The following is a 56,169-nucleotide window of genomic DNA, read 5'->3' as shown; positions in this document are numbered from 1 at the left end:
CTGCCTGATCCAGCTTGTAGTACGAAGCCTTGGCGACTTCTTCCGACACGAGTTCGGGAACGCGCTTCACGTCCACTTCGGCGCCGGCCGATTTCGCGCCTTCGGCCACCGCATAGGCCATCGTTTCGACGTGTCCGTATGCCGAATAATAGAGAACAAGAACCTTGGCCATAAAATGCTCCTTTGGATTCAAGCGATCGCACTTGATCACCGCTGCCGGGAAGATTTATCAAAATGCGGTCGCTTGCCAGGAGCTGTCCGGGAAACAGACTGTTCTCGCCCGTCGAACAATAAACAATCACTGTTAAATGATTGGCTTATATAAATAGGAATTACCGATGAGCACAAAAATCGTCACTGCCGCGATGGTCGCTATCGGCGACGAACTTCTGTCGGGTCGCACCAAGGACAAGAACATCGGCCATCTCGCCGACATGATGACCATGGTGGGGATTGATCTGCGCGAAGTGCGGATCGTCGCCGATGACGAAGCCGCCATCGTCGAAGCGATCAACGCCGTACGCAGCCGCTACGATTACGTCTTCACGTCAGGCGGCATCGGCCCGACCCATGATGACATCACAGCCGATGCCATATCTCGCGCCTTCGGCGTCGAGTGCGACTACGAGCCCGAGGCGATGGCCCTGCTCGGCGCGATGTACGAACGCCGCGGCATGGAGTTCACCGACGCGCGCAAGCGCATGGCGCGCATGCCGCTTGGCGCACGCCACATCCCGAACCCCGTCTCCACCGCGCCGGGCTTTGCGATCGGCAATGTGCATGTCATGGCCGGTGTGCCGCAGGTGTTTCAGGCGATGCTCGACGCCTTGCTGCCCGGCCTTCAGGTCGGATCGCCCCTCCTCTCGCGCACCGTGCGCTCGCCATTCGGCGAAGGCGATATCGGCAGTCCGCTGACGGAGGTGCAGAAGAACCATCCGGAGACGAGCATCGGCTCCTACCCAAAGTTCGACGGCAAGAACTTCTCGACCGATATTGTCGTGCGTGCCCGCGATCCGCAGGCGCTGGCTGCAGCCGAAGCCGATGTGCAGGCGATGATCCAGGCAATCACCGAAGCACGCGCAAAAGCGTGATTACCCCGCAGAGCACCCTTAGCGCATCTTAAAGGACGCGCGGCGCTGTAGAGCCTTGCACTTTGACCGCTATTGCCGTTATTGCATGTCGGCAAATCAGGATGACGCGTTCCCGCCTGCCCGATCTGCCGGACGCTTCGTCTTTATCTCGTACAGACAAGCCGGAGCCCACTGATGTCGCTGCCCGATAAAGCCTTTCCCGTCTCCTGGGACCAGTTCCACCGTGACGCGCGCGCGCTTGCGTGGCGCCTCGCCGACAACGGCCAGGAATGGCGCGCCATGGTCTGCATCACACGCGGCGGCCTGGTTCCTGCGGCGATCATCTGCCGCGAGCTCAATATCCGCATGATCGAGACCGTCTGCATCGCGTCCTACCACGACTATGACACGCAGGGTCAGATGAAGGTGCTGAAGGGTATCGCACCTGAGATCATCAAGGACGGCGGCGAAGGCGTGCTGATCGTCGATGACCTGACCGATACCGGCAAGACCGCTGCCGAAGTGCGCGCGATGCTGCCGAAAGCACATTTCGCCGCCGTCTACGCCAAGCCGAAGGGCCGGCCGCTGGTCGATACCTTCGTCACCGAGGTCAGCCAGGACACCTGGATCTATTTCCCCTGGGATTTGGGCTTCACCTACCAGGAGCCGATTGCCAAGGGCACGCGCGGTTAAGAGCCGGGCAAACAGGCAAAAGCGCCTCGAGCGGTCCCTTCCATGAAGTCCGGCTGCTCGAGGCGTTGCATTTCCGGCCTCACGCCATTGGCGGTATGACGCCAATCAATGTCTCGGCGGTGAGCCCCCGCCCCGCTTGGCTGCCGGCCGCGCCATGTCGCCACACGGCGGCCGCCGCTGCCTCGAAGGCCGGCATCCCTTGAGCAAGATGTGCGCCGGTGATGCCGGCGAGAACGTCTCCCGAACCGGCCGTTGCCAGCCATGCTGGCGCATTGTTATTGACCACGGCCCGACCGTCCGGTGCCGCGATCACCGTGTCTGCTCCCTTGTAGACGATGACCGCATGGCTCTCGCGAGCCGCCTTCTGCGCCCTTTCGATCTTGGAGAGTGCGCCGTCGCCGGCAATTTGGGGAAAGAGGCGGGCGAATTCGCCCTCGTGCGGCGTCATGACCATCTGGCCCCCGCCTCTTGCAAGCGCGGCGAAGAGTTCCTCGCGGTTCGCCTGAAACGACGTGATCCCGTCTGCGTCGAGCACCAGCGACCGATCGCACAAAGCAAGCGCAAAGTCCCTCGCCTTCTTGCCGACACCGAAGCCGGGCCCGAGGACGAAGCTGCCCAAGCGACGATCCTGCAGCCATTTCGTCAGGTCTCGCTTACCTTCCACTTCGTTGACCATCACAGCGGTCAATTGCGACGCATTGATGCCGAGCGCAGCCTTTCCCGTTGCCACCGTGACCAGTCCGGCGCCGGCCGCGAGCCCTGCCGTGGCCGCCAGGCGCGCGGCCCCCGTTGCTTGCCGGTCGCCTGAAAAGACGACGAGGTGACCACGCCTGAACTTGTGCGTTGACGGCGCGAGATCTCCACCCCAGCCGGACCAGACCGTCGGCGAATTCAGACGCAGCGGGCCGGCCTCGGCCAGCACGATGCGCGGCGGGATTCCGATATCGAACACGTCGAGCGTTCCGCACAGGGATCGACCGGGCAAAAGCCAGTGGCCCGGCTTCGGCGCCATGAAGGTTACCGTGTGGCGGGCTGCGAAGGCGGCGCCACGGACTTCACCAGTCCGCCCATCGATGCCGCTCGGCAGATCGACCGCGATGACCGGGAGCCCGCTCGCGTTGATCCGTTCAATGGGCTGAACGACGTCCCCCGAGACATCGCGCGAGAGCCCGGCCCCGAACAGCGCGTCGATGACGACATCGCCGGCCCGGAGTTCGATTGCGTCAAGCGACGCCACCGGTCCCTTCCATTCCGACCGTGCGCGTGCGGCGTCGCCTTGAAGTGCCGCGGGATTGCCGAGTGTAAAAACCGCGACATCCGCCCCACTTTCCGCAAGACCGCATGCCGCGACATAACCATCGCCGCCATTGTTGCCCGGCCCGCAGAGCACGAGGAAACGGAGGGCATCCGGGAAGTGTCGCAAGGCCGCCGCGGTCACGGCCAGGCCGGCATTGCGCATCAGCGTGAAGCTTTCGATGCCGGATTGGGCGGCCGCCTGATCGATCGCCGTCATTTCCGAGGGCGTGATCAACAAGTGCTGAAGTTCGGAGCGCATGTCGCAGACTTATCCACGCCCGGCGGCATGACGCAAGGCCTCACACCCAGCGCGCCATTTGCCTCATAATTATGCATTTGCACATATTTGTTGCTCAAATAACGTGCTTCACCCTGTTGATGACCGAAAGCATCGACCGATGCCGGGCAACTTTCGATCGATAATCATAAAAATTAGGCAGATCCCAGCCAGGAAATGGCATGGAAACCCCGCAATCCGCGTCGCGGCAGTAGATTTTTTGTCGTTCTGACAGATTTTCGCAGAAAAACTGGCATGCAACGTGCATATTCAGGGCGAGCGGGCATGATCCTGCTTTAAAGGGAGAAGCGGAGAGACATTTTCTCATGAAAAAGATCGAAGCGATCATTAAGCCCTTCAAGCTCGACGAAGTGAAGGAAGCCCTTCAGGAAGTCGGCCTGCAGGGCATCACCGTCACGGAAGCCAAGGGCTTCGGGCGGCAGAAGGGTCACACGGAGCTGTATCGCGGCGCCGAATACGTGGTGGACTTTCTGCCGAAGGTTAAGGTCGAAGTCGTGCTGGCGGACGAAAACGCGGAGGCCGTCATCGAGGCGATCCGCAATGCCGCGCAAACCGGCCGCATTGGTGACGGAAAGATTTTCGTTTCCAATGTGGAAGAAGTCATCCGAATTCGCACGGGCGAAACCGGCCTCGACGCCATCTGATATCACGGGCCGTCCGGCCCGGTTCTTTTCAAACCTCGTCATCTCACACAGGGAATAACGGCAAATGACGACTGCAAGCGATATTCTGAAGCAAATCAAGGACAACGACGTCAAGTTCGTCGACCTGCGCTTTACCGATCCCAAGGGCAAGCTGCAGCACGTAACGATGGATGTGGTCTGCGTCGACGAAGACATGTTCGCCGATGGCGTCATGTTCGACGGCTCCTCGATTGGCGGCTGGAAGGCCATCAACGAGTCCGACATGGTGCTGATGCCCGATCCGGAAACAGCGCATATGGACCCGTTCTTCGCGCAGTCGACGATGGTCATCATCTGCGACATTCTCGATCCGGTTTCGGGCGAATCCTATAACCGCGACCCGCGCGGCACGGCCAAGAAGGCGGAAGCCTACCTCAAGGCATCGGGTATCGGCGACACCGTCTTCGTCGGCCCGGAAGCCGAATTCTTCGTCTTCGACGACGTCAAGTACAAGGCCGATCCGTACAACACCGGCTTCAAGCTCGACTCCTCGGAACTGCCGTCGAACGACGACACCGACTATGAGACCGGCAACCTCGGCCACCGCCCGCGCGTCAAGGGTGGCTATTTCCCGGTTCCGCCGATCGACAGCTGCCAGGACATGCGCTCGGAAATGCTGACGGTTCTGTCCGAAATGGGCGTAACGGTCGAAAAGCACCACCACGAAGTGGCGGCCGCCCAGCACGAGCTCGGCGTCAAGTTCGACGCGCTGGTGCGCAACGCCGACAAGATGCAGATCTACAAGTACGTCGTGCACCAGGTCGCCAATGCCTATGGCAAGACGGCAACCTTCATGCCGAAGCCGATCTTCGGCGACAACGGTTCGGGCATGCACGTGCACCTGTCGATCTGGAAGGACGGCAAGCCGACTTTCGCCGGCGACGAATATGCCGGCCTGTCGGAAACCTGCCTCTACTTCATCGGCGGCATCATCAAGCACGCCAAGTCGCTGAATGCCTTCACCAACCCGTCGACGAACTCCTACAAGCGTCTCGTCCCGGGCTACGAAGCACCGGTTCTGCTCGCCTATTCGGCACGCAACCGCTCGGCTTCCTGCCGCATTCCGTTCGGCACCAACCCGAAGGCCAAGCGCGTTGAAGTCCGCTTCCCGGACCCGACGGCGAACCCCTACCTCGCTTTCGCTGCCATGCTGATGGCCGGCCTCGACGGCATCAAGAACAAGCTGCATCCGGGCAAGGCCATGGACAAGGACCTCTACGACCTGCCGCCGAAGGAACTGAAGAAGATTCCGACGGTTTGCGGCTCGCTGCGCGAAGCGCTCGAAAGCCTCGACAAGGACCGCAAGTACCTGACCGCCGGCGGCGTGTTCGACGACGACCAGATCGATTCCTTCATCGAACTGAAGATGCAGGAAGTGATGCGCTTCGAAATGACGCCGCATCCGGTCGAGTACGACATGTACTACTCGGTCTAAGACCATGCAGGCCGGCAGCAACATCGCGTCCGGCCAAGCACTCCAGGTAGAGGGCCGGCGCCTCGCTCGAGGTCGCCGGCCTTTCTTTTTCGACTGATGCTCGCGCTCGTGGAAACGCCGCACCTTTGCGGTGGGCGGCACGCTTTGCCGAATTGTGTGATATTATGTTGACGGCAACTTGTGCGCGTCTATCCGCAAAGCTAGCGCGATTGTCCAACGCGGGGCGGAAGGGAGATCCCTATTGATGTTTTGGGTTCGCCAACCCAGATAATCTCCTGAAAGGATGTGTTGCGTCATGAAACAAAGAAACGCCAAATTCGAGATCGGACAGGTGGTTCGCCATCGGATTTTCCCGTTCCGAGGCGTCATTTTCGACGTCGATCCGGAATACGCCAACACCGAAGAATGGTGGAACGCCATTCCGCAGGAGATCCGCCCGAGCAAGGATCAACCCTTCTACCATCTGTTCGCCGAAAACGACGACAGCGAGTATGTCGCCTACGTTTCCGAGCAGAACCTGGAGTTCGACGACAGCGACCGGCCGATGCGCCACGCACAAGTCGATGCCCTGTTCGACAAGGACGGCGTCGGCCACTACAGGCCCAAGGCGGCTTTCCGTCACTAGGGCTTTTCGCCCCGGACAAATAAAAACGCCCGGACGCTAGGTCCGGGCGTTTCTTTAGGGATAGCGAGAGATCGCTTAGTTCTTCTTGGCAGCCTTCTGGGCTTCTTCGAGCTTCTTGCGGGCGTCTTCCGCCTTCTTCTGCATTTCTTCCTGCAGAAGGCGCTGACGCTCTTCGAGCTGCGACTGCTCGATCGGCTCGCCGTCGAAGATACCGGTGAAGCCCGTGAGGGCCATCTTGATCGGGTTCGGAGCGCGCTGGAAGTTGACCGAGGTGAAGACCACCTCGTTGCCCTTCTTCAGGCTGGCGATCAGCTGGTCGGACAGCGGCGCTTCGGCGACGCACTTGTCCGGCATGCAGATTGCGTAGTCGAGCTTCACCGGCTTGCCGCCGTCGATCTGCATCTGGACGCCCGTCGGGATGAGGCGTGCGGACGGTACGGAAACCTGCAGGACCTTACGGTTGACCTTGCCGCTTACGGTGATGAGGCCGACAGCAGTCACGAGCTGGCCGTTGTTGGCGGTCAGGAGGTTCTGAACTATGCAGACGTCATTGTCTTCCTGCTTGGTGCAGATCTTGAACCAGCCCTGCGGCGGCTTGCCACCCGCCTGCTGGGCGGATGCAACACTCGGTACGCCCGCAGCAGCTACAGAGAGCGCCAGCGCTGCCATACCCGAGCGTTTGGTAAAATTCGACTTGAAGATCATTGTGATTCCGTCTCCTGAAATCCGGTAACGGAACAGTTCGTTCCGCAGGTGAGTATCGTCAGCCGCCGTTGTCCTGTTGGCCAAATAAGGCAAATGCATGACCCCGTTTCCGGAAACACCTGTTACATTGGCTCGCTTCGATTATCCAGTGTTTCCTGTCATTTTTTGACTTACTACTGGGCGGAATTTGGGCGGCTGATCGGTTGGATTCATCAGTCTCCATTGGTAACGTTCAGGGAATCGGCCTGTTGATACCCCTTCACGGGAGGTGACTTTGCGTGCATTTCTTTCCGGTCTGGCTTTGCTCATGACCGCCACTTCGTTCAGCAATGGTGCGGCAGCCGCGCCCGTGCATGCCATTGCCATGCACGGCGAGCCGGCGCTGCCGGCCGATTTCAAGAACTTCCCCTACGTCAATCCGAACGTGAAAAAGGGCGGGAAGATCGCCTACGGCGTCGTCGGCAGCTTCGACAGCCTCAATCCCTTCATTCTGAAAAGCATGCGCACGACAGCGCGCGGCATGTGGGACCCGGAATACGGCAACCTCGTCTACGAATCGCTGATGCAGCGCTCGCGCGACGAAGCCTTCACCATGTACGGCCTGCTCGCCGAATCGGTTGAATGGGATGACGATCGGACCTTCATCCAGTTCAACCTCAACCCCAATGCCCGCTGGGCCGATGGGCAGCCGGTCACCGCTGAAGACGTGATCTTCAGCTTCGAACTGATGCGCGACAAGGGACGTGTCCCCTTCAGCAACCGCCTGGCCAAGGTGGCGAAGATGGAGAAGGTCGGTGACCGCAGCGTACGCTTCACCTTCACCGAAGAAGCCGACCGCGAGCTTCCGTTGCTGCTCGGCCTCTCGCCGGTCCTGCCGAAACACGCCATCGACGTTGCAAGCTTCGACCAGACGAGCTTGAAACCGCCGCTCGGCTCCGGCCCCTATCGTGTCACTGAAGTGAAGCCCGGCGAACGCATCGTCTACAAGAGAAACCCGAACTACTGGGCGAAGGACCTGCCGTCGAAGGTCGGCCAGGATAATTACGACGAAATCTCGGTCGAATACTTCCTCCAGGAAAATTCGCTGTTCGAGGCGTTCAAGAAGGGCGAGATCGACATCTATCCGGAAGGCAGCGCCACCAAGTGGGCACGCGGCTACGATTTCCCGGCGGTCCGCTCCGGCGACGTCGTCAAGGAGACCTTCAAACCGAAAACGCCCTCGGGCATGCTCGGCATCGTGTTCAATACCCGCAAGCCGATGTTCGACAATCTCAAGCTCCGCCAGGGTCTGGCGCTGGTGTTCGACTTCGAGTGGGTCAACAAGAACCTCTTCGATGGTGCCTACACGCGCACCCAGAGTTATTGGCAGAACTCGACGCTGAGTTTCCTCGGCGCACCGGCAGACGACCGCGAACTCGGCCTCATCGGCGATGCGCGCGATCGCATCAATCCGGCAATCCTCGATGGCACCTACCGGCTGCCGGTGACCGACGCCTCCGGGCGTGATCGCAACGTGCTGCGCGTCGCCGTCTCGCTTATGCGAGAGGCGGGCTTCCAGATCAAGGACGGCAAGATGGTAGACGCCAAGGGCGCGCCGCTCGCCTTCGAGATCATGAGCCAGAACGCGGGCCAGGAAAAGATCGCCCTCGCCTACCAGCGCTTCCTCGCGCCGCTGGGCATCCAGGTGTCGGTGCGCACTGTCGACGATTCGCAATACCAGCAGCGCAGCCAGTCCTTCGACTATGACGTGATTATCAAGTCCTTCCCGTCGACGTTGTCACCCGGTATCGAACAGGCCGGGCGCTGGTCCTCCCAGGCCAGGGATCGGCAGGGCAGCGACAACTTTGCCGGCGTTGCCGACAAGGATGTCGACCGCATGATCAACAACATTCTCCAGGCCCGCACGACCGAGGATTTCACGGCTGCCGTGCGCGCCCACGACCGGCTGCTGATCAACAATTCCTACCTGGTTCCGCTCTATCATCTGGACGCGCAGTGGGTTGCCCGACGCAAGCACATCGGCCGTCCCGATGTGTTGCCGCTTTATGGCTATCAGCTTCCGGCCTGGTGGGATCAAAACGCGCAATAGAGGGTTGGTTCCCTTTTGGTAACGCATTGAAAGCCGGATAAAATCGGCTTATCTCGCCGACATACCAAAACAAGGAAAGGCACCCGCACCATGCAAACCGTCAGCATCGATATCGTCTCGGACGTCGTCTGCCCCTGGTGCTATCTCGGCAAGGCAAGGCTGGATCAGGCGATCGCCAATGTCCCGGACGTGCTCGTCACCGTCAACTGGCGTCCCTATCAGCTCAATCCCGACCTGCCGCCGGAAGGCGTCGACCACAAGCAGCACCTGGCGGCAAAGCTCGGCGGCCAGGCGGCCGTCGATCGCGCCCATGATATGCTGCGCGAACTCGGAAACGCCGAGGGCATCGCCTTCGACTTTGACGCCGTGAAGATCAGCCCGAACACGCTCGACGCGCATCGGCTCGTCCGCTGGGCTGCGACCAACGGCGAGGCAGCGCAGACGGCCGTCGTCGGCATGCTGTTCAAGGCGAACTTCGAGGAGGGCCGCAATGTCGGCGATCACGCCGTGCTGCTGGATATCGCCGAGAAGGCCGGTCTCGACCGTCCCGTCATCGCTGCGCTGCTGACCTCCGACGCCGATAAGGACGCGGTCAAGGAAGAGGTCGGCATGGCCCGCGAGATGGGCGTGACCGGTGTCCCCTGCTTCATCCTCGAAGGGCAATATGCCGTGATGGGAGCGCAATCCGTCGACGTGTTGACGAATGCGCTGCGCGAAATCGCAGAGATGAAGGCAAGCGGCAAGCCGAACTGATCCGCTGCTGGCGCTGCCGCATCACGCGGCAGCGCTCGATGCCTGGCATAGGCTATTTCGCCAACCCGGCGAGCTGCGTCATCACCATCGCAGCGCCCGAAAGACGCTTCTCCGGCGTTGCCAGTTCCCTTTGGAAGAAGATGCTGTGGTCCGGCCGGATCTTCGCAAGCGTACCCTGCTTGGCGATGTAACCGACGAGTGCGGCCGGGTTCGGGAACTCCTTGTTGCGGAACTGCACGACGACACCCTTCGGCCCGGCATCGAGCTTCTCGACATTCGCCGTACGGCAGAGCGACTTGATGTAGACGATCTTGAGGAGGTGCTGGACCTCGATCGGCAGCGGACCGAAGCGGTCAATCATCTCGGCGCCGAAGCCGTCGATCTCCTTGAGATCCGTCAGTTCGCCGAGGCGGCGATAGAGACCGAGCCTCAGGTGCAGATCCGGCACATAGTGTTCCGGGATCATGACCGGGGTTCCGACCGAGATCTGCGGCGACCAACCGGTATCGTGGATTTCTTCTTCACCCTTGAGCTCGGCGACCGCCTCTTCCAGCATCTGCTGGTAAAGCTCGAAGCCGACCTCCTTGATATGGCCCGACTGTTCCTCGCCGAGCAGGTTGCCGGCGCCGCGGATATCGAGGTCGTGGCTCGCCAGCTGGAAGCCGGCACCGAGCGTGTCGAGCGACTGCAGCACCTTCAGCCGTCGTTCGGCGGTTCCCGTCAGCGTCTTGTTGACCGGCAGGGTGAACAGCGCGAAGGCGCGCACCTTCGAGCGACCGACGCGGCCGCGCAGCTGGTAGAGCTGGGCAAGTCCGAACATGTCGGCGCGGTGCACGATCAGCGTATTGGCCGTCGGGACGTCGAGACCGGATTCGACGATCGTCGTCGACAGCAGCACGTCGTAACGCCCGTCGTAGAAGGCGTTCATGATGTCTTCGAGCTCGGTTGCCGGCATCTGGCCGTGAGCAACCGCCACCTTCAGCTCCGGAACGTCGGATTTCAGGAAGTCGTGGATCTCCGAGAGGTCACTCAGGCGCGGGCAGACGTAGAAGCTCTGGCCGCCGCGATAGTGCTCACGCATCAGCGTTTCGCGGATCACCAGCGCATCGAAGGGAGAAATGAAGGTGCGAACTGCCATGCGGTCGACCGGCGGCGTGGTGATCAGCGACAGTTCGCGCACGCCGGTTAGCGCCAGTTGCAGCGTGCGCGGGATCGGCGTTGCCGAAAGGGTCAGCACGTGGACATCCGACTTCAGCTCCTTCAGCCGCTCCTTGTGCTTGACGCCAAAGTGTTGCTCTTCGTCGATGATCAGAAGGCCGAGATTGGCGAAATTGACCGACGTGCCAAGCAGCGCGTGGGTGCCGACGACGACGTCGGTCTTTCCGTCCGCCACCTCCTTCTTGGTCAACGCCAATTCCTTCGATCCAACGAGGCGGGATGCCTGCTGGATGCGGATCGGCAGACCGCGGAAACGCTCGGAGAAGGTCTTGAAATGCTGGCGCGCCAGCAGCGTCGTCGGCACGACGACGGCGACCTGTACGCCGTTCATCGCCGCGATAAAGGCGGCACGCAGTGCAACTTCCGTCTTGCCGAAGCCGACGTCGCCGCAGACGAGGCGGTCCATCGGACGGCCGCTGCCGAGATCGTCGCGCACCGCCTCGATCGAGTTCAGCTGGTCCTCGGTCTCGTCATAGGGGAAGCGCGCGGCGAATTCGTCATAGACGCCATCCTGCGCGGCAAGAACCGGCGCCCGACGCGTGTGGCGTTCGGCGGCGATGCGGATGAGACCGCCTGCCATGTCCAGCAGGCGCTTCTTGAGCTTGGCCTTGCGTGCCTGCCAGGCAACGCCACCAAGCTTGTCGAGGATCGCATCGGTCCCTTCTGCTCCATAGCGCGACAGAAGCTCGATGTTTTCGACCGGCAGGAACAGCTTGGCATTGTCGGCATAGACGAGCTCGAGGCAATCATGCGGTGCGCCGACGGCTTCGATGGTGCGCAAGCCGACAAACCGGCCAATGCCGTGTTCGGCATGCACGACGTAACTGCCCTCGTCGAGGCCCGCGACTTCGGCGATGAAGTCGGCCCCGCGCTTGCGGCGCCTCGAACGACGTACCATGCGGTCGCCCAGGATATCCTGTTCGCCTATGATCACGAGATCACCTGTCTCGAAACCGGCCTCGATGCTGAGGACGGTCGATCCCGCCTCGCCCGGCTTCAGGCTCTTGACCTCGGCCAGCGCCTTGATCGGCTTGATGTTGCCGAGTCCGTGCTCGGCAAGCACCTGCAACAGGCGGTCCAGCGATCCCTCGCTCCAGCCCGAAATGACCACCTTGGCGCCCTTCGAGCGCCGCTCGGCAATGTACTTGACCGCCTGGTCGAAGACGTTGACGCGTTCGCTGTCCGTCTCGCCCTCGCCGGCCGACTTGGCCCAGCGCATGCCCTGGCGCGCGTCGACCGATATCACCTGCCGGGCCTCGCCTTCATGCTCGTTGAACGGCGACAGACGAATGGCGTCGCGCGAGGTCAGTGCAGCATTGAAGCCCTGCGAATTCAGATAGAGCAGTTCCGGCGGAACCGGCTTATAGGGCGTGCCCTGGGTCGTCTGCGACTTGCCGGGAGAGGCCGATGCCAGACGGGCATCGTAATAGTCGAGAATGAGCTTCGAGCGTTCGGCCGCAGCTTCGCGCGCCAGATGATCCGTGACGATGCGGAAACCATGGAGATAGTCGAAGACCGTCTCCAGCCCGTCATAAAAGAGCGGCAGCCAATGCTCCATGCCGGCGTAGCGCCGCCCTTCGGATACGGCCTGGTAGAGCGCATCGTCGCGGGTCGTCGCGCCGAAAAGCGACAGATACTGCTTGCGGAAATGGCTGATCGTCTCCGGCGTCAGCGATACCTCGCTCATCGGGTTGAGATCGAGGGAGCGGACCTGGCCGGTCGTGCGCTGGCTTGCGGGATCGAAGGAGCGGATGGTCTCCAGAGTATCGCCGAAGAAGTCGAGGCGCAGCGGCTCGCCGCTGCCGGGCACGAAGACATCGAGGATGCCGCCACGCACGGCATATTCACCGACTTCGCGCACCGTCGCGACCCGCTCGAAACCATTGCGCTCGAGCCGCATCGCGATGTCATCCATGCGCACCTGGTTGCCCGGGCGGGCCGAAAACGCCAGACTCTCGATCACATTCTGCGGCGAGATCTTCTGCAGGGCAGCGTTGACCGTCACCAGCACGATCGCTGCATGCGGTTTCTTCTTGTGCGCGATGAGCGCACTGAGCGCCGCGAGACGCCGCGCTGACGTGTCGGCGCTTGGCGACACGCGGTCATAGGGAAGGCAGTCCCAGCCCGGTAGTGTCAGCACCGGAATATCCGGCGCCACGAAGCCGAGAACCTGCTCAAGATCCGCGATCCGTTGACCATCCGAGAGAATATAGGCGACCGGCTGGCCCGCCCGCGCGAGCTCCGCGAGAACCAGTGCCTCGGCGCCGGCGGGAACCGGGCCGATCGTGATCTCTCGTTGTGCTTCGACAATCTTCTTCGGATCAAGGCCAACCAGCATCATCGCTCTATTTCATCCCTTCGGGAAGCTTGTCGAAATCCGGACGATAGGCGGCAATGCGCTCGAACATCGGCGTCTGATAGTGAGCGGGCACCGGCTGTTCACCGGTGATCCACCTGACGAGATCATTGTCCTCTTCGCGCATGATTGTCTCGAGTTCATCGAGATCCACTTCGGAAAGCGCCGAAAGCTCGGCCTCGGCAAACTGCCCGAGGATCAGGTCCATCTCGCGGATGCCGCGATGCCAGGCGCGGAACAGGATCCGCCGTCGCCGCGGATCGAGATCGGCGCTGGTGCGTGAGATGCCAGTCATGGAATTTCCTTCCTGCCGCCCGCTACCGCGCCGCGCGTCTTCCAAGGCGCACGAAAGTCGCTGTAGCACTTTAGATTGCTGCATGTTTTTGCCCCTAAACCGGATTGGATTTAGGGAGAAAGGAAACATGCAGGAGAGCGCCGCGCATTCGGACGAACACGCGAGGGACGCTCCAGCGCTTTGATTCCAGAGCACCTTGTCGCCTTCAGTGATACCACTTGAAAGCGGGACGCTCTAGGCTACGGTTTGTCGTCAATGGGCTCTATAAACTCTGAATTGGTGATTGTCAGCCTTGCCAAAGCCCGATTTATCATCGCAATTTCATCACCATGCGTCCCGCCCTGCTCGACCCGCTCTTCTCACCGCTCGACACGCTTCCCGGCATCGGCCCGAAGATCGGCGAGCTCTATGCCAAGCTGCTCGGCCGCGAAACGATCGAGGATTGCCGTGTCGTCGATCTTGTCTTCCATGCGCCGCATTCGCTGATCGACCGTCGCCAGCAGCCCGGCATTGCCCATGCGCCGCAAGGGGTAATCGTCACCATTACCGGCCGGGTCGATCGCCATCAGCCACCGCCGCGCGGCAAACCAAACCTGCCCTACCGCGTCTTCCTGCATGACGAATCCGGCGAACTGGCGCTCACCTACTTCCGGGTCAAAGGCAATTGGCTGGAGAAATCGCTGCCGGTGGATGAGACGGTGATCGTCAGCGGCAAGGTCGACTGGTTCAACGGCCGGCCTTCGATGGTCCATCCGGACTACACGGTCCGCGCAAGCGAGGCGGAAAACCTGCCGCTGGTCGAACCGGTCTATGGTCTGACCGCCGGACTTTCGCCCCGGACATTGCGCAAGTCGATCGAGGCGGCCGTCGCCCGGGTCCCGGAAATGCCGGAATGGGGGGACGATGCGCTGCTCACCAAGCAGGGTTTCGCCAGTGCGGCCGAGAGTTTCCGAGCGCTGCATGATCCCCGGGATGCAATGGATATCGATCCCCAGGCACCCGCGCGCCGCCGCCTGGCCTATGACGAATTTCTTGCCGGGCAACTGTCATTGGCACTGGTCCGACAACGTCTTCGCAAGGTCGCAGGTATTCCGGTTCACGCCACCGGCGCGCTCTCCCGGCCGGTCATCGACGCCCTTCCCTTTTCGCTGACGGCGAGCCAGTCCACGGCTATTGCCGACATCCTCAAGGATATGGCAGGCACCGAACGCATGCTGCGGCTGCTGCAGGGCGACGTCGGCTCCGGCAAGACGATGGTGGCGCTGATGGCGATGCTCGCAGCGGTCGAATCCGGCGGCCAGGCCGTGCTGATGGCACCGACCGAAATCCTCGCCCGGCAACACCATGCGACCCTTGCCAGGATGGCCGCTCCGGCCGGCATCACGATTGACGTCCTGACCGGCCGCACCAAGGGCAAGGAACGCGATGCCATCCTTGATCGCATCGCATCCGGCGAGACGCGGATGGTGATCGGCACGCACGCACTTTTCCAGGATACGGTGAACTACAAGGAGCTGACGCTGGCGGTGGTGGACGAGCAGCATCGTTTCGGCGTTCACCAGCGCCTGCGCCTGACCGCCAAGGGAATCTCGCCGCATATGCTCGTCATGACGGCAACCCCGATCCCGCGCACGCTGGTGCTCGCGGCCTTTGGCGACATGGATGTCTCGAAGCTGACCGAGAAGCCTGCCGGGCGCAAGCCAATCCAGACCGTGACGATCCCGACGGAGCGTACCGGCGATATCGTCGACCGGCTGGATGCAGCGCTTCGCGAAGGCAAAAAGGCCTATTGGATCTGCCCGCTTGTCGAGGAGTCGGAAGCAGTCGACGTCATGTCGGCGGAAGAGAGGTACGAAGGCCTCGCCAAACGCTTCGGCAACACTGTCGGGCTCGTACACGGTCGCATGAATGGGGCGGAGAAAGATGCCGTCATGCTCGCCTTCAAGAATGGCGAGATCCGCTTGCTGGTCGCCACCACTGTCGTGGAAGTCGGCGTCGACGTGCCTGATGCGACGATCATGGTGATCGAACATGCGGAACGCTTCGGCCTTGCCCAGCTTCATCAGTTGCGTGGCCGCGTCGGCCGGGGCGATGAGGCTTCGACCTGCATCCTGCTCTACAAGGGACCGCTCAGCGAAAATGGCCGATCACGGCTCTCGATCCTGCGCGACAGCGAGGACGGCTTCCTGATCGCCGAGGAAGATTTGAAGCTGCGCGGCGAAGGCGAGTTGCTCGGCACGCGCCAGTCGGGCACGCCGGGCTTCCGCATCGCCAGCCTGGAAGCCCATGGCGACCTGTTGGAAATCGCGCGGAAGGACGCCGCCTATGTCATCGAGCGCGACCCGGACCTGACGTCGGAACGCGGTGAAGCACTCCGGACGCTGCTCTATCTCTACCGACGCGACGAGGCGATCCGCTTCCTGCGCGCCGGCTAGAGGCGAGAAAGCGTGAGCCGGTTTCCGTCCCGAAGTGTGCCTCGATGTCAGGCGGTTTTCTGCTGGCTGATTTTCAGCGGCGCGTTGGCGAGCGGTTTGTAGTCCGGCGTCACCAAGCCGCCGGAAATCAGCAGCTTGGCTGCATCTTCCGCGCTCATCTCGAGCGGTATGATCTTGTCGCGCTCAACAAACAGCAGAAACCCGGCGGTGGGGATCGGAGTCGGCGGCAGGAAGACCGCCACCATATCCATGCCACGATCGTCGAACTTGGATGCGATCTCGCCCTTAACGTCGGTCGCGATGAACACGAGCGACCAAAGGCCGGGGCTCGGATACTCGATCAGCCCGGCCTTCTTGAAGGAGGACGACTGCTCCTGCAGCACCGTCTGGAAAATCTGTTTCGTGGATTTATAGATCGTACGGACGAGCGGCGTGCGATTGACCAGGGATTCGGCGAGATTGACGATCGACCGACCGACGAGGTTTGCGGTCATGAAGCCGACAAACGTGATCACGAAAATGGCAACGAGCAACCCGAAGCCGGGAATGGCGACGGGCGAATAGGTGTCCGGATTATAGAAATTCGGCAGATACGGCTTCACCCACCCATCGGCCCAATCGATAAACGTGCGCACGAGCCAAACGGTGATCGCCACCGGTGCGCAGACGATCAGGCCGGTCAGGAAATAGTTGCGCAGCCGGGTGCCGATGTAGCCGCGTTTTGAGTGTTCCGTCATGCTTCTTCCGTCTTAACCTCACGCCACCCCAAAGGCCGGATGATAGGCGACCGTGCCAGCGGCCATCGCGCCGGAAAGAGCCAGCGCCATGAAATATTGCGGCGCACAACCGGGGAATACAAGAGCCGATTCGTTGCGGAAACCGAACTTTTGATAATAGGCCGGATCGCCGACGACGACGCAGCCAGAGGCACCCTCGGCACGCAGCCATTCGAGGCCCTCGCGGATCAACTGCCTGCCGATGCCCTGTGCCTGAACGTCCGGCTTGACCGACACAGGCCCAAGCCCGAACCAGCCGGATTCTGCCGGCGTCAGAGTGACGGGCGAGAAGGCGACGTGCCCAACAATCTCGTCGTTCATCTCGGCGACCAACGACACGTTCAGCGCCCCGGCTTCGCGCAGGCGTTCGATGATGAGGGGCTCGCTCTGATCACTGTGCGGATGCCCTTCGAAGGCGGCCGCGGTCACCTCGCGGATACCCTTCTCATCTCCTGGGCGCTCATGCCGGACGTAGATCACTCAACGGTCACCGATTTGGCGAGGTTACGGGGCTGGTCGACGTCGGTGCCCATGAATACCGCCGTATGGTAGGCAAGCAACTGGATCGGCAGCGAGAAGATCATCGGCGCGATGATCTCGTCGACATTCGGCAGCACGATCGTCGCCATCGTTTCGAGCTTCGAGGCAGCAGCGCCCTTCTCGTCGGTGATCAGGATGATGCGGCCGCCGCGCGCGGCCACTTCCTGCATGTTGGAAACCGTCTTCTCATAGAAGCGATCGTGCGGCGCAATGACGATGACCGGCATGTTTTCGTCGATCAGCGCGATCGGTCCATGCTTAAGCTCGCCGGCGGCATAACCTTCGGCGTGGATATAGGAGATCTCCTTGAGCTTCAGCGCGCCTTCCATCGCCAGCGGGAAGCTGGTGCCGCGCCCGAGATAGAGCACGTCGCGGCACTTCGACAGCTCGCGCGACAGAAGCTCGATCTTCGGCTGGATGGCGTTCAACACCTGGCCCATGATACGCGGCATTTCCGAGAGGTAGCGAACCAGCACCTGCTCCTCGTCTGCACTGACCGTGCCGCGGGCGCGTCCGGCGCCGATCGCCAGCGACGCCAGGACGGCCAGCTGGCAGGTGAAGGCCTTGGTGGAGGCGACACCGATCTCCGGACCGGCGAGGATCGGGAACACGGCATCGGACTCGCGTGCGATCGTCGATTCGCGCGTATTGACGACGGCGCCGATCTTTAAGCCCAGCTCCTTGCAGTAGCGCAGCGAGGCGAGCGTGTCGGCGGTTTCGCCCGATTGCGAGATGAACAGTGCTGCCGACTGCGCCGACAACGGGATTTCGCGATAGCGGAACTCGGAAGCGACGTCGATTTCCACCGGCAGGCGGGCATAGCGCTCGAACCAGTACTTGCCGACGAGGCCGGCGAGATAGGCCGTGCCGCAAGCGGAAATCGCCAGACTCGGGACCTTGGCAAAATCGATCGTGCCGCCGAGTGCCTTGATGCGGTTGCCGGCAAAATCGACGTAGTGACTGAGCGCGTGCGCGATCACCTCCGGCTGCTCATAGATCTCCTTCTCCATGAAATGCCGGTGGTTGCCCTTGTCGATCATATAGGCGGCGGCCGACGAGATCTGCTTCGGGCGATCAACGGCATTGCCGGCGAGATCGAAGATATGCACGCCGTTTGCGCCGATCACCGCCCAGTCACCGTCGATCAGATAGGTGATCTCGTTGGTGAAAGGCGAAAGTGCAATCGCGTCGGAGCCGAGGAACATCTCGCCCTTGCCGTGGCCGATCGCCAGCGGCGGACCGTTGCGCGCCGCCATGATTGTCGACGGATCGTCCTCAAAGAGCACAGCGAGCGCATAGGCGCCGGTGACCCGCTTCAGCATCGCATGCATCGCCTCACGCCGGCCAAGGCCCTCGCGGCGGAACCTGGAGAGCAGATGTGCCACAACCTCGGTGTCGGTGTCCGTCTCGAACTTGGCGCCGTCGGCGATCAGTTCGTCCTTCAAATCGGCAAAGTTCTCGATGATGCCGTTGTGGACGACGGCGACACCGTCGGTGAAGTGCGGATGCGCGTTGCGCTCGGTCGGCGCGCCATGGGTCGCCCAACGCGTGTGCGCAATGCCGATCGTGCCGGCGAGCGGCTCTTCGCGAAGCCGGATCTCAAGATTGACAAGCTTGCCCTCGGCACGCCGGCGCTCCAACGCTCCGCCGTTGACGGTGGCGACACCGGCAGAATCATAGCCGCGGTATTCGAGGCGCTTCAGCGCATCGACCAGGCGCTCCGATACCGGCTGGTTGCCAACGATGCCAACAATACCGCACATAGTCGTCTCCGATTTGTCCCCGCGCCCGTCGTGGCGCCTCAGCCGATGAGGGCGGATGTCCCGCCCGTTGCGCTGCCTTGGTAAAGCATTTGTCGGGCGAGGCAATCCGCCCCGATTTCACTTTCGGTTTCAGTATTTAACGCTCTGCAGGCTTCCTTGAATCGCAGCCGATTCAGGCAAGAAAACATGCAGCAATCAAAGCGCCACAGCGACCTTTGCGCATCCGATTAGGCGCGCGGCGCCGTAGATCTACTCGGCCGTTTTCGCAGCTTTCTTGGCTGCCTTCACAGCCTGGTAGCGCTCGCGCAGCAGCCGCGCCCGACCCGGCTTGATCTCCTGGCGCGCGCGGCCGAAGGCAACGGCATCTGCCGGAACGTCCTCGGTAATCACGCTGCCCGAGGCAACCAAAGCCCCATCGCCGATCGTCACCGGTGCGACCAGCGACGAATTCGACCCGATGAAGGCATTTTCGCCAATCCGGGTCTCATGCTTGTTCACGCCATCATAGTTGCAGGTGATCGTACCGGCCCCGATGTTCGAACGCGCGCCGACGAAGGCGTCGCCGATATAGGTCAGGTGGTTGACCTTGGCGCCGGCGCCGATCTCCGCCTTCTTGACCTCGCAGAAATTGCCGACCTTCGAGTTTTCGCCGAGATCGGCGCCCGGGCGCAGCCGAGCAAAGGGACCAACAGTCGCCCCTGCCCGGACCGTCGCGCCCTCGACATGCGAGAAAGCGTGGATGATCGCGCCGCTCTCGACGCGCGCGCCGGGACCGAAGACGACATTCGGCTCGATCAACACATCCTGCTCAAGCACCGTATCCCAGGCGAGGAACACCGTTTCCGGTGCGATCATCGATACGCCCGACAACATCAGTTCGTGGCGCCGCCGCTGCTGCCAGAGCCGCTCGATGAAGGCGAGTTCGGCACGCGTATTGCAGCCGGTCAGCTCCTCCTCAGGCGCCTCGACGGCGATCGCCCGTCCGCCGATCTCGCGCACGATCTCGACGAGATCCGTCAGGTAATATTCGCCCTTGACGTTGGCATTGCCGATGCGTCCGAGCAGATCGAGCGCCTTGCGCCCGTCGATCGCCATCAGTCCGCCGTTGCAATAGGTGATGCGGCGCTCTTCTTCGGTCGCATCCTTGTGTTCGCGAATGGCGAGCAAGGCACCGTCCTTGACGATCAGGCGGCCATAGCCGCTCGGATCCGCCGCCTCAAAGCCGATCACCACCACGTCGTTGCCGGCGGCAAGGCCATCACGGGCGGCCTTCAGCGGCTCCGGCGTGATCAGCGGCGTATCACCGAAGACGACGAGAATATCGTCATAGCCTTTCGCTATAGCGTCACGCGCGGCCAGCACTGCATGACCCGTGCCCAGCCGTTCCTTCTGCAGATAGGACGAGACCGACACGCCGCCGACATCGGCCGCCGCCGAAACCGATTCCGCATCGCGACCGACCACCAGGGCAATATCGGAAATCGAAGCGCTTGCCAGCGCCTGGACGACATGAGCGATCATCGGCCGGCCGGCGACCGGATGCAGCACCTTCGACATGGACGATTTCATCCGCGTGCTTTCACCCGCAGCCAGAATGATGGCCAGGCACGTCCGTTCCATACAATAGTCTCCTTGGTCTTTCCGAGGCCGACGCCTCCTGCACAATTTCTTAAATCGAAATCGCCTCAAGTACAAAATCACGCACGATTCGGCGCTGTGGTATCGCCAAGATATTGCGAGAAGCATAATTCTCACAATCACGTCGCATTAACCGGCTTAAAACCGGATGATGGCATAAGAAGGCGCGGAGCCTGTGTCAGCAAGCAGTGCGGGTGCATCGCTCCCCGGGGGAACGAAACCGCAATGCATAGCCGCACCGAACTGGATGTACAGGCACGACAGGCGAGCGTGGCCCTTACCTTCGTCCGCTCACCATTGTTCTTGCTTGTCGTCACCCTCGGCGTGCTCGCGCTCCTGCTCTCCATCACGATCCCGCAACCGATCGGCCCGATGTTCTGGGATCACTACCTTTACCTCGATGCCGCCAACCGCATACAAGACGGGCAAGTGCCGTCAGTCGACTTCTTCACGCCCGTTGGCGCGCTTGGCTACTACCTGTTCACGGGTCTCCAGGGCATCTTTCCCAACGGCCAGCCGTTGCTGCTGGCGAGCTGGTGCTTGCTGCTCGTCACCGGGCCGGCGATCGCGCTCGTCGTCTTAGACGTGCAAAAGCGCTCTGCGCTCCTTGCCTATGCGATCCTGCTGCCGTTCCTGGTCTTCTCGGTGCTGCCGTTCAACACCGGCGATTTCTACTCCTACCCCGGCTCCGATGGCTTCGGCATTTACAACCGCCAGGTCTGCCAGCTCCTCTACGTGCTGGCAGCGGCATTGGTTCATGTTCGCGACCGTCGTATTCTCGTGGTCGTCGTTGCAGGGGCGATGGCCGCTCTCTTTTTCGTGAAGATCACGGGCGTTATCGCCGGCACGGTTCTTTGCCTGATGGCATTTGCCGCAGGCCGTATCCCCTTCAAATCAGCGGTAGCCGCAGCGTTGCTGTTCTTCGCCGTGCTGGGCGTGGTCGAGAGTTCGATGGGCGCGGTGTCTGCCTATATCGACGACATCCTTGCGCTGCTGGCCGTCAATGACGGCAGCCTGTTGCCGCGCCTGCTGCAGGCAGCGTCGCTCAATGCCGGCCTGCTGATTCCGGCCGGACTGCTCGCGCTGGTGCTTTTCGCGGCGCACCTTCGATCCTTTGCGCGCTCCTTGCGACAGCTTGGCGGGAACCCCTCCGCATCGGCACTCGCGGGCGTCTTCGACCAATCGTTTCTTTGGCTGGCGGCCTTCGTTTTCGCCGGCATTCTCTTCGAAAGCCAGAACACCGGCAGCCAGGCCTTTATCTTTCTGCTGCCTTTGCTGCTGAAGATCGTTGTCGACGAGGTCAGCGGTGCCGCGCCCAAGCCACGTGCGATCACAGTGGCCATTCTTGCCCTGGCGGCCGCCCTGCCGCCGGCCACCGCCATTGTTCAAAAGAGCGCTCGCGCCTGGATCGGCGCCGTCAACAATGTGCCGCTCGAGAGCCGAAACCTCAAAACGATGGGGGCAGTCAATCTCCGGCCGATTCTCGAACTGCGCGCCGAGCGCCTGCGCGATATCTATGCGGCGCATCGCCCCACATTCGATGCCATGGCGGATGCCGGCGAGCTGCCGTCTTTCCTGCTTTACAGCGATTTCGATTTCCAGGCCGGCTGGCTGACCAATGTGGATGAAGCCATCGATGCGATGCGCGCCTATGAAACGGCAAATGGCGTGCGTTTCGAGACGATCCTCAACATCGATTTCACCAATCCTTTTCCCTGGCTGATGGATCGCCGCGCGCCGGAACATGTCGCCATCGGTGCCGATCCGTTCCGCGCAGTCCCTCCGCCGGATGAGAATGTCCGCGCTGCCATTCGTTCACTCGACATCGCGCTCGTGCCGACTTGTCCGGTCACCAACGTCAATCGCATGCTGCTTTCGCTCTATCAGCCGAGCCTTGAACCCGGCCACACCCGCGTGATGCTGACGAAATGCTATGACGCCTTCATCCGCGACGAACTAAAGGCCGCCGCGCCCGCCGCCAGCGGCTCTTGAGATCTGACGATTAGGCTTCGGGCCGGAGACGGCTTTCAGTCAAAAGCCCGCTCTCCTCCAGGATCGGATAGGCGACGGACGCGATATGCGCGTTGACGCGCTTGAGATCGCGCAGCATGTCGAGATGCAGCGAACTGGTCTGCAGGCTTTGAACCAGCCCGTCGCGCAGCCGCTCGATGTGCCGCTCGGCCGAGCGCTTCTCCATGTGGCGAACGCTCACCTTCACCTCGATGAGCTGGCGGGCGAGATCGGCATTGCGACTGACGAAGATGGATTGGGCAACGCGAAGATTGTCGATCGTAAGATTGAACAGGCTTTTCAGCTCCTGATAACCTTCCTCCGAGAACTTCAGACCGTTGTTGACCTTCTTGGCGATCTCCTCGCAGAGCCCCTTCTCGATGATGTCGCCCATATGTTCGAGGTTGATGGCGTAGTCGATGATGACGATCGAGCGCCGACCATCCTCCTGGCTCAAACCATCGCGCCCCAAGCGCGACAGAAAGATCTTCACTTCCTGTTGCAGCTGGTCGACCTGTTTTTCGAACTTGGCGATGTCGCGAATACCGGAAAGATCGTTGTTCTCGAAGGCATTGGCTGCGCGCATCAGCATCATCTCGACCAGGTCGCCCACACGCAGCACCTCCCGGGTCGCTCCGGAAAGCGCCATGACCGGCGTGTGCAGGGCATTTTCATCGAGATAGCGCGGCCCGCTCTCTTCCGTCTCCGTATCGGGAATGAAGCGAACCATCAATTGCGACAACAGGCCGGCAAAAGGCCAGGCGAGGATCGCGACGGCGAGATTGAAGGCAAGGTGGATATCCACGGGCAGGTTTTGGCGCGGCAGCGGCAGGCTCTGCAGAAATTCGACGCTCATGCTGGTCAGCGGCAGCGCGATCAAACAGCCGACCGCACGAATGACGAGATTGCCGAGAGTGACGCGGCGCGCGGACGGGGCAGAAGCCAGGGTCGCCATGACCGGCGGGATCGCTCCTCCCAGATTCGCGCCAAGCACGAGCGCCACCGTCAGCCCCACCGTGAGAATGCCCGCGGACGAAAGCGACAGGACCAGCATGACGACCGCCAGGCTCGAAGACGAAGCGAAGGAAAGCCCGGCAGATATGATGAGCGCGACGGGCCAGGCGCTGTCGAGCATGCCGAGAAAGGCGGCGAGCGCCGGAGAATCACGCATCGGCTCGGTCGCCGAGCCCAGCAGATGCAACGACAGCAGCATGAGGCCGATGCCGACAAGGGCCGCCCCGAGACCCTGGCGGGCATTCGAGCGGCTGGCACGGTGCAGAACCACGCCGACGAGGATCACGAGCGGCGACAGCCACTCGATGCCGGTCGCGACGATCCAGGCGGTCATGGCGGTTCCGACATTGGCGCCGAGAAGAACGATCTGCGCCATGCGCGAGCGCACGAGCCCCTTCTCCACGAAGGAAGCGGTCATCAAGGCGGTGGCCGTCGAACTCTGCAGGGCCAGCGTTGCGACAAGTCCGGTCGCGAAAGAGCGCACGGCCCCGTTGGTTCCTTGGGCGAGACCGGCGCGCAAGCGCGCACCGAAGGCGCGTGTCACGCCATCCTTGACGAGCGACAGACCGAAGAGCAGCAGCGCGACTGCTCCAAAAAGATTGACCATCACGATTGTCGACTGCATGGCATGCCTTCCTGCGGGGTCTTCAGAATCGCCCCTTGCCTTGCAACAGAACCACAGTTCCAAGGCGTATTCGACACAATCTGACAGATAAATTTCGATTGCCGGCTAATGAATCCGACATGGATTGTACTGCTCGCGCCCGACGGGTTGGCAGGCGGACCGGCGATCTCACGCGCGCGTCGCAATGCGCCGGTGGCAAGCGCTGAAAACCGGGCGGTCGGGATCGACCAACGATCCCGTGAGCGCGCGCAATTTGCGGCAAACAACCCTTCATTTCCTGTTTCGTTTGTTTTAAGGAACGAATTCGTTTGGCCAATGGCCGCCGCATTGCAACGAGGTTTCTGCCCCCATGCTCGAATTCCTGAGAACTGCCGCCCAGACCTGGGTTGTCAAAGGCCTGCTAGTCATTCTCGTGCTATCGTTCATGGTGTGGGGCGGCTCATCTCTGACGATGACGAACCAATCGGATGCGGTGGTGGTCGTCGGCGACGTCAAGGTCAAGGCGCCGGAGTTCCGGCTTACCTATGAAACCATGCTGGCTCAGGCCTCCCGCCAGCTCGGCACGCGGCTGACGCCACAACAGGCACGCGCCTTCGGCATCGAACAGCGGGTCTATTCGCAGGTCGTCGCCGGCGCTGCTCTCGACCAGCTTGCAGACGACATGAACCTCGGGCTGTCGCAGGACCGGCTGGCCAAGCTGATCGCCGACGATCCGGCGTTCCACAGCGTCAACGGCCAGTTCGACCGTCTGACGTTCTCCAGCGTTCTGCGCAACGCCGGCCTGCGCGAACAGGACTACATCAACAGCCAGAGCCAGACCGCGATCCGTTCGCAGATCGTCGATGCCCTCTCGGACGGTTATGCCGCTCCCAAGGTGCTGACCGACGCGATCGGCGCCTACCGCCACGAAAAGCGGACGGTCGACTACCTGCTGCTCTCGAACGCCAATATCGACGCTGTGAAGGCACCGGGCGACGACGTGCTGACGCCCTGGTACGATGGCCGCAAGGCAAACTACCGCGCCCCGGAATACCGCAAGGTCAGCTATGTAAAGCTCGAGCCGGTCGACGTCGCCGACACCGCAGCCGTGACGGAAGATGAGATGCGCACCGAGTATGACCGGCGCAAGGAGAGCTTCCGCACCGTTGCGACGCGGACCATCGAGCAGCTTACCTTCCCGTCGCGTGCAGCGGCTGACGCCGCAGCGGCCAAGCTCTCGTCCGGCACGAGCTTCGACGATCTGGTGAAAGCCGAAGGCAAGACGTCGGCCGACGTTCTTCTCGGCGAATTCTCCAAGGATCGCGTGCCCGATGCCAAGGTCGCCGAGGCGGCCTTCGCAGTTGCCGCAGACGGCGGCGTATCTCCGGTTGTCGAAGGCGCCTTCGGTCCGGTCATTCTCCGCGTGACGAATATCCGGCCGGAAGCGGTGCGCAGCTTCGACGAAGTCAAGGAAGAGCTGCGCAAGGACATCGCGCTTTCCGCGGCGAGCGAAGAAGTCATGCGCCTCCACGACAAGATCGAGGACGAGCGCGCTTCCGGGGCTCCGATCAAGGAAGTGGCCGACCAGCTCAAGCTGAAGCTGGTGACCATCGATGCGATCGATGCAACCGGCAAGGACAAGAACGGCGACGACGTTGCCGGTCTGCCGGAGCAGGCAGCCCTTCTGCAGGAAGTCTTCAAGGCGGATGTCGGCGCAGAAACCCTACCCGTAAATGTCGGCCGCGACGGCTATGTCTGGTTCGACCTCGATGAAGTTACCCCCGCGCGTGATCGCACGCTGGACGAGGCTCGCGACGAAGTCGGCGCCGACTGGATGGCCGAACAGCAGCGCGCAGCACTTGCCAAGAGGGCCGGTGAGCTGAAGCAGCGTCTCGCGCAGGGTGCAAAGCTTGCCGACATTGCCAATGAACTCGGCCTCGCCGTCGAAACGAAGTCCGGTCTGATGCGCTCCACTTCGGACGCCGCCCTTAGCCCGGCGGCTGTCGTCGCCGCCTTCTCGGGCCCGAACGGTTTTGTCACCAACGCTGCCGGCATCGGTGGCGAAGGACAGGTGCTCTTGCAGGTGACGGCGGTCGAGGATGGCGGCCCGACGGACGCCCTGCAGGACGATAGCCGTCAGATCGAGGCTCTGGCCGGCGTCAGCGGTGCAGATATTGTCGATCAAATGGTCGCCACGCTGCAAGCCGCCTATGGCGTGACGATCAACCAGACGCTCGGCGAAACCGCAATTGCGCAACGATAGGCTTCGAGGAAACAAACGATGAGTGATCTGAAGCCATTCGTCGCCAAGGTGGCCGCCCGTGAGGCGCTGAACCGCGAAGACGCGCGTGCCGCCTTCGAAATCATCATGTCGGGGGCCGCGACGCCATCGCAGATCGGTGGCTTCCTGATGGCGCTGCGCGTGCGCGGCGAAACGGTCGATGAGATCGTCGGCGCGGTCGGCGCCATGCGTGCCCGCATGCTGCCGGTCGATGCACCAGCTGATGCCGTGGATATCGTCGGAACCGGCGGCGACGGCGCCGGCACCTATAACATCTCGACGCTCGCTTCGCTCATCGTCGCCGGCGCCGGCGTACCTGTCGCCAAGCACGGCAACCGCGCGCTGAGCTCGAAGTCGGGCACCGCCGACGCGCTCTCGTGCCTCGGCGTCAAGCTCGACATCGGCCCCGAAGCTATCTCGCAGTGCATTCGCGAGGCGGGCGTCGGATTCATGTTCGCACAGCAGCATCATTCGGCAATGCGCCACGTCGGCCCAACGCGGGTGGAGCTTGGCACGCGCACGATCTTCAACCTGCTCGGCCCGCTCTCCAATCCGGCGGGCGTCAAGCGACAGCTGGTCGGTGTCTATGCGCCGCAGTGGGTGCAGCCGCTCGCGGAGGTGCTGCGCGATCTCGGTTCCAAAAATGTCTGGGTCGTTCACGGCGAAGGCCTCGACGAGATCACCACGACCGGGACGACGCAGGTCGCTGCCCTCGAAGACGGCAAGATCTCGACTTTCACGCTGACGCCGGCCGATTTCGGGCTTCCGACGGTGACGCTCGATGTACTGAAGGGTGGCGACGGCGCGCACAATGCCGTTGCGCTCCAGGCTGTGCTCGATGGCGCCGAGAACCCCTATCGGGACATTTCCCTTGCCAATGCGGCCGCATCGCTGATGATAGCCGGACGGGCGAAAGACCTCGGCGAGGGCATGGCGCTCGCCCGCCAGTCGCTTTCGAGCGGCGGCGCCAAGATGGCGCTGCAGCGCCTGATCAGCGTTTCGAACGCAGCCTGAGGAAGGATCGGCAACGATGACGGATATCCTGCGCAAGATCGAAGCCTACAAGCGCGACGAGATCGCGGCCGCGAAAGCACAGACGCCGCTTTCCGAACTCAAGGCGCGTATCGCCGAACAGTCTGCCCCGCGTGGCTTTCACTCGGCGCTCACCGCGCGCCAGTCGGCCGGCACATTCGGGCTGATCGCGGAGATCAAGAAGGCAAGCCCATCCAAGGGGCTCATTCGCCCGGACTTCGACCCGCCGGCGCTTGCCAGGGCCTACGAAGCTGGTGGTGCCGCCTGTCTCTCGGTACTCACGGATGCGCCGAGCTTTCAAGGTGCACCGGCCTTCCTGGAAGCCGCACGCGCGGCCTGTGGCCTGCCGGCACTGCGCAAGGACTTCATGTTCGACAGCTACCAGGTGTTCGAGGCTCGGGCCTGGGGCGCGGACTGCATCCTGCTGATCATGGCTTCGCTCAGCGACGACGACGCCCGCCGCCTTGAAGATGCGGCCTTCGAGCTTGGCATGGATGTGCTGATCGAAGTGCACGACGCTGAGGAAATGGAACGGGCGCTCAAGCTCGCCTCCCCCCTCGTCGGCATCAACAACCGCAATTTGCGCACCTTCGAGGTCAACCTCGCCGTCTCGGAGCAGCTAGCAGGCATGGTCCCTTCCGACCGGCTGTTGGTCGGCGAAAGCGGCATCTTCACCCATGAGGATTGCCAGCGCCTGGAAAAGAGCGGCATCACCACCTTCCTCGTCGGCGAAAGCCTGATGCGCAAGAGCGATGTGGAAGCGGCCACGCGTACCCTGCTGACCGGCGCTGCAAACACGTTGGCGGCCGAGTGATGGGTAAGCCGACGCTCACGCATCTTGGTGGCAGCGGCGAAGCGAACATGGTGGATGTCGGCGAAAAGGCCGAGACGGTGCGCATTGCGGTCGCCGAGGGCCATGTGCGCATGAAGGCGGAAACGCTGACGCTCATTCTCGAAGGCGATGCGAAGAAGGGCGATGTCATCGGCACCGCGCGGCTCGCCGGCATCATGGCCGCCAAGCAGACCGCCAATCTCATCCCGCTCTGCCACCCGCTGATGCTGACGAAGGTTGCCGTCGACATCACGCCCGACCCCACGCTTCCCGGCCTCCGGGTCGAGGCACTCGCCAAACTCACCGGCCGCACCGGTGTCGAGATGGAAGCCTTGACGGCTGTGAGCGTCGCGTGTCTTACCATCTACGATATGGCGAAGGCCGCCGACCGCGAAATGGAGATCGGCGGGATCCGGGTGGTCAGCAAGTCCGGCGGTCGGTCCGGCGACTTTCGGCGCGAAGGGAACTGAGGTCATGTCGCTGCTGTCCGTCGAAGATGCGCTCGACCGAATTCTCGACAGCGCAACCCCGAGACCACTGGCAGAGCGTGTCGATCTTCACGACGCTGTCGGCCGCGTCCTTGCCGAGGATATCTCGGCACTCGTCACTCATCCCGCCTTCGACAATTCCGCGATGGACGGCTATGCGGTTCGCCATCAGGATATCGAGACCGTTGGCGCGGAACTTATTGTGATCGGCCAATCGGCTGCCGGCCATGGCTTCAAGGGAGAGGTGGGGCCTGGAGAGGCCGTCCGCATCTTCACCGGAGCACCCCTGCCTGCCGGTGCCGATACGGTCATCATCCAGGAAGATACCGAGCGCCGGCCGGAAGACCGGATCCGCACCAAGTTCGTGCCCGGCAAGGGCCGCCACATCCGCTTGGCCGGACAGGACTTCGCTCGGGACGAAACGGCGCTATCGGCTGGCGACGTACTCGATGCCGGGCGGCTGACACTGGCCGCCGGCATGAACCACGCGAATCTCCCCGTTTTCAAGCGGCCGAAGATCGCAATCCTTGCGACCGGCGACGAGCTTCTGCCTCCCGGGAGCAAGCCGGGGCCGGACCAGATCATCGCCTCGAACAGCTTCGGCGTCGGGGCAATCGCGCGCGACAATGGCGCGGAGGTCATCGATCTTGGCATTGTCGCCGACGACCAGCAGGCGATCGCCGCCCAGGTCGCACGGGCTCAGGCTGCCGATGTCGACGTGCTTGTCACGCTTGGCGGCGCGTCGGTCGGCGACCATGACCTGGTTCAGGCAACGCTACTTTCCTGCGGCATGACGCTCGACTTCTGGCGCATCGCCATGCGGCCGGGAAAGCCGCTGATGGTCGGCAAGCTCGGAGGTACGACCGTGCTCGGCCTCCCCGGCAACCCGGTCTCGAGCCTCGTTTGCGCGCTGCTGTTCCTGGAGCCGCTGACGCGCAAGCTCGCACGACTGCCGTCCCGCGCGCGTATCGCGACGGCCCGGCTTGCGAGCCCGCTGCCAGCCAACGACGTTAGGCAGGACTACGTGCGTGCGCGCCTGTCCACGGACGAAGACGGGAGCCTCGTCGCCCATCCCTTCTCGCGGCAGGATTCGTCGATGATGAAAGTCTTTGCCCAGTCCGACTGCCTCATCGTGCGCCGGCCGCACGCTGCAGAAGCACCCCAGGGCGCATCCTGCGATATCCTCAGGCTTCGCTGAACCGCGGACTGCGGGCGAAGCGTCGCCGATACTGGACGGACTCATTTCTGCTCCGGAGCCGTGGCTGGTGTCATGGCGCCGACATCATAGCTCTGTACAAGGAAGCTACTTGATCATCGCCGAGGACCTCCGACTACGGATGTACTAGCGGACCCGCGGTGATCTGGAAAAAGGTCGGGCTTAGCCCGGCCTTTTGCATTTGCGGCGGGTGAGGCAGTCCATAGCGACGCTACCGCCTCGAGCCGAGAGCAACTGCGTTCCCGGCCTCTTCGACAATTTTCATGGACTGGATCAGTTGGCCGCTTCGTCGCTTCGGCTGACCAGGATCTTGTCGATCCGGCGTGCATCCATGTCGATTACCTCGAACCGGTAGCCGTGAGCGATGGCGATATCGCCCTCCTCCGGCGTCTTGCGCAGCTGCTGCACCAGGAAGCCGGCGATCGTCTCGAAGTTACCGTCGGCATCGATGCCTTCGATGCCGATCGTCAGGTGAATTTCGTCGATCGGCGTGCGGCCGTCGACGAGGTAGCTGCCATCCTCACGCACACGGATCAGCGCGTGTTCGATGTCGTCGTAGTTCGACGGCAACACGCCGACGATCGCTTCGAGGATATCGGCGATGGTGATGATGCCTTCGGTGCTGCCATATTCGTCGACGATCATCGCCAAATTGATGCTCGACGACTTGAAGGCTTCCAGTGCCTTCAGGCAGGAAGCCGTCTCCGGCAAGGTGTGGATTTCCTTTATGTACCTGCGCACATCGAACGGACTGGAGGTCGGGGCGTTCAGGACCTCCTTCGCCAGGACTGCGCCAAGCACGTCGCCGCTCGGTCCATCGACCACCGGATAACGGGAATGGTTGAATTGGCCGATCTTGCGGCCCACCGTCTCCAGACTGTCGTTAACGTCGATGAAGCTCACCTCGGTCCGGTGTGTCATGATCGACTTCACGTTGCGGTCGCCGAGCCGGATGATGCGGCGGAGCATCTCGTGCTCCGACTTCTCGATCGCGCCGCTTTCGACACCCTCGGCCATGATCGCGTGGACTTCCTCCTCCGTCACATGGTCCGGATCATCCGGGCGCATGCCGAGGAGGCGCATGGCGACCGATGCGGCCGTTTCGAACAGATAGACGATCGGAGCCGCGATCCGCGACAGAAGATGCATCGGGCGCGCGACGAACATCGCCAGCGCTTCGGAATTCTTCAGTGCCAGTTGCTTCGGGATAAGCTCGCCGATCACGACCGAGAGGAACGTAATCAGGGTGACGACGAGCGCGACGGCGACCGTATTTCCGTAGGGATGAATCCAGGCGATTTCATCGAGGGTCGGTGCGATCTTGGCAGCGATAGTCGCACCGCCATAGGCGCCGGCCAGCGTGCCGACCAGCGTAATGCCGACCTGTACCGTGGAAAGGAATTTACCGGGATCTTCCGCCAGCCGCAGCGCCACCTCGGCGCGAGTGTTTCCCTGTTTTGCCATCTGGCGAAGCATTGGCTTGCTTGCCGAGACGATTGCCATTTCCGAGAGAGCAAAAAATGCATTAATCAAAAGCAGGACGAAAATGACAAAAAATTCGGACATGGTCTCCAGATCACCGTTGACGAAAGCCGCTCCGCTGGGAACGACCAATCACCAGATAAGGCCAGCGGGCGATCTGAGCAAGCGCAAGCATTGAAATCTATGCGATCTGCTGAACATTGGAGATCATCAATAGCGGAATTTCGAACAATCCCGGAGAAGCTGAACTCAGGCGCGGTTATGCAAGGCGCTGCGGACCCGCTCGCGACCGATCTTGATGACATTCTCCATCGCGAGCCGGGCGCCGACTTCGTCGCGCCGGCCGATTTCCTCAACGATGCGGATATGGTTGCGGGCGACCTCGTCGATGCCGCCCCTTTCGGCGACAGGCGAGCTCAGCTTGAAGACGCCAACCAGCGCCGCTTCAATCAGCCCGCCGACCGTCCGCATGAACGGGTTTCCGGAGGCTTCGGCGACCGCGAGGTGAAATTTCAGATCCGCCACGGCAAGGCTCTCTGCCGTGTGTCCCTCTTCGCCCATGGCAACGGCGAGCCGCATCATACGGCTGATTTCCGCTTCTGACGCGTTTCGCGCGGCTAGGGCTGCCGCGTGCGGCTCGAAGGCGAGGCGCACTTCACTCAGGTGGTAGAGAAAATCTTCATCGACCCCGCACTCGAAATGCCAGGTCAGGATATCGCTGTCGAACAGGTTCCAGTCGTTGCGCGGCGTTACGCGCGTGCCGATGCGGGCACGGGGCACGACCAGCCCCTTGGCGGCAAGCGTCTTCATGGACTCGCGCAGTACTGTTCTCGACACCTTGAAGCGCGCGGCGAGCTCCGGATCTCCTGGAAGGATCGAGCCCACAGGAAACTCGCCGGATATGATCGCCTTTCCAAGTTGATCGACGACATGCGCATGGCTCGTGCGTTTGCGCGAGCCGGACACAACGGTTTCCAGCAAACTCCTGTTCAATCCATCTCCTCCAGGCACTCCCCTGCCTGACTTTGCCGACACACGGATATCGGTGCTGCGAAGCGCCGCCGACGTTTGCCCAAACTTGCGCAAACGAGTGTAGTTTGATCGACCGATTCCGGAAAGCCCCCGGAAAGACAAGCGAAATCGGCGTTGGCAAACGATGTCCGATCGTAGCCGCACAGGCTTGCCATACCCCATTCTGAAACGAACAAACCCCGCCACGCGGCGGGGTTTGCCCAACTTCACTTCTGTGCAGCCGCTTACTTCGGCAGCTGGTCGTCGACGCCCTCGACGTAGAAGTTCATGCCGAGCAGGGTGCCGTCATCGGACGTTGCACCGGCTGCGAGCCATTCGCTGCCGTCCTGCTTCTTCAGCGGGCCGGTGAAGGGCTTGAGCTCGCCCGACTTGATCTTGGCTTCGGTTTCCTCGGCCAGCTTCTTCACGTCATCAGGCATGTTGGTATAGGGCGCCATCGTCAGGATGCCGTCCTTCAGGCCGTCCCAGCTCGATGTCGTTTCCCACTTGCCGTCGAGGAAAGCCTGCGTGCGTTTGATGTAATAGGCGCCCCAGGTGTCGACAATGGCCGTCAGCTGCGTCTCCGGGCCAGCCTTGATCATGTCGGAAGCCTGGCCGAACGCCTTGATGCCACGTTCGGCGGCAACCTGCATCGGAGCCGTCGTGTCGGTATGCTGCGTCAGGATATCGACCCCCTGGTCAACCAGCGCCTTGGCAGCGTCGGCTTCCTTGCCGGGATCGAACCAGGTGTTTGCCCATACGACCTTGATCTTGAAGTCGGGGTTTACCGAGCGCGCGCCGATGACGAAGGAGTTGATGCCCATCACCACTTCCGGGATCGGGAAGGATGCGATGTAGCCGGCGACGCCCTTCTTCGACATCTTCGCAGCGATCTGACCCTGGATGTAGCGGCCTTCATAGAAGCGGCTGTTGTAGGTCGCGACGTTCGGCGCGGTCTTGTAGCCGGTGGCATGTTCGAACTTCACGTCCGGGAACTTCTGCGCGATCTTGATGGTCGCATCCATGAAGCCGAACGACGTCGTGAAGATCAGGCCGCAACCCGAGCGTGCCAGGCGCTCGATCGCGCGTTCCGCATCGGGGCCTTCCGGCACGCTTTCAAGATACTGGGTCTCGATCTTGTCACCGAGTTGCTTTTCCAGCTCCTGACGGCCGATGTCGTGCGCCTGGGTCCAGCCGCCATCGGTCTTGGCACCGACGTAGACGAAGCAGACCTTGGCCTTTTCCTGAGCGCTGGCACCCGTGGCGAAGCCGATCACCGCCGCGGTGCTTGCGAGAGCGAGCAGTAGTTTCTTCATTTTTTTACCCCTGTCGGTTTGAGAAACGTTTGTCTGAAATTCTTGAAATCACCGGTCCGGCACGAACGGTTTGCCGAGCGATGCCGGTGTATTGATCAAGGTCATGCGCCGGTTGTGCGAAATGAGAATGAGTACGACGATCGTCGCCACATAAGGAAGCGATGAAAGGAGTTGTGAGGGAATACCCAGACCGAAGGCCTGCGCATGCAGCTGGCTGATCGAGACCGCACCGAAGAGATAGCCGCCGGCCACCAGCCGCCAGGGCCGCCAGGAAGAAAAGACCACCAGCGCCAGCGCGATCCAGCCGCGCCCCGCCGACATGTTTTCCACCCATTGCGGCGTGTAGACGAGCGACAGCTGCGCACCGGCGAGGCCGGCGCAAGCGCCGCCGAACATGACGGCCAGATAACGGGTGCGGATGACGTCGACGCCGAGCGCGTGCGCGGAAGCGTGGCTGTCGCCGACAGCCCTGAGCTTGAGACCGGCGCGGCTGCGAAACAGGAACCAGTGCACGCCGGCGACAATCGCAATCGATAGATAAAAGATGATGTCCTGTCGGAACAGCAGCGGACCGATAACCGGAATGTCCGCCAGAAGCGGTATCGTGATCGGCTGCAGCTTGATGCCCTGAAGGCCGAGGAAACTCTCGCCCATCATGCCGGAAACGCCGATCCCGAGCAGCGTCAGGGCAAGGCCGGTCGCCACCTGGTTTGCCACGAGCGTCAACGTCAGGAAAGCGAAGAGCTGCGAGAAGATCGCGCCGCAGACAACACCTGCAAGCATGCCCAGATAGGGCGAGCCGGTAATCTGGGTGATCGCGAAGGCGGAGACCGCCCCCATGATCATCATGCCTTCGACGCCGAGGTTGAGAACGCCTGAGCGTTCCGTCACCAGTTCGCCGATCGCGGCGAGCACCAGCGGGGTCGCGGCGGTGATGACACTCAAGAGGATCGCTTCGACAATACCCATCAGCGGCTCACCTCGGTGTTTGTCGCGGTCAGCCGGTCGAAGACCAGTTTGATGCGGTAGTGGATGAGGGTGTCGCAGGAGAGCACGAAGAAGAGCAGCAATCCCTGGAAGACGCGCGTCACCTTTTCGGAAACGCCGATCGAAAGCTGCGCCGCTTCACCGCCGAGATAGGTCAAGGCGAGCACCAGGCCGGCGGCCACAATGCCGAGCGGATTGAGGCGACCAAGGAAGGCGACGATGATCGCGGTGAAGCCGTAGCCGGGCGAGATGACCGGGCGCAGCTGCTGGATCGCACCGCTGACCTCGGATATGCCGGCGAGCCCAGCCAAGGCGCCGGAAAGCAGCATCGAGAACCAGATCATGCGGCGCGACGAGAAACCCGCAAAGCGCCCTGCCCGCTCCGACTGGCCGAGAACGGAAATCTCGAAGCCCTTCAGCGTGTAGCGCATCATGAACCAGATGAGGACTGCCGCGATGATGGCGAAAGCGAATCCCCAATGGGTCCGTCCCGAGGCGATCATCTCCGGCAGGATCGCATCGACGGCGAAAGTGCGCGTCTCCGGAAAATTCATCCCACCCGGGTTGCGCCAGGGGCCACGCACCAGCCAGTCGAGAAAGAGCTGAGCGACATAGACCAGCATCAGGCTCGTCAGGATTTCATTGGTGTTCATATGCGCCTTGAGGAAGGCGGGAATTGCCGCAAACAAAGCGCCGCCGAGCATGCCCATTAGCATCATCAGCGGCAGCACCAGCGGCGACTGCCAGTCGTAGAAGACCACCGGCAGGATCGAACCGGCGATGGCGCCCATGATGAACTGGCCCTCGGCACCGATGTTCCAGTTGTTGGAGCGGAAGCAGACCGAAAGCCCGACGCCGATCAGGATCAGGGGGGCTGCCTTGATCGCCAGTTCGTGCAGCGACCAGACCTCGCTCAACGGTTCGACGAAGAAGCTGTAGAGCGCCATCACCGGGTTCTTGCCGAGCAGCGCGAACATGATGCCGCCGAAGACAATCGTCAGCAGGAAGGCGATGAACGGCGACAGGATCGAAAACAGCGTCGAGACCTTGGCGCGCTTTTCCAGTTCAATGCGCATGTGCGGCCTCCGTGCCTTCCGTCTTGCCGTACATGCCGCCCATCAGCAGGCCGATCTTTTCGCGCGAGAGTTCTTTCGCCGGATAGGGATCGGAGAGCCGCCCGTCGCTGATGACGGCGATTTCCGTCGCCACCTCGAAGATCTCGTCCAGATCCTGGCTGATGACGAGAACAGCCGAGCCCGCCTTGGCAAGGTCAACGAGCGCCTGGCGAATACGGCTGGCGGCGCCGGCATCGACACCCCAGGTCGGTTGATTGACGACGAGCACGCTCGGCTGCCGGTCGAGCTCACGGCCGACGATGAACTTCTGCAGGTTGCCGCCCGACAGCGAGCCCGCCGGCGGGTCTTCGCCGCTCTTGCGCACGTCCATCGCCTCGGAAATGCGCTTCGTGGCGCTCGTCACCGCATCGCGGCGGATGATCTTGAGGAAACCGCCACCAAGGAATGCCTTGGCGTCCGAACGGCTGCGGGCAAGCACGAGATTGTCCGAGAGCGGCAGCGCCGATACGGCGGCATGGCCGTGGCGCTCTTCGGGAACGAAGCCCGCGCCCATCAGGCGGCGGGCATTGATGTTCCTGTTGCCGACCGGCTTCTGCCGGATCTGCACGGCATTCTCGTCAACGACCGGATACTCGCCCGACAGCGCATCGAAGAGTTCGCCCTGGCCATTGCCGGCGACACCGGCGATTGCCAGCACCTCGCCGGCGTGGACCTTGAGACAGATGTTCTTCAGCGAAACGGCAAAGGGTGTGCGGGCCGGAACCGTCAGATGCCGCGCCTCGAGCTGCACCTGGCCCTTGGCGCTGGTGCCTTCGGCCGTCACGGCCGCGACGTCACTTCCAACCATCATGCGCGCCAGCGACGACGGGGTCTCCGCCTTCGGGTCGCAGGCGCCGGTCACCTTGCCGTGACGCAGCACCGTTGCGCGGTCGCAGATGCGTTGGACCTCTTCGAGTCGGTGGCTGATATAGAGAACCGAGCGACCCTCTGCCTTCAACTTGTAGAGCGTTTCGAACAGGCGATCGGCTTCCTGCGGAGTCAGAACCGAAGTCGGCTCGTCGAGAATGATGAGGCGCGGGTTCTGCAGCAGCGCGCGCACGATCTCGATCCGCTGGCGCTCGCCCACGGAAAGATCGGCAACATGCGCCTTGGGGTCGAGCGGCAAGCCGTAGGCATGCGACAGGCGCGAAGCCTCTTCCGCCACCTTCGCGAGCGAGATGTTCGCATCCATGGAGAGCGCAATGTTTTCGGCGACGGTCAGCGCCTCAAACAGCGAAAAATGCTGGAAAACCATGCCGATGCCGAGCTTGCGCGCGGCGGCGGGATTGGCGATGCGCACGCTCTGGCCCTGCCAAAGGATCTCTCCTGCCGTCGGCGCCAATACGCCGAACAGCATCTTCACCAGGGTCGATTTTCCGGCACCGTTTTCGCCGAGAAGGGCGTGGATTTCGCCCTGTTCAATCTGCAGATTGATCCCATTGCAGGCCGCGAAGCTGCCAAACAATTTCGTCAGGTTGCTCACAGCCAATAGGTGACCGTTCGCCGCTACTCCCTCAACAGGCACGCTGCCCTCTTTCCCCTCTGTTGATCTGCGTCCGCCTTAAGGCTTCGATCACGGAATCAGCAGTGTTGTTCCACTTGTTTTTCTTGTCTCGAGATCCGTATGCGCCCGCCCTGCATCGGCAAGCGGATAAGTCTGATTTATATTGATACGCACTTTGTTGCTTTGCACAATATCAAACAGGGAATTTGCACACGCTTCCAGCGCAGGCCGCGTGGCAACGTAACCGAAGAGTGTCGGACGGGTCGCGAAAATCGATCCCTTCTGCGCCAGAATGCCGATGCTAAACGCGTCCACCGGACCGGACGAATTGCCGAAGCTGACCCAGAGACCGCGCGGCTTCAGGCAGTCCAGCGACGCCGGATAGGTATCGCGCCCGACGGAATCATAGACGACATCGACACCGCGGCCATCGGTCAGTTCCTTCACCCGCGCGACGAAATTGTCGGTGCGGTAGTTGATGACGTGGTCGTAGCCGTGCGCCAAGGCCAGATCGATCTTGTCCTGCGAGCCCGCGGTGCCGATCACGGTGGCGCCCAGCGCCTTTGCCCACTGGCCAGCGATCAGACCGACGCCGCCGGCGGCCGCATGGAACAGGATCGTCGTGCCCGGACCGACCTGATAGGTCTGGTTGAGCAGGTACTGCGCCGTCATGCCTTTCAGCATCATCGCCGCTGCGGTCTCGAGCGTGATGCCGTCTGGCACTTTCACGAGTTGGGAGGCATCGACATTGCGCTCACTGGCATAGGCGCCGTCGGCCGAGGCATAGGCGACGCGATCACCAACGGAGAAGAGGCTGACGCCATCGCCAACCGCCGTAACGATGCCCGCGCCCTCCTTGCCCGGCACGAAAGGCAGGCCAGAGGCGGATTTATAGAGGCCGGTGCGGAAATAGACGTCGATGAAGTTGAGGCCAACGGCAACCTGGCGGATCTGCACTTCGCCCGGACCCGGCGGCGAGAGCGTGACGCCTTCGAGTTTGAGGACCTCCGGTCCACCGAGTTCGCGTACCACAATCGCCTGTGCCATTGCCTGCTCCTATTTCCGGCCGAGACTTGGAAAAATCTGCAGCACGAAGCCAATCACGTAGAGATAGATGCCTGTGACGACAAAAACGGTCACGACCCAAGCCGGCGTCGCGAAATGCAGGAGCAGCGCATAGACACCCAGCGCCGACCAGATCAGGAAGACGCCGAGGTTCAGCGGCCGCAAACGCTGGACGCGGACTGGGTGAAGGAAATTGATCGGCAGGAAGGTGAGCACCACGGAGACGAAGACGACGACCGACGCCGTCACCTCGCTCGCCTGGATGACGAACAGCGTGAAGACCACCATGTTCCAGACGACCGGGAAGCCCGAGAAGAAGTATTCGTCCGTTTTCATGCCCATGTCGGCATAGTAGATCGCGCTCGATACGACGATTGCGCCCGCCGCCACGAAGGACCAGGGCTCGCCGATCATGCCACTCTGATAGAGCGCAAAGGCCGGCAGCAGGACATAGGTCACGTAGTCGATGACGTTGTCGAGCGTGTCGCCCGACCAGTTGGGCAGCACTTCCTTGACGCGGACCTTGCGGGCGATCGGCCCATCGATACCATCGACGAGCAGCGCCAGGCCCAACCACCAGAACATATCGACGAAGCGGTGCTCGGCCGCCGCAACGACGCCGAGGAAAGCAAGAAACGATCCCGAGGCGGTCAAGATATGCACGGAAAAGGCGCGAATCTCGGCGTAGGGAACTCGTTTGTAGTTAAAGAACTTCATCTGCGGACGCCGCCCACCCCTGCTGTTTTCCCCGTACGGACCCGCAAGCCCGCCTCAACCGCTCTGCGGCGCATTGCGCGTAATATGCACCCTTTGCAACGCATCGCCACTAAAATTCAAGCTCGGTCGCTTCCTGCAGCCCTATTGTCCTGTGGACACCTGCAAATTGCTTCTGCGCTGATTCTACCCATTTATTTCGCTCTCGCCCGCGACTAGAGGTATGATCGAGGCTCGGCCAAGACGCCTCGCAGCGCGCGTGAAAGGTTGGTTGCCTCATGGATCACTACGACATCGCCATCATCGGTGCAGGTCTCGCGGGATCGCTCGCGGCCATCGCGCTTGCTGACGCCGGTTACCGCGTCGCCCTGATCGGACCTGAACCGGCGGTCGCCGACGGACGCACCACGGCGCTGATGGACCAATCGATCGAGTATCTCAAGAACCTCAACCTGTGGGAAAAGGTCGAGCCGCTGACGGCAGCGCTCTCGACCATGCGCATACTCGACGGAACCAACCGGCTGTTGCGTGCGCCGCCGGTCAACTTCCGCGCCTCGGAAGTCGGGCTCGACGCCTTCGGTTACAACATCCCGAACGCGCCTTTCATCGACATTCTCCGCCAGCGGGCCGAAGAGAGCCCGACGCTGACGCGCATCACCACCTCCGCAATCGGCTTCGACCTTTCGGATGCTGTCGCGACGATCGAGCTCGCAAACCGCAGCCAATGCAGTGCGCATCTGCTCGTCGGCGCCGATGGTCGCCGCTCGCCGGTGCGCGAAGCGGCGAAGATCTCCGTCAGCACCTGGTCCTATCCGCAGACGGCGGTCGTTCTGAACTTTGCGCACGAACTGCCGCACCAGAACATCTCGACCGAGTTCCACACCGAAAGCGGCCCCTTCACCCAGGTTCCCCTGCCCGGCAACCGCTCCAGCCTCGTCTGGGTACGCAAACCCGACGATGCCGCACAGACGCTGACGTTGGATCTTGCTGCACTCTCCCGCGCGGTCGAGGACCGGATGCAATCGATTCTCGGCAAGGTGACGGTCGAGGGCACGCCGCAATCCTTCCCGCTTTCGGGCATGACCGCGCGGCGCTTCGGCAAGGGGCGTGTCGTGCTCCTCGGCGAGGCGGCGCACGCCTTTCCGCCGATCGGTGCCCAAGGCCTGAACCTCAGCCTGCGCGATGTGATGACGCTCGTCGATATCATCGGTACGGCCAGTGGAGAAACGCTCGCCGGCGATATCGGCGATCGTTTCGATAGCCGCCGCCGGCCGGACATCATCAGCCGCACGGCGAGCGTGGATCTGCTCAATCGCTCGCTGCTTTCCGGCTTCCTGCCGGTGCAGGCGCTACGCGCCCTCGGGCTGCACGTGCTTTCCGCCGTCGGGCCGCTCCGCAGCCTCCTGATGCGCGAAGGCGTTCATCCCGGCAGCGCGCTTCACGCCTTTAGGGATAGCCTACGGGAAAAGATCGGGCGGAAGAGCGCCTGAGCGGATCAGGTAAAGCAGGCCGGTGACGGTTGCGACCGACAGCGTCGTTGTGATCAAGATCGTCGCCGAGGCCCGCTCCTGCCATACGCCATACTGATGGCCGATGACGAAGACGTTCGTTGCCGTCGGTAGTGCTGCCAGCAGCACCGCGGTCTGCACCCAGATCGGATCATAGTTGCCCGTCAGGCTCATGGCCGCGAACATGACGAGCGGATGTAAAAGCAACTTGGCCGGGACGATGTAGCCGATCTCGACGGGAATGCGCTTGATCGGGCGCAGCGCCAGAGTCACGCCCATGGCAAAGAGCGCGCAAGGCGCTGCACACTGCGCGAGATAATCGATGAGCCGCTGAACCGGCACCGGCGGCTGCACCGCGAAGAAGGCGGCGACGACGCCAGCGAGCGTCGCAAGGATGAACGGGTGCAGGATGATCTTGCGCGCGACACTTGCGGCAAGCACCAGCGGTTTTTCCTGTCGGCCGCCTGATATCGCCATCATCGCCGGCGCGACGGCGAAATGGGCTGCATTCTCGAAGCTGAAGATCAGCGCAACCGGCACAGCGGCCGCATCACCCAAAGCAAGAAGCGCTAGGCCGGGGCCCATGTAGCCAATGTTGCCATAGGCGGCCCCAAAGCCCTGGATCGTCGCCTCGGCAATGGAGTTGCGCCTGATATAGACGCCGATGAGAAAGATCAGCGAGAACACGATATAAGTCGCCCCGACCGTCGTCAGGATGAAGTCGGCGCGCGCCAGCTGCTCGATCGGCGTGCGTGAGACGAGCTTGAAGAACAGTGCCGGCAGAGCGAGATAGATGATGAAGGTGTTGAGCCACCCCATTGCCTCGCCCGGATGCTGGACGAAACGCGCCGTCAGATAGCCGAGAAAGATCAGGCCGAAGAACGGCATCACCAAGCCCGCGATTTCCGTCATCTTTCCCCCCGCATCTTTCACTTCCCCGCGCCGGCACCTCAGCGCCGCGCGTCTTACCAGACGCGCAAAGGTCTCTGTAGCACTTTGAATTGCTGCATGTTTTTGTCCTTTAGTCGGGTACGATTAAAGGAAACATGCAGTAGCCTTCGCACGCCTAGCCCATGAACCGGCCTGACGATTAGGCCGGCCCTTAGGAAAAGTGATTCCGAAATACGAGGGTATGCCCTAGCCGATTTTCATCAGGATCGGGAAGGTCGTCTGGAACCAGATGGCGACGGAACTGATGAAACCGAAGAGGAAAGCGAGGCCCGCCAGCACCAGCAGGCCGCCCATCAGCTTCTCGACCAGGCCGAGATGACGGCGGAAGCGCAACATGAAGCGCATGAAGGCGCCAGAGAAGCCAGCCGCGATCCAGAACGGAATGGCAAGTCCGAGCGAATATACGGCCAGCAGCATGGCGCCGTCAGACACGGTGTCGCGCGCGGCGGCAACGCCGAGGATCGTGCCGAGCACCGGACCGATGCAGGGTGTCCAGCCGAAGGCGAAGGCTAGCCCCATGATATAGGCGCCGGAGAGCGTCGCCGGCTTGCCGCCGCCCTGGAAGCGTGCCTCGCGCGCCAGCAGCCCGATCTTGAACACGCCGAGGAAATGCAGGCCCATGATGATGATGATCACGCCGCCGATGCGCGACAGGAGATCCATATGCTGCCTGAGCAGCATGCCGATCGACGAGGCCCCTGCCCCAAGGGCCACAAAGACAGTTGCGAACCCGAGCGTGAACAACAGCGCCGCCGGCAGGACCGCACGCCGGGTGCTTCCGACCGTCGCCGCATCGCCGCTACGAAACTGGTCGACCGAAACGCCCGCCATGTAACAAAGATAGGGCGGCACGAGTGGCAGAACACAAGGGGAAAGGAACGAGAGGGCGCCGGCAAGAATGGCGGTCCAGATGGAAATATCGGCGATCGACAACGGCAAGAACTCCGGCATGCGGCATTTGGGCCATTCCTTAGCCGCAGGATCATGATGATACCAATCACCTTTTGGCGATCATTGCGCCATGCACCGTTTCTTCACAAAAGCCGCAATTTTTCGGTTGACCGACAGGAAACACGCGTGCATATGTCCGCCCACTTCCGCCGGGCTTCACAGCCGCGGCCAGGGAGCGCGTAGCTCAGCCGGTAGAGCAACTGACTTTTAATCAGTAGGTCCAGGGTTCGAATCCCTGCGCGCTCACCAACGAATTCAAGGGGTTATGGCCATTCCTAGCCCTTTTTCATGCGCCCCAGCAGTAACATGCTTTCCCTTATTCTCCGGGCTTTTTCAGGCGCTTCCCGCCCTTCCCGGTATCAAAATGGTCTCACGAAAACATGAGGGCGGAACGCCTTCAGAGCCGTAGGCTCCAGAGACCCTTGCATGCGCCCGGAAGTTGCCACTTGGATGTGGCGCGGCGGCGGCTTTGGCACACATTTGCACTAGCTTTGTCACAACGAGAAATCCGCAGCGCGCCTTTTTGGCGACGGTCACCCCGAGGCCCGCAACTTCCGTCTAGTTGCATTGCCGCAGTGTCGGCTCATAATCGCCCCATCGCCGGGCGTAGATGAGGGCCTCGGCGGCTGGAAGATCATCACGCTTTCGCCCCAGTATAGGAGGTCGCGCGATGTCTCCGACGACCAATTCGAAGATGCTTCTCCCCCACGAAATCGACCAGATAGACCAGATTTTTAAGGACGTCCTGCGTGGGCTCGGCCTGTCGCGGAATAGTGAGGCCGCAGAGGCGATCGCAAGCCGCATTATCAATTGCTACCAAGGCGGCGTTCGTGAGAGCGGCGCTCTGAAACACATGATCGGATTCTACAAATCCGCTGCGTTGGATCCGAACGCGGACACTCTTCGGCAGGGCAACCAAGAGGTCTCGATGGAGGAGATTGCGGGAGGCCTAAACAGCCGGATCACCCCGGACGAACTAGACATGCTTCAACGGACGTTCGACCGGGTGTGCATCTGGTGCAGTATCCCGCGTCATGGAAAACGCGCCGATTTACTGGCCCGGTACATCACCGATCAATTCCGCGAGGGACTGAGCGACGAGGCTGCGCTGTTCGGCGACGCCATGTGGCGGGAGCAGAATTCCGACGCCGCTCGATATCGCCCGGATGCCTAGCTCTGTTTCGGGATATCACACTGGACTTAAGTTCAAGATCACCAGCAGGCTATCTGATCTGCAATAATGTGAGGCGCGTTGGCAGCCTACATTGTGCACTCTCGCCACTATGAGGGGGTCATGCCCGAGCGCAAGCCGACGACCTCATCGACCTGCTGAATGTCCTCACGCGATTTCCGCTAGAAATCGAAATAGACCGTAACGCCGGATCGACGCTGGTAGCGGTAATAGTCGCGGTAGCCATAGTAGCCGCGGTCACGGTATCCACCATAGTAACCGTAATGGCGGGGGTAGCACCTGCCATAGTAACCGCAGGCGTACCGCCTATCCCACCGACGATCCCACCGGCGATCAGCGCGCCAATGACGGTGACTCCGGTGCTTAACCAGGTCGACGGTGTCCGTCTGCACTTGGACGGGCTTCGGCACGAAAATCGGAGCGGCGCTTAGCGGCAGCGCGAAAGACGCAGCCAAGCCAATCGCTGCGAAGGCGGATAAGAGCTTTTTCATCGTAACTCCTCCTATCTGGCGATTACTGTGGGCCGATCAGCCTGAACCTCCGATGAACAATGGACCCCGCACGGGCTGAGTGGCCTCGCACCATCGGAGCCGTCCACGCGAGCGCTATGGCGGCGGCGCAGGCGTGCAGTTCCGGAACTTCCTGTCGAATCGACAGTTCCTTCCCTGACCACCACAAGGAGAAACATCGTGGCGAAAGATCTGAAAGCGGGCTTCACCGGAAAACCCATCGAACCACCTACAGGCGCCCGCAAGGTCGCAAAGACAGCCGCCGACGCCGTGAGCCGTGAGGCAAACGCCGCGGCGGTCGGGGTCGCAGATCACCCGTACGCTGCAGCCGGACTAACGCTTGCCGTCGGCTTGCTTGCGTTTGCGATTGGCTACGTCATGGGCCGATCGTCAGTCGACAGCGGGCAAAGCTACTGGCGATAGTTGCCCCTGCGCTTAGCCGGTTGGTGGACCGCCGGCTGTGGGCCTCGAGCGAGCAATGCCTGACCGTCAGAGATTCCTTGCTCCCGGCAAAACACCACTATCGACAATTGCGCGCGTTGCGTAGATGCTTAAGCTCGCGCTGAGGATGCAGATTGGTGAACTCCCAGGTTGATTTGTAGCAAAGGGGTGAAAGCATGAAAAAGCTTATCATTGCGATTGGAATGATTGGTACGCTTGCGTCCTGCACGCAGACCGAGAAAGGGACGGCTATCGGCGCTGGCACCGGCGCCATCATCGGGGGCGCTGTGAGCGATAGCTGGGGCGGTGCGGCAATCGGCGCTGTCGCCGGCGGCGTCATAGGCAACCTGATCGGTCGTTCGCAAGAGCGCGCCGGCTATTGCATCTATCGTGATCGCTACGGTCGGCGATACGAAGCACGCTGCCGATAACAGCAACATTCGGAGCGGACGGGGTGTCAATTTCGACGCTCCGTAGCTTCGAACCTGGCCAGGGGGGCCTTCCCATCGCCAACAACCTGGCCGCCACGCGTAACTGGCATGGGGCGGTCGGGCCGTGTTTTGGATGGGGCCAAGCCGGCAGTAGCTTCTCGGTGCCATCGACAAGCCGCCATCGGGACGGGACATCCCGCTAAGTACAAGATGACGGTGACGGCTGGCATCGCTGCACGCCGGAGCAACGATAACTGCCGAACAGCATGAGACGTCCTTTATCAAGCGTGTTAGACTGTGGAAATGACTGACGAAGAGCAGACGTACGAGTATTCAGAATTTTCCGGCCAGTTCAGTGACGACGGCGTCGTCGTCGAATTGCGCATTTATCGGCCAGCGGGCTCGAATCTCGATTGGGTCCTCGAGGTTATCGATGAGGAAGGTTTTTCCACCACGTGGGAGGAACCTTTCCCCACCGATCGCGAAGCCTTTGAGGAGTTCATTGCGACCGTGCGGCGAGACGGCATCCAGGCGTTTACCGACGAACCGCCGCAGACGGTCCACTGACCCCTAGTCCTGATCTGAATATCTGAGATGTCTACAGCGCCGCGCGTCTTATCAGACGCGCAAAGGTCGCTGTAGCACTTTGAATTGCTGCATTTTTTTTGTCCTTTAATCGGGTACGATTAAAGGACAAAAACATGCAGCAGGCGCGTTTGGCCTTTGCCAACGCTAAGCCGCAGCCGCTCGCCGCGCCAGCCGCATCTTCAGTGGGCTCATGCCGTATTCGCGGCTATAGGCACGCGAGAAAGCCGACAGGCTGTCGAAGCCGCAGCGGAGTGCAATCTCGCGAATCGGGCTGCCAGAATCGCGAACCAGACGGTGTGCGACCTGAAGGCGAAGGCGCAGATAGTAGGCGCCGGGACTGGTCGACAGTCCCCGCGCAAAAAGTAACTCCAGCTTGCGCTGCGAAATCGACAGCCGCTTCGTTAAAGCCGCGATCGTCAACGGACGCTCAAGGGTGCGCTCCATCAGCCGAATCGCCTCGGCGAGCTCCGGGTCGCGCGTCTCGATGCGCCCAAGCGAAACGAATGGCTGAACGTCGGTCGCGTTGTGCGTTTGGTCGTAGACGAAGATGCTGGCGACATCGAGTGCCAGCGCCGAACCCAATCTCTGCGTGATCCAGTGCAGCATCATGTCGAAGGTCGGCGATGCGCCGCCCGATGTCCAGAACTTGCCGTCGGCGACGAAGCGGTCGCCAAGCACGGTCAAGGCCGGAAAAGCCTGGCTGAAATCTTCGAGCTCTTCCCAGTGGGCGGTCGCCCGCCGGCCATTGAGCAAGCCGGTTCGCCCGAGCAGCCAACAGCCTGACTCGATGCCGGCGACGATGTCGAAATGCCGGGAGGACTCCTGCAGGATCCCGATGAATTTTTTTCCCACATGCCGGTCGAGATTGAAACCGCCAATCACCAGCAGCGCGTCGCCGGCGAGCGGCTGGGCAAAGGTGCCATCGACCACGATCGGCACGCCGCAGGTCAACGTCACCGCCTTTCCATCCGCCGAGAGCAACCGCCAGCGAAATACATCGCGACCGCAGATGCGGTTGGCAGCGCGCATTGGATCCAGCACCGAGGCGAGCGACATGATCGACGACTCCGGCAGGATGACAACAGAAACTTCGATCACAGATTGTGGGCGTCCATCGGAGGGCATGCGGGAAATGTCAATTTTTGAGCGATAAATGTCAATTCCGGAAATGGCGTTCGGGCATTATCAGTCCGTATCGATCTCCCTACGCGCGGCGCTGCAGCCCCGCGCAGAGACGTTCCCCTTTCCGCCTTTTGCCGGAACGGGCCGGTTGGAGCCATCCACCGGCCCGTTTTTTTATGTGTCATCACAAGAGGAAGGGCCGCAGGCGGCCGTCACAGACATTGTCGACCAGGCTCACCTGGTCCAGTCTTCGTGCGGACGTCGAGGATCGGCACGGCGTGAGCAAAATACAGACCAATTACAACTTCTACCGGATGTTAGCGAACATATCCGCCACTGGCTCCGGACGTTTCGCACCATCCGCTGACACTGCAGTACTCAGCATCAATATTTTCGGATATTTCGATCGATGTCGTTTTTTTTGACGGAGACTCTTCTCTCCCTGTAGCTGGATGTGGCGTCATGAGCATCACAAGATTTCTACTCATCTTGCCGCTGGTGGCGGTGCTGACCTATCTCGTTCTTCTCGGCCTCATCTATTTTTCGCAGCGCACCCTTCTCTATCCCGGTGCCGACGCCACTGCCGCACCGAACCCAGCGAGTTGGGGTGAGAACGTCTCCGTCAAAACACCGGATGGTGAGACGCTGCACGGGCTTTATAGTCACGGTAAGCCCGACAAACCCGGTGTGCTGCTCTTTTTCGGGAATGGAGATCGAACAGACAACTATGGGTTTCTCGCACAGGCATTGGCTGCGCGGGACATTGGATTGCTTGCGATTTCCTATCGCGGCTATCCGGGATCGACCGGCTCACCAAGCGAGGACGGCTTGCTGACCGACGGCATCGCGGCGTTCGACTGGCTGGCGCATCGCAACAAAGGGGGCATCGTCGTGCTCGGCCGCTCGCTCGGCACCGGCGTCGCCGTGAACACGGCGGCACAAAGGCCAGTCTCCGGCGTGATCCTTATCTCCCCATATCTGTCGGTTCTGTCGGCCGCCGAAGCGCGCTATCCGTTCCTGCCGGTCGCGCTTCTCATCAAGGATCCCTTCCGCTCCGACCTCAAAATAACGACGGTGAAGCAACCAAAGCTTTTCATTCACGGGCGGTTGGACGACAGCATTCCCCTGTCGTCGGGCGAGGCGCTCTATCGCATTGCGCCTGAACCCAAGCAGATGCAGATCGACGAGCGCGCCGGCCACAACGACATCTGGAACGACAATACGGTAAGCGAGGTTATCCACTTCGTGGAGGCGCTGAAGCGGAACGCCACATAGGCCGCCCTGCGCACCTCGTGACAGGATCCACAAATTCTATCGAAGAAACAGATCGTTAGAAACTTGGCGACCCCTGCAGGATTCGAACCTGCGACAACCTGCTTAGAAGGCAGGTGCTCTATCCAACTGAGCTAAGGGGCCGTCCCGGGCTTCGCCCGTCGAATGCGACCGGAGGACTTAGTGGGTCCAGGGCTGCATCCGGTTGAAACGGAAGTTGTCCGGATAGGACACGCTCTTGCGCGTCGCTTCCTTCGGCGCGATCACGCGGTATTCGATGCCGTTGCGCTCCGCATAAGCGATGGCCTGCTCGGCGTTTTCGAAGGTCAGCCGCAGCTGCTGCTTCATGTCGCCGGAGCTGGTGTAGCCCATGATCGGGTCGATCGTGCGCGGCTTTTCCTGATCAAACTCCAGCACCCACAGATTCGTCTTGGCCTTGCCAGACTGCATGGCGGTCTTTGCTGGACGATAGATCTTTGCGGACATGGTTTCGAACGGCTCCATACTTTCGCTGGCAACATTCACGGGCGCCAGCATTCCGTCATCCCATAACGCAGATTGATTTAAAACGGAATGACTTTTGGCCGGATAAATTCGGCTTTTCGGCTAGACGACCGCGCGGGATACAGGTTCCGCTGACACGGCCCTGCAGTCGCCGTTCAACAAGTGCCCAAAAGGCAATATCTGACGAAGTGAAAAGACGCAGGGAGATCAGGAACGCCACCTTCGGCGTTACGATGGTCGGAGTGGAGAGATTCGAACTCCCGACCCTCTGGTCCCAAACCAGATGCGCTACCAGACTGCGCTACACTCCGTGCCAACGGCGCCGGAGATACACGCTTCGCCCTTGGGCTGCAACATGTAATTTCGTTGACGTCCACACTGATGAAACCTGCATTCGTCCCACCCACAGTCCGTGGCAGGCAGAAATGTCCCGAAATGGGACAAAAGTGTCGGTCTGTCATTCGAGTTTAGTAATCGCTAAATCCATTGCGGCTAGAGCCAAGGGTGCACAACTGCACCGCGCCAGCCTCCCAAGCCCGCCCGAGCATCATTCCATGAACACCCAACTCGATCTCACCACCGTTCTGCTGCTTCACAAATCGTCGTTCCTCGTCGGCGCGTTCTGCTTTCTTTATGCCCGCTGGCAATCGCCGCGGGATGAAGGTCTCGGAATTCTCGCGAGCGGCTTCTTCTTCCTAGCTCTTGCGTCGACGCTCGCCGGCTACGGCGAACAGCAGCTGCTGCCGGCCTATCTGTGGACGCTTTCGAGCTTCACGCTCGGGATCGGCGGTTATGCGCTGTTCTGGATCGGTGTGCGCCGCTTGAGCGCTGGCCGGCGACGCAAGGCGGACTGGCTGGCACTTTCGATACCGGCCGCGGGCGCAGCAATCGGTCTTGCCACGCATTTCCATGTGGTCAACTACATCCGCGCCAGTGTGTTCAATGCCACCGCCTTTGCATTTCTGGCGGCCGCCGCCCTCGCCGTCATCGCCGATCGCAACAGGGAGCCGCTGCCGGTACGCGCGCTGTTTGCGGCGGCCATGACCGTCGGTGCCAGCCTCTGCCTTGCCGTGGTGATCGGTCTTGTGAAGCCGGGCGTCATACCGATCACCACCACCTACGCCTTTTTCCTCTCGATCATATGCCACTTCGCGATCGCCCTTTTTGCGCTCGTCCTCGTCAAGGAGAGGGCCGAAGCCGAGCTCAGGTGTTCAGCCGACACCGATGCCTTGACCGGCGCGCGCAACCGACGCTGGTTTCTCACGCAACTGCCTGGATCAAACTGGCATGGCGACTGCCTCATCGTCATGGATCTGGACTTCTTCAAGCGCATCAACGATCGCTATGGCCACCAAGCCGGCGACCAGGCGCTGATCGCCTTTGCCGATCTGATGAGGAAGAACCTCAGAAAGGGCGATTGCTTCGCCCGCCTTGGCGGGGAAGAGTTCGGCCTCTACCTGCCGCAGACCAGCGAAACGCAGGCGCTTTTCATCGCCGAGCGCCTGCGTCGCGCCGTCGAAGAACTCGTGGTGATCGGCAACGAGCAACACATAGCGCTCAGTGTCAGCATGGGCCTCGCAGCCGGCGGCAACGAAGGGTCGTGGGAGGACTTGTTCAACAGGGCAGACGCGGCGCTCTATGAAGCCAAGCGCGGCGGTCGCAACCGCGTCACGTCATTTTCCTCAGTGACTGCTCCTGCTTCAACGTCAATGGAGCTGAGTTTCGGCCGCGTCGGCTGAGGAAGAACGGCTACGCCGTCCAAAAAAGAAGCGGCCGTCCCAATGCAGAGGCCGCTCCAGATTGGAGGTGTAATGCCTCATACTACTCCTATTGAGCGAAATTGCCTGTGGCCAAATTTCACCTATTCCGAGCAAAAAGCCACCATGGCGCGTAGGCATGTCAACTCCGCACTTTGCGCGGCACACGCCGCGGTGTAGAACGGGCACGCAGCCACAATCGCGCTCTCCTGGAGTCTCGCTTTGCCTTTGTAAAATCCGGTCTCGCTAGTTTCACCCCGTACGCCCGATAGCGCCCGACGCTACCGGTATGATATTTCATGCGTTCGTTGAGGTGACGGTTCGAGACCGGAATGGCATTGCCGATCTCAAGCCCGGTGCAACACCACCAGGCGGAACCATCACCTACAAACGCTGCCAGACCGCGTCCCCGGAACGGGTACTCAAACCGTCGTCTCGATGGACTTCCTATTGGAAGAACCAGACGACATGTCTCACACATTGACGGTCCTGTGGACCATTGAACCACACGCCGCGCCGCGCCCCTGGCTCGCCTGCAGCCGTTGCCGCGGCGCGCGCCCATTCGAATGCAGCGGCAAGACGCGGCTGAACGCCAACGGCCGGCGGCTGGATGCCTGGCTGATCTATCGCTGCGCCGACTGCGACGACACCTGGAATCGCCCGATCTTCGAGCGGCAGTATGTCCGCGACATCGCACCTGAAACGCTCGATGCGCTTCAGAACAACGACCCGCGCTGGATTCGCCGGGTCTCGTTCGACGTCGAGGGCCTTCGGCGAAGCACCGACAGGATCGAAGAATTCGCCGCTTGCCATGTGACAAGGCGCGTCGTCGCTCGACCGCGGGACGTCTGTACCCATCTTGAGATCGTCCTTGAGGTGCCGTTGGCAGTCAGTATGCGGGCGGATCGCCTGCTGTCGGCGGAACTCGGCCTGTCGCGCAACAGGCTCGTCCGGCTTGAGGAAGCAGGACGGCTGACGCTGCTGTCCGGCTCACGCAAGGCGTTGCAACGGCCCATCCGGGACGGTCTCCGCGTGGCTCTCGATCTCTCGGACGAAGGCGATCGAGGCGAAATTGCCGATCGCGCAGGGGGAATATTGCAGCCTGCATGAACGAATCAAGGAAGCGGCGGCCAGATGCTGGCGCTGCCTGCGCATTGGTCAGAATTTTACACCGACGCCGATGGTGAACTGCTGCTGATCGAGATCGACGTTGACGCCGCCGATGTCCTTGTCGCCATAGTCGTTGTAGCGATACTCGGCGCGCCCGAAGACGTTGTCGGTGAACGAATAATCCACACCGGCGCCGATCGTCCAACCGTTGAAGGTCTCTTTCTCCTTCGAGGCTCCGGGCACATCGACGAAGCCGCGGGTGACCGCCCAGCCTCCTGCCCCGTAAAGCAGCGCTTTGTCGTTCAGCACATAGCCGACGCGTCCGCGTATCGCGCCGGAGACATCGGTGCCGACTTCGGCGGAGGTTCCGCCAACATCGACGCTCTTGTCATTCCAGTTGTAGTTGACATCGCCCTCGATGCCGTAGACCCAATCACCCTGCTGATAGTTGAAACCGGCAAAGGCACCGAGCAAGCCGCCGTTGAAATCTTCTGAACCGCTGCCGCCGGGCGCGCTGAAATCGCCATTCAGCCAGCCGCCACCGCCCTGAAGGCCGACATACCCGCCGGTCCATACGAAAACGGGCGGCGTTTCGACAACCGGCGCCGGCTCCAGCGCCGGCGTCAGGTCTGCCGCCATCGTGTTTTGCGCGAACGCAGCGGCCGCCACGATCGCAACAACCACACTCCGGACCATCACAGATGCCTCCTGTCGTCTTCGGCAGAATATTAGCAACTTATTAAGTTGAAGTCTGCCCAAAAGGCTTTGCAGTCGTCATCGAAAGGATCGATTCGTCTCGATACAGGTGATTTAGGCGCTGATGCCCAAACTACAAGGCCAACGGATGCCAGCTGTCGATTTGTGATCATCTCCCCCGGGATCATCGCCCCGGGATTCGAGCGCCTTCAAGACGGTCTCCGGCCCGAATAGCAAGGCGTTTGACAGTGCCGGCATTGAGCTCGAGAACGAAGGCGACCGGCTCGCCGGAATCAATGATCGCTTCGGAAAATGGGACGGCGCCCTGGTGGATCGTCCGCACCACGCCCTTGTTGTCGATGAACAGCATGTCCAGCGGCAGATAGGTGTTCTTCATCCACATCATCACGCGGCGGGTTTCACCGAAATCGAACAACATGCCGTGATCCGGCGCCATCGACCGGCGGAACATCAGTCCCTGCTCACGCTGGTCGGGATCGACGGCAAGCTCGACGGTCAGTTCGTGCACCTTCCTGTCGGCGGTCACGAGCCGCATCTTGTCCGTGGTGAACTCAACCTCCGCCAAAGCCGCAGCGGCAAAGGCGAACAACAAAAAAAGCGCCACCAGGGCGCTTTTTCCGGAAAGATCTCGTACCGCGAGCATCAGTGCGACCGGCTCGTCGGCGACGGGCCGTCCGGATGGATCTCGGCGGCCATCAGGCCCTTTTCGCCATCGCCGAAGCGCACCAGGACAACCTGTCCCGGACGAAGCTCCGTGAGGCCGAAGCGCCGCAGGGTCTCCATATGAACGAAGATGTCCTCGGTCCCCTCGCCGCGCGTCAGGAAGCCGAAGCCCTTGGTGCGGTTGAACCACTTGACCAGGACCCGTTCGAGGCCGCTGGTCGGCGTCACCTGCACATGGGTGCGCACCGGCGGAAGCTGAGACGGATGTACGGCGGTCGACTGATCCATCGACAGGATGCGGAACGCCTGGTAGCCGCGATCGCGCTTCTGGATGAGAGCCACGACGCGCGCGCCCTCGAGAACCGTCTGGTAACCGTCGCGCCTCAGGCAGGTCACGTGGACCAGCACGTCCTGCATGCCGTTGTCAGGCACGATGAACCCGAAGCCCTTGGCGACGTCGAACCATTTGATCACGCCCGTGATTTCGATGAGGTCGAGAGCGTCACTGCCAAAGTCGTCACCATGCATGACGTCTTTTGAAGATGTCCTATCCGCCATTCTCTCCCAGCCCCTCGTTTACGCGCGACTACCGATACGGTTAACTGATTCTTATTGACCAGAATAACATCGTCCCGCCGCGGATACGCAAGACCCTCGGCATATTTTGGCCGAGATCTAATATGCGGACGCAGCCTTGCCTCTGGCTTGCTGGCGGCTCAGTATACGCCATCTTCTGCAAAACAGGGACATTGCAATGCGCTATCTGCACACGATGGTTCGCGTCAAGAATTTGGACGAGGCCTTGAACTTCTACTGCACGCTTTTCGGCCTGACCGAAATCCGCCGTTACGAGAACGAGAAAGGCCGCTTCACGCTCGTTTTCCTCGCGGCCCCCGGCGACATCGATCGCGCACGCGGAGAACTCTCACCCTGCCTCGAACTCACCTACAACTGGGATACGGAAGATTACACCGGCGGGCGCAATTTCGGTCACCTCGCCTATGAGGTCGACGATATCTACGGCTTCTGCCAGCATCTGATGGACAATGGCGTGACCATCAACCGCCCGCCGCGCGATGGCCATATGGCCTTCGTACGTTCCCCAGAGGGCATTTCGATCGAAATCCTGCAGAAGGGCGAGAACCGTCCGGCGCAGGAGCCCTGGGCTTCGATGGCCAATACCGGCGCATGGTAAGCCCCGCGCAATTCTGACTGGCGAGGATGCCCCTATGTGGCCGGTCATACCGGCTGGCATGGCCGAGTCGCCGATCAGCAGCAGCAATGAATGATCCAAGGCCCGGTCGATCCGGGCCTTTGCATGTGTGCAACATGCGGGCTCAAGGTTAGCGCCGGTTTACAAATCGCGTGTCGTTGAGTATTTTTTCGCGCGAAACGTTGATGCCGGGTCCTATCCGCGATGTCTCGTGGCGGCGACCCCCTTTGTACTTGGCCTGATCTTTTCCCGTGGCGTTCTTTCGGACCGCCGCGAGAAACATGAGTTTGTTTGTTCTGAGCGATGTTTCGGAACTGAGACTTAATGCACGACAAGGCGAAGGTTTCGCCCGTCATGCACGGAGAGCGGGGATAGGACGTTGCAACATCCGGATACGAAGGGCGCAGTGCTCGCTGCCATTGCGCGGGCGGCAGCTTTATCCGTCTCACTCCTGGCACTCAGCGGCTGCGTGTCGGCCGTTGCCGACAACGACGTCACCGCCGGGCTGGGCCTTGAGGGACAGACAGCGGCCCAGGCGGCCGAATCGGCCGAGCAAGGCACGGTCCGGGATGCGCAGGTGGCCGCGCTCGGCAGCGATCCGCAGGCGCAACAGACCGCCACCACGCAGGATTCCGGGCAAGCCCAGTCCCTGACGATGCAGAACACAGGCCTGCGTGCCGCTTCTTCCAGCATCTACGGACAGGCAGCGGCGACGCAGGGCATGCCGAATACCCAGCCGCAGGCCAATGGAACTGTGCCGTTGCCGGCGGGCCAGCCCGCCATGAACGCAACCACCAACAGCTTGTTCAGCGGCACCCAGCGACAGCCTCAGCCCATCATGACGCCGCAACAGGGTGCCGCGAACGAGGCCACCGCTGCGCCGGCAGACACGGCGGTCGCAGCCTACGCTCCCGCTCCGGCGCCGGACGCCCTTCCCGCAGCCGTCCCCGTACCGCTCAGCGCCGAGGCGGCCGCCGGCGGCGAAAAATCGGCTGCACCTCAGGCCGTGGCCAATGCAGAGGTTGCGCCAGCCGCGGCTGAAGTGGCGATCGCGGAACCGATGCAGGCGACCGCGGAGGCAAAGGAAAGCGACGGCGACAAGGAAGCGCCGAAAACCTGGACACTCGCAACGCTCTTTGCCGGGAAACGCAAGGAAAAACAGCAGGAAGCACTGCGCGCCGCGCAACCAGCGGAAAAAAAGACGATTACCACCAGCAACGCGAGCCGGCCGCAGACGGCCTCCCTCGCCTACACGCTTCCGGGCGTCAAGCTGACTTCGCTCTATAATTTCGAGCACGAGGAACATCTCGGCGACGACGACGATGGCGCGCCGGTTCAGGTCGCATCCCTGTCGGGCCTGGCACGGCTGGCCCCGAGCGGGTTGATCCTGCAGACCGAGAAGGTTGATGCCGGCTGCTTCAAGCCTGAGCTCATGCAGATGCTGAAGAAGGTGGAAACGCATTACGGCAAGCAGGTGATGGTGACCTCCGGCCTCAGGCCGATCAAGGTCAACCGGGCGAAGCAGTCGCTGCATACCCGCTGCGAGGCAGCAGACATCCAGGTCCAAGGCGTCAGCAAGTGGGATCTTGCCGAATTCCTGCGCAGCGTTCCCGGTCGCGGCGGCGTCGGCACCTATTGCCATACGGAGTCGGTCCATATCGACATCGGCGCTCAGCGAGATTGGAACTGGCGCTGCCGGCGCGGCAAGGGCTGAAGCCAACCGCTTGTTTCCATGGATTATTCCAAGGAATCTACCCTTCGGCTCGCGACTGTGGAATTTTTACAGAAATATGAAGATTGCCGCTTGCGGTTCTCAAATCCTCTGGCTATAAGGCGCCCACACAGCGAGTGCGCCCTTCGTCTATCGGTTAGGACACCAGATTTTCATTCTGGGAAGAGGG

General features: G+C 61.6%; 50 protein-coding genes and 3 tRNA genes (1 of these 53 cut by a window edge). 25 read left to right on the top strand and 28 right to left on the bottom strand.

Annotation, left to right across the window (positions count from 1 at the left end):
* On the bottom strand, window positions 1-172 hold the 5' end (the start) of the coding sequence (gene wrbA, locus AC3WWH_RS08390; protein ID WP_057255954.1) for an NAD(P)H:quinone oxidoreductase. 428 nt of this gene lie to the left of the window's left edge; 172 of the gene's 600 nt are visible here — the first part of the coding sequence; the start codon lies at window positions 170-172; its stop codon lies beyond the left edge, outside the window.
* 166 nt (window positions 173-338) lie between these two features.
* Here wrbA and AC3WWH_RS08385 point away from each other — a divergent pair, with 166 nt between their 5' ends.
* Together AC3WWH_RS08385 and gpt are read left to right on the top strand one after the other, a co-directional pair.
* A complete protein-coding gene (locus tag AC3WWH_RS08385; protein ID WP_058322472.1) occupies window positions 339-1,091 on the top strand; it encodes a competence/damage-inducible protein A in 753 nt (250 codons plus the stop codon).
* A gap of 174 nt (window positions 1,092-1,265) precedes the next feature.
* Complete coding sequence (gene gpt, locus AC3WWH_RS08380; RefSeq protein WP_058322471.1) at window positions 1,266-1,763, top strand: xanthine phosphoribosyltransferase; 498 nt, start codon at window positions 1,266-1,268, stop codon at window positions 1,761-1,763.
* 79 nt (window positions 1,764-1,842) lie between these two features.
* Here gpt and AC3WWH_RS08375 read toward each other — a convergent pair whose 3' ends face one another.
* Complete coding sequence (locus tag AC3WWH_RS08375; protein ID WP_058322470.1) at window positions 1,843-3,318, bottom strand: bifunctional ADP-dependent NAD(P)H-hydrate dehydratase/NAD(P)H-hydrate epimerase; 1,476 nt, start codon at window positions 3,316-3,318, stop codon at window positions 1,843-1,845.
* 344 nt (window positions 3,319-3,662) lie between these two features.
* On the opposite strand from AC3WWH_RS08375, the gene AC3WWH_RS08370 reads away from it, so the two are divergent.
* The 3 genes from AC3WWH_RS08370 to hspQ all read left to right on the top strand — a co-directional run bounded on the left by AC3WWH_RS08370 (window position 3,663) and on the right by hspQ (window position 6,100).
* Complete coding sequence (locus tag AC3WWH_RS08370) at window positions 3,663-4,001, top strand: P-II family nitrogen regulator (protein WP_003528058.1); 339 nt, start codon at window positions 3,663-3,665, stop codon at window positions 3,999-4,001.
* 64 nt (window positions 4,002-4,065) lie between these two features.
* A complete protein-coding gene (glnA, locus tag AC3WWH_RS08365) occupies window positions 4,066-5,475 on the top strand; it encodes a type I glutamate--ammonia ligase (protein WP_057255946.1) in 1,410 nt (469 codons plus the stop codon).
* A gap of 295 nt (window positions 5,476-5,770) precedes the next feature.
* Window positions 5,771-6,100: a heat shock protein HspQ gene (hspQ, locus tag AC3WWH_RS08360; protein WP_057255944.1), complete on the top strand. Its 330-nt coding sequence runs from the start codon at window positions 5,771-5,773 to the stop codon at window positions 6,098-6,100.
* A 75-nt stretch (window positions 6,101-6,175) separates the two neighbouring features.
* On the opposite strand, the gene AC3WWH_RS08355 is transcribed toward hspQ, so the two are convergent.
* Entirely contained in the window at window positions 6,176-6,805 is a 630-nt protein-coding gene (locus tag AC3WWH_RS08355; protein ID WP_058322469.1) for an invasion associated locus B family protein, read from the bottom strand.
* A 307-nt stretch (window positions 6,806-7,112) separates the two neighbouring features.
* Here AC3WWH_RS08355 and AC3WWH_RS08350 point away from each other — a divergent pair, with 307 nt between their 5' ends.
* The gene (locus tag AC3WWH_RS08350; RefSeq protein WP_058322500.1) at window positions 7,113-8,894 is read left to right on the top strand and encodes an extracellular solute-binding protein; all 1,782 of its coding nucleotides are present in this window, start codon (window positions 7,113-7,115) and stop codon (window positions 8,892-8,894) included.
* A gap of 90 nt (window positions 8,895-8,984) precedes the next feature.
* Window positions 8,985-9,647 (top strand): DsbA family oxidoreductase, encoded by a 663-nt coding sequence (locus tag AC3WWH_RS08345; protein ID WP_058322468.1) that lies wholly within the window; start codon window positions 8,985-8,987, stop codon window positions 9,645-9,647.
* A 52-nt stretch (window positions 9,648-9,699) separates the two neighbouring features.
* On the opposite strand, the gene mfd is transcribed toward AC3WWH_RS08345, so the two are convergent.
* The gene (mfd, locus tag AC3WWH_RS08340; RefSeq protein WP_058322499.1) at window positions 9,700-13,203 is read right to left on the bottom strand and encodes a transcription-repair coupling factor; all 3,504 of its coding nucleotides are present in this window, start codon (window positions 13,201-13,203) and stop codon (window positions 9,700-9,702) included.
* 7 nt (window positions 13,204-13,210) lie between these two features.
* Window positions 13,211-13,516, bottom strand: coding sequence for an FAD assembly factor SdhE (locus AC3WWH_RS08335; RefSeq protein WP_058322467.1), 306 nt, complete (start codon window positions 13,514-13,516; stop codon window positions 13,211-13,213).
* A gap of 329 nt (window positions 13,517-13,845) precedes the next feature.
* Between AC3WWH_RS08335 and recG the strand changes: the two genes are divergently transcribed.
* Window positions 13,846-15,951, top strand: a complete 2,106-nt coding sequence (recG, locus tag AC3WWH_RS08330) for an ATP-dependent DNA helicase RecG (RefSeq protein ID WP_058322466.1) — start codon at window positions 13,846-13,848, stop codon at window positions 15,949-15,951.
* Window positions 15,952-15,998: 47 nt separating this feature from the next.
* On the opposite strand, the gene AC3WWH_RS08325 is transcribed toward recG, so the two are convergent.
* From AC3WWH_RS08325 to glmU, 4 genes are all read right to left on the bottom strand, one after another.
* The gene (locus AC3WWH_RS08325) at window positions 15,999-16,688 is read right to left on the bottom strand and encodes a DUF502 domain-containing protein (protein ID WP_058322465.1); all 690 of its coding nucleotides are present in this window, start codon (window positions 16,686-16,688) and stop codon (window positions 15,999-16,001) included.
* Between the two features lie 18 nt (window positions 16,689-16,706).
* Window positions 16,707-17,204: a GNAT family N-acetyltransferase gene (locus AC3WWH_RS08320; RefSeq protein WP_058322498.1), complete on the bottom strand. Its 498-nt coding sequence runs from the start codon at window positions 17,202-17,204 to the stop codon at window positions 16,707-16,709.
* Window positions 17,204-19,030, bottom strand: a complete 1,827-nt coding sequence (gene glmS, locus AC3WWH_RS08315) for a glutamine--fructose-6-phosphate transaminase (isomerizing) (protein WP_058322464.1) — start codon at window positions 19,028-19,030, stop codon at window positions 17,204-17,206. The genes AC3WWH_RS08320 and glmS overlap by 1 nt, the downstream gene beginning before the upstream one ends.
* 249 nt (window positions 19,031-19,279) lie before the next feature.
* The gene (gene glmU, locus AC3WWH_RS08310) at window positions 19,280-20,650 is read right to left on the bottom strand and encodes a bifunctional UDP-N-acetylglucosamine diphosphorylase/glucosamine-1-phosphate N-acetyltransferase GlmU (RefSeq protein ID WP_058322463.1); all 1,371 of its coding nucleotides are present in this window, start codon (window positions 20,648-20,650) and stop codon (window positions 19,280-19,282) included.
* 243 nt (window positions 20,651-20,893) lie between these two features.
* Here glmU and AC3WWH_RS08305 point away from each other — a divergent pair, with 243 nt between their 5' ends.
* Entirely contained in the window at window positions 20,894-22,660 is a 1,767-nt protein-coding gene (locus tag AC3WWH_RS08305; protein ID WP_058322462.1) for a hypothetical protein, read from the top strand.
* A 10-nt stretch (window positions 22,661-22,670) separates the two neighbouring features.
* Here AC3WWH_RS08305 and AC3WWH_RS08300 read toward each other — a convergent pair whose 3' ends face one another.
* Window positions 22,671-24,317: a Na/Pi cotransporter family protein gene (locus AC3WWH_RS08300; protein WP_113398544.1), complete on the bottom strand. Its 1,647-nt coding sequence runs from the start codon at window positions 24,315-24,317 to the stop codon at window positions 22,671-22,673.
* 349 nt (window positions 24,318-24,666) lie between these two features.
* Between AC3WWH_RS08300 and AC3WWH_RS08295 the strand changes: the two genes are divergently transcribed.
* The 5 genes from AC3WWH_RS08295 to AC3WWH_RS08275 are packed head-to-tail and all read left to right on the top strand — an operon-like array spanning window position 24,667 to window position 30,127.
* The gene (locus tag AC3WWH_RS08295) at window positions 24,667-26,559 is read left to right on the top strand and encodes a peptidylprolyl isomerase (protein ID WP_058322461.1); all 1,893 of its coding nucleotides are present in this window, start codon (window positions 24,667-24,669) and stop codon (window positions 26,557-26,559) included.
* 18 nt (window positions 26,560-26,577) lie between these two features.
* Window positions 26,578-27,591 (top strand): anthranilate phosphoribosyltransferase, encoded by a 1,014-nt coding sequence (gene trpD / locus AC3WWH_RS08290; protein ID WP_058322460.1) that lies wholly within the window; start codon window positions 26,578-26,580, stop codon window positions 27,589-27,591.
* Between the two features lie 16 nt (window positions 27,592-27,607).
* Window positions 27,608-28,423 carry an indole-3-glycerol phosphate synthase TrpC gene (trpC, locus tag AC3WWH_RS08285; RefSeq protein WP_113398546.1) on the top strand — a complete coding sequence of 272 codons (816 nt, stop codon included), beginning with the start codon at window positions 27,608-27,610 and terminating at the stop codon, window positions 28,421-28,423.
* Window positions 28,423-28,911 carry a cyclic pyranopterin monophosphate synthase MoaC gene (gene moaC, locus AC3WWH_RS08280; RefSeq protein WP_057255914.1) on the top strand — a complete coding sequence of 163 codons (489 nt, stop codon included), beginning with the start codon at window positions 28,423-28,425 and terminating at the stop codon, window positions 28,909-28,911. Before trpC ends, moaC begins: the two co-directional genes overlap by 1 nt.
* A gap of 4 nt (window positions 28,912-28,915) precedes the next feature.
* Window positions 28,916-30,127 carry a molybdopterin molybdotransferase MoeA gene (locus AC3WWH_RS08275; protein ID WP_058322458.1) on the top strand — a complete coding sequence of 404 codons (1,212 nt, stop codon included), beginning with the start codon at window positions 28,916-28,918 and terminating at the stop codon, window positions 30,125-30,127.
* Window positions 30,128-30,418: 291 nt separating this feature from the next.
* On the opposite strand, the gene AC3WWH_RS08270 is transcribed toward AC3WWH_RS08275, so the two are convergent.
* The 8 genes from AC3WWH_RS08270 to pcsA form a co-directional block, all read right to left on the bottom strand.
* Window positions 30,419-31,711, bottom strand: coding sequence for a hemolysin family protein (locus AC3WWH_RS08270; protein ID WP_058322457.1), 1,293 nt, complete (start codon window positions 31,709-31,711; stop codon window positions 30,419-30,421).
* A 165-nt stretch (window positions 31,712-31,876) separates the two neighbouring features.
* Entirely contained in the window at window positions 31,877-32,620 is a 744-nt protein-coding gene (locus AC3WWH_RS08265) for a FadR/GntR family transcriptional regulator (protein WP_057255908.1), read from the bottom strand.
* 263 nt (window positions 32,621-32,883) lie between these two features.
* The gene (locus tag AC3WWH_RS08260; RefSeq protein WP_058322456.1) at window positions 32,884-33,954 is read right to left on the bottom strand and encodes a BMP family ABC transporter substrate-binding protein; all 1,071 of its coding nucleotides are present in this window, start codon (window positions 33,952-33,954) and stop codon (window positions 32,884-32,886) included.
* 48 nt (window positions 33,955-34,002) lie between these two features.
* Complete coding sequence (locus AC3WWH_RS08255; RefSeq protein ID WP_058322455.1) at window positions 34,003-34,923, bottom strand: ABC transporter permease; 921 nt, start codon at window positions 34,921-34,923, stop codon at window positions 34,003-34,005.
* Window positions 34,923-36,017, bottom strand: a complete 1,095-nt coding sequence (locus AC3WWH_RS08250; RefSeq protein ID WP_058322454.1) for an ABC transporter permease — start codon at window positions 36,015-36,017, stop codon at window positions 34,923-34,925. Before AC3WWH_RS08250 ends, AC3WWH_RS08255 begins: the two co-directional genes overlap by 1 nt.
* Complete coding sequence (locus AC3WWH_RS08245; protein ID WP_058322453.1) at window positions 36,007-37,581, bottom strand: ABC transporter ATP-binding protein; 1,575 nt, start codon at window positions 37,579-37,581, stop codon at window positions 36,007-36,009. The genes AC3WWH_RS08250 and AC3WWH_RS08245 overlap by 11 nt, the downstream gene beginning before the upstream one ends.
* Before the next feature lie 48 nt (window positions 37,582-37,629).
* Complete coding sequence (locus AC3WWH_RS08240) at window positions 37,630-38,607, bottom strand: quinone oxidoreductase family protein (RefSeq protein WP_058322452.1); 978 nt, start codon at window positions 38,605-38,607, stop codon at window positions 37,630-37,632.
* Between the two features lie 9 nt (window positions 38,608-38,616).
* Entirely contained in the window at window positions 38,617-39,342 is a 726-nt protein-coding gene (pcsA, locus tag AC3WWH_RS08235; RefSeq protein WP_058322451.1) for a phosphatidylcholine synthase, read from the bottom strand.
* Window positions 39,343-39,617: 275 nt separating this feature from the next.
* On the opposite strand from pcsA, the gene AC3WWH_RS08230 reads away from it, so the two are divergent.
* Window positions 39,618-40,829, top strand: coding sequence for a UbiH/UbiF family hydroxylase (locus AC3WWH_RS08230; protein ID WP_058322450.1), 1,212 nt, complete (start codon window positions 39,618-39,620; stop codon window positions 40,827-40,829).
* Here AC3WWH_RS08230 and AC3WWH_RS08225 read toward each other — a convergent pair.
* Both AC3WWH_RS08225 and AC3WWH_RS08220 read right to left on the bottom strand, forming a co-directional pair.
* The gene (locus tag AC3WWH_RS08225) at window positions 40,797-41,759 is read right to left on the bottom strand and encodes an AEC family transporter (RefSeq protein ID WP_058322449.1); all 963 of its coding nucleotides are present in this window, start codon (window positions 41,757-41,759) and stop codon (window positions 40,797-40,799) included. The two genes, AC3WWH_RS08230 and AC3WWH_RS08225, sit on opposite strands and share 33 nt — an antisense overlap.
* 225 nt (window positions 41,760-41,984) lie before the next feature.
* The gene (locus AC3WWH_RS08220) at window positions 41,985-42,731 is read right to left on the bottom strand and encodes a cytochrome c biogenesis CcdA family protein (protein ID WP_058322497.1); all 747 of its coding nucleotides are present in this window, start codon (window positions 42,729-42,731) and stop codon (window positions 41,985-41,987) included.
* A gap of 191 nt (window positions 42,732-42,922) precedes the next feature.
* Between AC3WWH_RS08220 and AC3WWH_RS08215 the strand changes: the two genes are divergently transcribed.
* Window positions 42,923-42,998 (top strand) — tRNA-Lys (locus AC3WWH_RS08215).
* A 421-nt stretch (window positions 42,999-43,419) separates the two neighbouring features.
* Complete coding sequence (locus AC3WWH_RS08210; protein WP_057255889.1) at window positions 43,420-43,923, top strand: hypothetical protein; 504 nt, start codon at window positions 43,420-43,422, stop codon at window positions 43,921-43,923.
* Between the two features lie 179 nt (window positions 43,924-44,102).
* Here AC3WWH_RS08210 and AC3WWH_RS08205 read toward each other — a convergent pair whose 3' ends face one another.
* Window positions 44,103-44,432 (bottom strand): hypothetical protein, encoded by a 330-nt coding sequence (locus tag AC3WWH_RS08205; protein WP_058322448.1) that lies wholly within the window; start codon window positions 44,430-44,432, stop codon window positions 44,103-44,105.
* 198 nt (window positions 44,433-44,630) lie between these two features.
* On the opposite strand from AC3WWH_RS08205, the gene AC3WWH_RS08200 reads away from it, so the two are divergent.
* The 3 genes from AC3WWH_RS08200 to AC3WWH_RS08190 all read left to right on the top strand — a co-directional run bounded on the left by AC3WWH_RS08200 (window position 44,631) and on the right by AC3WWH_RS08190 (window position 45,889).
* Entirely contained in the window at window positions 44,631-44,873 is a 243-nt protein-coding gene (locus tag AC3WWH_RS08200; protein ID WP_058322447.1) for a hypothetical protein, read from the top strand.
* A gap of 194 nt (window positions 44,874-45,067) precedes the next feature.
* Window positions 45,068-45,322, top strand: a complete 255-nt coding sequence (locus AC3WWH_RS08195; RefSeq protein WP_057255883.1) for a YMGG-like glycine zipper-containing protein — start codon at window positions 45,068-45,070, stop codon at window positions 45,320-45,322.
* Between the two features lie 303 nt (window positions 45,323-45,625).
* Window positions 45,626-45,889, top strand: coding sequence for a hypothetical protein (locus tag AC3WWH_RS08190; protein WP_057255881.1), 264 nt, complete (start codon window positions 45,626-45,628; stop codon window positions 45,887-45,889).
* A 165-nt stretch (window positions 45,890-46,054) separates the two neighbouring features.
* On the opposite strand, the gene AC3WWH_RS08185 is transcribed toward AC3WWH_RS08190, so the two are convergent.
* Complete coding sequence (locus AC3WWH_RS08185) at window positions 46,055-47,035, bottom strand: GlxA family transcriptional regulator (protein WP_057255879.1); 981 nt, start codon at window positions 47,033-47,035, stop codon at window positions 46,055-46,057.
* A gap of 459 nt (window positions 47,036-47,494) precedes the next feature.
* Between AC3WWH_RS08185 and AC3WWH_RS08180 the strand changes: the two genes are divergently transcribed.
* The gene (locus AC3WWH_RS08180) at window positions 47,495-48,307 is read left to right on the top strand and encodes an alpha/beta hydrolase (RefSeq protein ID WP_057255877.1); all 813 of its coding nucleotides are present in this window, start codon (window positions 47,495-47,497) and stop codon (window positions 48,305-48,307) included.
* Window positions 48,308-48,371: 64 nt separating this feature from the next.
* On the opposite strand, the gene AC3WWH_RS08175 is transcribed toward AC3WWH_RS08180, so the two are convergent.
* From AC3WWH_RS08175 to AC3WWH_RS08165, 3 genes are all read right to left on the bottom strand, one after another.
* Window positions 48,372-48,448: transfer RNA gene (locus AC3WWH_RS08175), tRNA-Arg, on the bottom strand.
* A 36-nt stretch (window positions 48,449-48,484) separates the two neighbouring features.
* On the bottom strand, window positions 48,485-48,790 hold the full coding sequence (locus AC3WWH_RS08170; protein WP_034791376.1) for an ETC complex I subunit: 306 nt from the start codon (window positions 48,788-48,790) through the stop codon (window positions 48,485-48,487).
* 252 nt (window positions 48,791-49,042) lie between these two features.
* Window positions 49,043-49,119 (bottom strand) — tRNA-Pro (locus AC3WWH_RS08165).
* Between the two features lie 243 nt (window positions 49,120-49,362).
* Between AC3WWH_RS08165 and AC3WWH_RS08160 the strand changes: the two genes are divergently transcribed.
* Window positions 49,363-50,547, top strand: a complete 1,185-nt coding sequence (locus tag AC3WWH_RS08160) for a GGDEF domain-containing protein (protein WP_057255875.1) — start codon at window positions 49,363-49,365, stop codon at window positions 50,545-50,547.
* 486 nt (window positions 50,548-51,033) lie between these two features.
* The gene (locus tag AC3WWH_RS08155) at window positions 51,034-51,675 is read left to right on the top strand and encodes a DUF1062 domain-containing protein (protein ID WP_058322446.1); all 642 of its coding nucleotides are present in this window, start codon (window positions 51,034-51,036) and stop codon (window positions 51,673-51,675) included.
* 48 nt (window positions 51,676-51,723) lie between these two features.
* Here AC3WWH_RS08155 and AC3WWH_RS08150 read toward each other — a convergent pair whose 3' ends face one another.
* From AC3WWH_RS08150 to AC3WWH_RS08140, 3 genes are all read right to left on the bottom strand, one after another.
* Window positions 51,724-52,371: an outer membrane protein gene (locus tag AC3WWH_RS08150; RefSeq protein WP_057255871.1), complete on the bottom strand. Its 648-nt coding sequence runs from the start codon at window positions 52,369-52,371 to the stop codon at window positions 51,724-51,726.
* Window positions 52,372-52,555: 184 nt separating this feature from the next.
* Window positions 52,556-53,035: a DUF192 domain-containing protein gene (locus AC3WWH_RS08145; protein WP_058322445.1), complete on the bottom strand. Its 480-nt coding sequence runs from the start codon at window positions 53,033-53,035 to the stop codon at window positions 52,556-52,558.
* Window positions 53,035-53,613: a cold-shock protein gene (locus AC3WWH_RS08140; protein WP_043623636.1), complete on the bottom strand. Its 579-nt coding sequence runs from the start codon at window positions 53,611-53,613 to the stop codon at window positions 53,035-53,037. The genes AC3WWH_RS08145 and AC3WWH_RS08140 overlap by 1 nt, the downstream gene beginning before the upstream one ends.
* Window positions 53,614-53,809: 196 nt before the next feature.
* Between AC3WWH_RS08140 and AC3WWH_RS08135 the strand changes: the two genes are divergently transcribed.
* Window positions 53,810-54,250, top strand: a complete 441-nt coding sequence (locus AC3WWH_RS08135) for a VOC family protein (protein WP_058322444.1) — start codon at window positions 53,810-53,812, stop codon at window positions 54,248-54,250.
* 397 nt (window positions 54,251-54,647) lie between these two features.
* Entirely contained in the window at window positions 54,648-55,982 is a 1,335-nt protein-coding gene (locus tag AC3WWH_RS08130; RefSeq protein WP_057255866.1) for a YcbK family protein, read from the top strand.
* The last annotated feature ends 187 nt before the right edge of the window (window positions 55,983-56,169 follow it).

The sequence above is a fragment of the Ensifer sp. EB106-03-01-XG145 genome (genome assembly GCF_058792075.1).
This window is presented reverse-complemented; position numbering and strand designations above follow the sequence as displayed.

Excerpts from the sequence above, each read along its gene's own strand:
- AC3WWH_RS08385 (WP_058322472.1), top strand. The coding sequence starts at position 339 with ATGAGCACAAAAATCGTCACTGCCGCGATGGTCGCTATCGGCGACGAA.
- gpt (WP_058322471.1), top strand. The coding sequence starts at position 1,266 with ATGTCGCTGCCCGATAAAGCCTTTCCCGTCTCCTGGGACCAGTTCCAC.
- AC3WWH_RS08375 (WP_058322470.1), bottom strand. The coding sequence starts at position 3,318 with ATGCGCTCCGAACTTCAGCACTTGTTGATCACGCCCTCGGAAATGACG.
- AC3WWH_RS08370 (WP_003528058.1), top strand. The coding sequence starts at position 3,663 with ATGAAAAAGATCGAAGCGATCATTAAGCCCTTCAAGCTCGACGAAGTG.
- glnA (WP_057255946.1), top strand. The coding sequence starts at position 4,066 with ATGACGACTGCAAGCGATATTCTGAAGCAAATCAAGGACAACGACGTC.
- hspQ (WP_057255944.1), top strand. The coding sequence starts at position 5,771 with ATGAAACAAAGAAACGCCAAATTCGAGATCGGACAGGTGGTTCGCCAT.
- AC3WWH_RS08355 (WP_058322469.1), bottom strand. The coding sequence starts at position 6,805 with ATGATCTTCAAGTCGAATTTTACCAAACGCTCGGGTATGGCAGCGCTG.
- AC3WWH_RS08350 (WP_058322500.1), top strand. The coding sequence starts at position 7,113 with ATGACCGCCACTTCGTTCAGCAATGGTGCGGCAGCCGCGCCCGTGCAT.
- AC3WWH_RS08345 (WP_058322468.1), top strand. The coding sequence starts at position 8,985 with ATGCAAACCGTCAGCATCGATATCGTCTCGGACGTCGTCTGCCCCTGG.
- mfd (WP_058322499.1), bottom strand. The coding sequence starts at position 13,203 with ATGCTGGTTGGCCTTGATCCGAAGAAGATTGTCGAAGCACAACGAGAG.
- AC3WWH_RS08335 (WP_058322467.1), bottom strand. The coding sequence starts at position 13,516 with ATGACTGGCATCTCACGCACCAGCGCCGATCTCGATCCGCGGCGACGG.
- recG (WP_058322466.1), top strand. The coding sequence starts at position 13,846 with ATGCGTCCCGCCCTGCTCGACCCGCTCTTCTCACCGCTCGACACGCTT.
- AC3WWH_RS08325 (WP_058322465.1), bottom strand. The coding sequence starts at position 16,688 with ATGACGGAACACTCAAAACGCGGCTACATCGGCACCCGGCTGCGCAAC.
- glmS (WP_058322464.1), bottom strand. The coding sequence starts at position 19,030 with ATGTGCGGTATTGTTGGCATCGTTGGCAACCAGCCGGTATCGGAGCGC.
- glmU (WP_058322463.1), bottom strand. The coding sequence starts at position 20,650 with ATGGAACGGACGTGCCTGGCCATCATTCTGGCTGCGGGTGAAAGCACG.
- AC3WWH_RS08305 (WP_058322462.1), top strand. The coding sequence starts at position 20,894 with ATGCATAGCCGCACCGAACTGGATGTACAGGCACGACAGGCGAGCGTG.
- AC3WWH_RS08300 (WP_113398544.1), bottom strand. The coding sequence starts at position 24,317 with ATGCAGTCGACAATCGTGATGGTCAATCTTTTTGGAGCAGTCGCGCTG.
- AC3WWH_RS08295 (WP_058322461.1), top strand. The coding sequence starts at position 24,667 with ATGCTCGAATTCCTGAGAACTGCCGCCCAGACCTGGGTTGTCAAAGGC.
- trpD (WP_058322460.1), top strand. The coding sequence starts at position 26,578 with ATGAGTGATCTGAAGCCATTCGTCGCCAAGGTGGCCGCCCGTGAGGCG.
- trpC (WP_113398546.1), top strand. The coding sequence starts at position 27,608 with ATGACGGATATCCTGCGCAAGATCGAAGCCTACAAGCGCGACGAGATC.
- moaC (WP_057255914.1), top strand. The coding sequence starts at position 28,423 with ATGGGTAAGCCGACGCTCACGCATCTTGGTGGCAGCGGCGAAGCGAAC.
- AC3WWH_RS08275 (WP_058322458.1), top strand. The coding sequence starts at position 28,916 with ATGTCGCTGCTGTCCGTCGAAGATGCGCTCGACCGAATTCTCGACAGC.
- AC3WWH_RS08270 (WP_058322457.1), bottom strand. The coding sequence starts at position 31,711 with ATGTCCGAATTTTTTGTCATTTTCGTCCTGCTTTTGATTAATGCATTT.
- AC3WWH_RS08260 (WP_058322456.1), bottom strand. The coding sequence starts at position 33,954 with ATGAAGAAACTACTGCTCGCTCTCGCAAGCACCGCGGCGGTGATCGGC.
- AC3WWH_RS08255 (WP_058322455.1), bottom strand. The coding sequence starts at position 34,923 with ATGGGTATTGTCGAAGCGATCCTCTTGAGTGTCATCACCGCCGCGACC.
- AC3WWH_RS08250 (WP_058322454.1), bottom strand. The coding sequence starts at position 36,017 with ATGCGCATTGAACTGGAAAAGCGCGCCAAGGTCTCGACGCTGTTTTCG.
- AC3WWH_RS08240 (WP_058322452.1), bottom strand. The coding sequence starts at position 38,607 with ATGGCACAGGCGATTGTGGTACGCGAACTCGGTGGACCGGAGGTCCTC.
- pcsA (WP_058322451.1), bottom strand. The coding sequence starts at position 39,342 with ATGAAGTTCTTTAACTACAAACGAGTTCCCTACGCCGAGATTCGCGCC.
- AC3WWH_RS08230 (WP_058322450.1), top strand. The coding sequence starts at position 39,618 with ATGGATCACTACGACATCGCCATCATCGGTGCAGGTCTCGCGGGATCG.
- AC3WWH_RS08225 (WP_058322449.1), bottom strand. The coding sequence starts at position 41,759 with ATGACGGAAATCGCGGGCTTGGTGATGCCGTTCTTCGGCCTGATCTTT.
- AC3WWH_RS08210 (WP_057255889.1), top strand. The coding sequence starts at position 43,420 with ATGTCTCCGACGACCAATTCGAAGATGCTTCTCCCCCACGAAATCGAC.
- AC3WWH_RS08205 (WP_058322448.1), bottom strand. The coding sequence starts at position 44,432 with ATGAAAAAGCTCTTATCCGCCTTCGCAGCGATTGGCTTGGCTGCGTCT.
- AC3WWH_RS08195 (WP_057255883.1), top strand. The coding sequence starts at position 45,068 with ATGAAAAAGCTTATCATTGCGATTGGAATGATTGGTACGCTTGCGTCC.
- AC3WWH_RS08190 (WP_057255881.1), top strand. The coding sequence starts at position 45,626 with ATGACTGACGAAGAGCAGACGTACGAGTATTCAGAATTTTCCGGCCAG.
- AC3WWH_RS08185 (WP_057255879.1), bottom strand. The coding sequence starts at position 47,035 with ATGCCCTCCGATGGACGCCCACAATCTGTGATCGAAGTTTCTGTTGTC.
- AC3WWH_RS08180 (WP_057255877.1), top strand. The coding sequence starts at position 47,495 with ATGAGCATCACAAGATTTCTACTCATCTTGCCGCTGGTGGCGGTGCTG.
- AC3WWH_RS08170 (WP_034791376.1), bottom strand. The coding sequence starts at position 48,790 with ATGTCCGCAAAGATCTATCGTCCAGCAAAGACCGCCATGCAGTCTGGC.
- AC3WWH_RS08160 (WP_057255875.1), top strand. The coding sequence starts at position 49,363 with ATGAACACCCAACTCGATCTCACCACCGTTCTGCTGCTTCACAAATCG.
- AC3WWH_RS08155 (WP_058322446.1), top strand. The coding sequence starts at position 51,034 with ATGTCTCACACATTGACGGTCCTGTGGACCATTGAACCACACGCCGCG.
- AC3WWH_RS08150 (WP_057255871.1), bottom strand. The coding sequence starts at position 52,371 with ATGGTCCGGAGTGTGGTTGTTGCGATCGTGGCGGCCGCTGCGTTCGCG.
- AC3WWH_RS08145 (WP_058322445.1), bottom strand. The coding sequence starts at position 53,035 with ATGCTCGCGGTACGAGATCTTTCCGGAAAAAGCGCCCTGGTGGCGCTT.
- AC3WWH_RS08140 (WP_043623636.1), bottom strand. The coding sequence starts at position 53,613 with ATGGCGGATAGGACATCTTCAAAAGACGTCATGCATGGTGACGACTTT.
- AC3WWH_RS08135 (WP_058322444.1), top strand. The coding sequence starts at position 53,810 with ATGCGCTATCTGCACACGATGGTTCGCGTCAAGAATTTGGACGAGGCC.